The sequence below is a fragment of the Streptomyces sp. NPDC002926 genome (genome assembly GCF_053591755.1).
Genome location: NZ_JBSFUK010000005.1, coordinates 339,536 through 394,973, shown reverse-complemented (window position 1 = coordinate 394,973; position 55,438 = coordinate 339,536). Strand labels below are relative to the sequence as shown.

Sequence of the window (55,438 nt, the reverse complement as noted above, 5' to 3'; positions counted from 1 at the left end):
GCAGGCGCTGCTGCCCGCCGTCTCCGCCGGCTTCGGCGTGAGCGCGAGCGCCGCCAGCTGGACGGTTTCCGCCGCGACCGGCGCGCTGGCGCTGTGCGTCCTGCCGCTGAGCGCTCTCTCCGAGCGCTACGGGCGGCGCACCGTGATGACCGCCTCGCTCGCGGTGGCCGTCGCGGTCGGGCTGCTCGTGCCGTTCGCGCCGAGCCTGGAGTGGCTGGTGGCGCTGCGCGCCGTGCAGGGTGCGGCGCTCGCCGGTCTGCCGGCGTCGGCGATGGCGTATCTCGCCGAGGAGGTACGGCCCAAGGCGCTGGTCGCCGCGATCGGCCTGTTCGTGGCGGGCAACAGCATCGGCGGCATGAGCGGCCGGATCGTCACCGGCTGGGTGGCACAGCTGTGGGGCTGGCGCGCGGCGCTCGGCGCGGTGGGCCTGATGGCGCTGGCATGCGCGCTGGTCTTCCGCGCGATGCTCCCCAAGGCCCGTCATTTCACGTCGGGTTCGCTCAACCCGAAGGCGCTGGCCGAGACCGTACGGGGCCACCTCGCCGACCCGCTGCTGCGACGGCTGTACGCGATCGGCGCGCTGTTCATGACCGTCTTCGGCGCGGTCTACACGGTGATCGGCTACCGCCTGGTCGAGGCGCCCTTCAACCTCCCCCAGGGCATCATCGGCTCGATCTTCCTGGTCTATCTGGTCGGTACGGTCTCCTCCGCCGCGGCCGGCCGGCTGGTCGCCCGCCTCGGCCGCCGCGGCGCGCTCTACCTGGCGGTCACCACGACCACCGCGGGTCTGCTGCTGTCGCTGGCCGATTCGCTGCCCGCCGTGCTGCTCGGCCTCGTCCTGATCACCGCGGGATTCTTCGCGGGCCACGCGGTCGCCTCGTCCTCGGTGAGCCGTACGGCCAGGACGGGCCGCGCTCAGGCATCGGCGCTCTACCAGTCCGCGTACTACCTCGGCAGCAGCGCGGGCGGCACGCTCGGCGCGGTCGCCTTCCACTCCGGCGGCTGGGCGGGCACGGTGCTGCTGGGTCTGCTCGCTGTCCTCGGCGTCGTATCGATCACGCTGTACGGGACCCGGGTGGCACGTGCCGAGCACCGGCTGGTGCTCGCTGCGGCCCGGCGCTGAAATAAACACCGAAATCCGTACAACTCCAACTCCCCGGCGTGCGTCCAACCGGCAGGCATATCGCAACTGCGCGGTGCACGGAGGGGAGTTGGTGGCTGTGAGGGGCATCACGAGGGGCACACACCACAGACGAGCGGGCGTCGTGCTCGGTCTGACCGGACTGGTGGTTCCGCTGACCATGGCACTGGGCAGCGCGCCCGCGCAGGCGGCGTCGTGCACAACGTCAACGGGCCCGTACCAGAAGCAGGTGGAGAAGTTCCTGGGCCGCCCGGTGGACGGCAAGCAGTCGGCGGCCGACTGCCGGGCGATCCGGACCTTCCAGGGCTGGCACGGCATCAAGCCGACCATCGGGTACGCGGGTGAGATCACCTGGCGCACCATGAACACGATCCTCCAGCAGAGGGCGGCGGGAAAGACGCCGAACAAGGCGGGCAAGTGCCCGACCGACAAGGGCCGTATCGCGTGCGTGGACCTCACGCGCCAGCTGACCTGGATCCAGGACGGCGCGAAGCTGAAGTACGGCCCAGTCCCGGTGCGCACGGGCAAGAACGGCACCGAGACCCGTACCGGCTCGAAGAAGATCTATCAGCGGAGCGTCAACCACTGGTCGACCCTCTACCGCGTATGGATGCCGTACTCGCAGTTCTTCGACGGCGGCCAGGCCTTCCACTCCACGACGAAGTCGATGTACAACCCGCCCGGCTCCGGTGGCTGCGTCAACATGCGGCCCGCGGACGCGAAGGCATACTGGAATCTTCTGAAGAAGGGCGACGACGTGTACGTCTACGGGCGCAAGCCCGGGACCTGACCCCCATTGTCAGTGCCCTCCTGTAGGTTCCGAAGGGCTGGGGCCGATGGGCGACAGGGGTGGACCCTATGAGTGATCTGGCAGCGACACAGGACCTGGATTCCAGGCTGGAGCAGCACCGCAGGGAGCTGACCGGCTACTGCTACCGCATGCTCGGCTCCGCCTTCGAGGCGGAGGACGCGGTCCAGGACACGATGGTCCGGGCCTGGCGGAACTTCGAGAAGTTCGAGGGGCGCTCCTCGCTGCGCTCGTGGCTCTACCGCATCGCGACGAACGTCTGTCTCGACATGCTGAGCGCAGGCAACCGCCGGGCCCGCCCGATGGACCTCACATCCGCCACGCCGGTGGCTCATGCACAGCTCAACGCCCGTCCGGAGATCACCTGGCTGGAGCCGGTGCCGGACGGGCGGGTGCTGCCGTCCGTCGCCGACCCGGCCGAGACCGCGGTGGAGCGGGAGAGCATCCGGCTCGCGTTCGTCGCCGCGCTGCAGCATCTGCCGCCCAAGCAGCGGGCGGTGCTGATCCTGCGCGAAGTCCTGGCGTGGAAGGCCGCCGAGGTGGCCGAGCTGTTGGGTACGACGGTGGCTTCGGTCAACAGCGCGCTGCAGCGGGCGCGGGCGACACTGGCGGAGTCGCAGCCCGCGTCGACCGACGCGGACGACCCGCTCGACGAGGAGCAGAAGAAGCTCCTCGACCGCTATGTCGCGGCCTTCGAGGGTTACGACATGAAGGCGCTCACGGCCCTGCTGCACGAAGACGCGACCATGTCCATGCCGCCCTACGACCTCTGGCTGCGCGGCCACGACGACATCGTGGGCTGGATGCTCGGCGTCGGCGAGGTCTGCCGGGGCTCGAAGCTGGTCCCGACCGTGGCCAACGGCTCGCCGGCGTTCGCGCAGTACCACCCGAGCGGGACCGGCGAGGGGTACGAGCCGTGGGCGCTCATCGTCCTGGAGATCAGAAACGGCATGATCGGCGGGATGGACTTCTTCCTGGACACCAAGCGCTGGTTCCCGCTGTTCGAGTTGCCGACGTGGCTGGACTCGGAGGACGCCGCCGCGGGCTGACACCCCCTGGTCCACCGCCTCTAAGCGACAACCTCGCCGAACCCCACCAGATCCAGCAGCGCCAGCAGTTCCGGCCCGGCATTGCGCAGCCGGATCCGACACCCCAGCCGCCGGGCGGTGAGCTGCAGGCGGGCGAGAGCGTTCACAGCGGCCAGATCGGTGTGAGTGAGTCCACCGACCTCACAGATCGCCTCCCTGGCATCGCTGCCGATGAGCTGAGCGTCCAACTCCTCGCACAGACGCGGCACATCGGCCGCGGCCACTCTCCCGGCGATGCGCACGACGATCGGCTGTGTGGCGTCCACAACCAACAGACCCCCCGGGCGGCCATAACTCATCGCCATGGCCGTCCCGGGGGCAATAACGTCAGGCGATGCGGTCCAGCACGATCGGGTTCGCGGTGAACTCCGTGCCCGCCGGGGCGATGTCGTACGCCGAGGTCAGCGAGTCCAGCGCGTAGGCGAACTTCTCCGGAGTCTCCGTGTGCAGGGTGAGCAGAGGCTGGCCGGCCGTCACCGTCTCGCCCGGCTTGGCGTGCAGCTCGATGCCCGCGCCCTCCTGGACCGGGTCCTCCTTGCGGGCGCGGCCCGCGCCGAGGCGCCAGGCCGCGACGCCGATGTCGTACGCGTCCAGGCGGGTGAGGACGCCGGAGGAGGGCGCCGTCACCACGTGCTGCTCACGGGCGACGGGCAGTGTGGCGTCGGGGTCGCCGCCCTGGGCCGCGATCATGCGGCGCCAGTGGTCCATCGCAGAACCGTCGGCCAGTGCCTTCTCCGGGTCGGCGTCCTTGATGCCGGCCGCCTTGAGCATCTCGTGGGCGAGCGCGAGGGTCAGCTCGACGACATCGGCGGGGCCGCCGCCCGCCAGCACCTCGACGGACTCGCGGACCTCGAGGGCGTTGCCGGCGGTGAGGCCGAGCGGGGTGGACATGTCGGTGAGCAGCGCGACGGTCTTCACACCGTGGTCGGTGCCGAGTCCCACCATGGTGGAGGCGAGTTCGCGGGCGTCCTCGATGTTCTTCATGAAGGCGCCGGAGCCGACCTTCACATCCAGGACCAGCGAGCCCGTGCCTTCGGCGATCTTCTTCGACATGATCGACGAGGCGATGAGCGGGATGGCCTCGACGGTGCCGGTGACATCGCGGAGCGCGTACAGCTTCTTGTCCGCCGGGGCGAGTCCGTCGCCCGCGGCACAGATCACGGCGCCGGTGGAGTCCAGGACGTCCAGCATCTCGGCGTTGGAGAGCAGGGCCCGCCAGCCGGGGATGGACTCGAGCTTGTCGAGCGTGCCGCCGGTGTGGCCGAGGCCGCGGCCGCTCAGCTGCGGTACGGCCGCGCCGCACGCGGCGACCAGAGGCGCCAACGGCAACGTGATCTTGTCGCCGACGCCGCCCGTGGAGTGCTTGTCGGCGGTCGGGCGGGAGAGCGCGTCGAAGTTCATGCGCTCACCGGACGCGATCATCGCGGCCGTCCAGCGGGCGATCTCCGCACGGTTCATGCCGTTCAGCAGGATGGCCATCGCCAGCGCCGACATCTGCTCGTCGGCGACCTCACCGCGTGTGTAGGCGTCGATGACCCAGTCGATCTGCTCCGGGCTCAGCTCGCCCCGGTCCCGCTTGGTGCGGATGACGGAGATGGCGTCCATGGGATTCCTTCCGGCAAATGAAGTGCGTACACGCGACTCTACGCGCATAGAGAAGTCGAGAAAATATGAGTGAGGAGCGGCCCTCCCGCTACGGGCGGGAGGGCCGCGGTGTCAGCGCAGGTGCCCGGGCCCGAAGGCCTGCGGCAGCATCTCGGACAGCGGGAGAACCCCTTCCGGGGTCTCCAGAAGCAGCTCGGGACCGCCGAATTCGTACAGCAGCTGACGGCATCTGCCGCACGGCACCAGCAACTCGCCCCGGCCGTCCACGCAGCTGAAGTGGGTCAGCCGGCCGCCGCCCGTCGCCTGCAGCTGGGAGACCAGACCGCACTCGGCGCACAGGCTGAGCCCGTACGAGGCGTTCTCGACGTTGCAGCCGACGACCGTGCGGCCGTCGTCGACGAGCGCGGCCACACCGACCCGGTAACCCGAGTACGGGGCGTACGCGTGCGACATGGCCTCACGCGCCCGCTCGCGCAGAGCGTCCCAGTCGACGGCCGCCGTCACGTGCCTTCGCCCTTCCGGTACGGCATGCCATCGGCCTTCGGCATCCGGAGCCGCTGTGCGGAGAGTGCCAGGACCAGCAGTGTGGTGATGTACGGAGCGGCGTCCACGAACTGGCTCGGCACCTCGTTGGTCAGCGCGTACCAGGCGAACAGCAGCGCCGAGGCGGCCGCCGAGATCACCGCGGGCACGTACTTCTTCTTGTACAGCTGCCAGATGACGACCAGCACCAGCAGGATCGCCAGCAGTAGCAGCATCGCGTGGACGTTCTCGGCACCGCCGCGCAGCTTGAGGCTGTCGGTGAAGCCGAAGAGGCCGGCGCCCAGCGCCATACCGCCCGGCATCCAGTTGCCGAAGATCATCGCGGCGAGACCGATATAGCCACGGCCGCCGGTCTGGCCCTCCTGGTAGATGCCGGTGGACACGATGGCCAGGAAGGCGCCGGCGAGGCCCGCCAGACCGCCGGAGACGGCGACGGCGATGTACTTGTACTTGTAGACGTTGACGCCGAGCGACTCGGCGGCGACCGGGTTCTCACCGCAGGAGCGCAGCCGCAGACCGAAGGACGTGTGCCACAGGATCCAGGTGGTGGCCGGGATCAGCAGCAGCGCGACGACGGTCAGCAGGGACAGGTTGGTCACCAGCCCGCCGAGCACACCGGCGATGTCCGAGATGAAGAACCAGTGTCTGCCCTGCAGATCCTTCAGCCAGTCCGACAGCCCTGGAATCGTGATCGAGGTGATCGGTTCGATCCTCGGGGACTGCTTGGAGGAACCGCCCGGGGCCTTGTCGAAGGTGAAGTTGGACAGATAGCGGGTGACGCCGACGGCCAGGATGTTGATGGCCACACCGGAGACGATGTGGTTCACACCGAAGGTGACGGTGATGATCGCGTGCAGCAGACCGCCGAGCGCACCGCCGAGGATGCCGACGGCCACGCCTGTCCACGGGCCCCACTGGTAACCGGCCCAGGCGCCGAACCAGGTGCCGAGGATCATCATGCCCTCGAGACCGATGTTGACCACGCCCGAGCGCTCGGCCCACAGACCGCCGAGGCCGGCGAGACCGATCGGGATGGCGAGCTGAAGCGCGCCGGAGACCTGGCCGACGGAGGTGAGGTCCTCGGCACCGCTGATGATGCGTACCAGCGAGACCAGGGCGAGCGCACCCGCGATGATCAGCAGGACGACGGGGGTGGAAAGTTTGCGTCGGGAGCTCTTCTTGGGTGCCGCGCTCACTGCGGAGACCGTGCTGGTGCTCATTACGCCGCCACCTCCTCACGGTTCTTGCGGGCTGCCGCGGCGAGCTCGTCGCCCACCTTCTGCTGCTGGCGGCGGAGCCCGTAGCGGCGGACGAGTTCGTAGCTGACGACGACCGCGATCACGATCAGGCCCTGCATGATCGTGGCGATCTCACTCTCATAGCCGTGCTGGTCGAGCGTCGCGGACGCCTTGTCCAGGAAGGCGATGAGCAGCGCGCTGAAGAAGATGCCGATCGGGTTGTTGCGGCCGAGCAGGGCGATGGTGATGCCCGTGAAGCCGATCCCGGTCGGGAAGCTGAGGCTGTACGTGTGGGTGTCGCCCAGCAGCGTCGACATACCGGCCAGACCCGCGACGGCACCCGAGATCAGCATCGCGGTGAGGATCATCTTCTTGGCGTCGACACCGGAGGCCGCGGCGGCGCTCTCACTGGCGCCGGTGGCACGCAGATCGAAGCCGAAGCGGGTGCGGTTGAGGACGAACCAGTAGACGATGCCGAGCGCGAAGGCGACGAACGTGAAGCCGTAGATCTCGCCGCCGTCACCCATGGTCAGGCCCGGGAACCAGCCGGACTCCGGGATGTCACCGGTGGTCAGGTCGTTGGAGCCGGGCGGCTGGACACCGAGGTTGTCCGGCAGGATCAGCCAGGCGATCAGGCTGGTGGCAATGGCGTTGAGCATGATCGTGGAGACGACCTCGCTCACTCCGCGGGTGGTCTTGAGGATGCCCGCGATACCGGCCCAGAAGGCGCCGGTCAGCATCGCGACGAGCAGGATCAGCGCGATCTGCAGCGGGCCCACCAGGTCGATGCGCGCGCCGACCAGCGCGGCCACCATCGCGGCGAGCCGGTACTGGCCGTCGACACCGATGTTGAAGAGGTTCATCCGGAAGCCGACGGCGACGGCGAGGGCCGCCAGGTAGTACGTACCGGCCTGGTTGATGATCAGGACCTGTACGTCGACGTACCCGGCGTTCTCGATCATCAGGCTGTACGGCTCGAACGGGTTGCGGCCCGAGGCGAGCAGCACCACGGAGGTGAGTGCGATGGCGACGGCCAGCGCGAGCACCGGGCCGGCGAGGGCCAGGATCACCCGGTCCTTGTCGAATTTCTTCATCGGGCCTCGTCCTCTTCGCCCGCGGCGGAGCCGCTGTCATGTGCTTCGAGATGGCCGGTGGCCGCGCCGGTCATGGCGGAACCCAGCTCCTCCGGAGTGATGGTGGCGGGGTCCGCGTCGGCGACCAGCCGGCCGCGGTACATGACCCGCAGGGTGTCGGAGAGCCCGATCAGCTCGTCCAGGTCCGCGGAGATCAGCAGCACCGCCAGGCCCTCATGACGGGCCTCCCGGATCTGGTCCCAGATCTGCGCCTGCGCGCCGACGTCCACACCGCGGGTGGGGTGGGCGGCGATGAGCAGCTTGGGCTTGTGGCTCATCTCGCGGCCGACGATCAGCTTCTGCTGGTTGCCGCCGGAGAGCGAGGCCGCGGTGACCTCGATGCCGGGGGTGCGGACGTCGTACTCGCGCACGATCCGCTCGGTGTCGCGGCGGGCGGCCTTGAGGTCGAGGAGGCCCCTCTTGCTGTTGGGGCTCTCGGTGACATGGCCGAGGATGCGGTTCTCCCAGAGGGACGACTCCAGCAGCAGGCCGTGGCGGTGCCGGTCCTCGGGGATGTAGCCGATGCCGTCCTCGCGGCGCTTGCGCGTCGGGGCGTGCGAGATGTCCACGGTGTCGAGCGTGATCACGCCGCCGTCGGGGTCGCGCATGCCGATCAGCGCCTCGATCAGCTCGGTCTGGCCGTTGCCCTCGACACCGGCGACACCCAGAACCTCACCCTTGTGAATGGTGAAGTTGATACCGGCGAGGACCTCGCGGACCACGCCGTCGGGGTCGGTGGCGGTCAGCTGCAGGTCCGAGACCTGCAGCATCGGCACATCGGTGACCGTCGACTCACGGGTCTCGGGCGAGGGCAGTTCGCTGCCGACCATCAGCTCGGCGAGCTGCTTGGTGGTGGTGTTCGCCGGGTCGGCGGTGCCCACGGTCGTACCGCGGCGGATGACGGTGATGTCGTCGGCGACCGACAGCACCTCGCCCAGCTTGTGCGAGATGAAGATGACGGTCAGGCCCTCGGCCTTGAGCTCGCGCAGGTTGTCGAAGAGCGCGTCGACCTCCTGCGGGACGAGCACGGCGGTCGGCTCGTCGAGGATCAGGATGCGGGCCCCCCGGTAGAGGACCTTGAGGATCTCCACGCGCTGGCGGTCGGCGACACCGAGGTTCTCGACCAGGGCGTCGGGGCGCACATTCAGTCCGTACGCGTCCGAGATCTCCCGGATCTTGTCACGGGCCTTGTTGCCGATGCCGTACAGACTCTCGCCGCCGAGAACGACGTTCTCCAGGACGGTGAAGTTGTCGGCGAGCATGAAGTGCTGGTGCACCATGCCGATGCCGCGGGCGATGGCGTCGGCCGGGGTGCTGAAGCTGACCTGGTCGCCGTCGACGGTGATGGTGCCCTCGTCCGGCTTCTGCATGCCGTAGAGGATCTTCATCAAGGTCGACTTACCGGCACCGTTCTCGCCGACGAGGGCATGCACGGTGCCCTTGCGGATGGTGATGTCGATGTCGTGGTTGGCGACGACGCCGGGAAAGCGCTTGGTGATGCCGTGCAGTTCTACAGCGGCGGGCGGGCTGGACGCGTTGATGACGCACTCTCCTTGGCGGAAAGGAGCGGGAAGCAGACGGGCGGGAGCGGGAGGCAGGGCGGGGGCGAAGCTATCGCGCCGATGAGGCGTCTACGCGCGTAGCGCTGCCGAATCGTGAAGTTGTGGTGCCAAATACGGCCCGAGGGCCAGGAAAGGCGGCAGCGCCTGCCTTCCCGGGCCCCGGGACTCACGCCGGCCAATGGCCTTACGGCGTGGTCTTGACCGTGATCGTGCCGTCGATGATGCCCTTCTTCGCCTTCTCCACAGCGGCGGTGAGGTCAGTCATCTTCTTGTACTCGGGGTTGGAGTCGGCCAGGCCGACACCGTCCTTGTCGAGCCCGTAGCGGACCTCGCCGCTCTGCGGCTTGCCGTCCTTCACGGACTTGATCAGGTTGAAGACCGCGTCGGCGACGTCCTTGGTCACCGAGGTGAGGATCTTCGCCTTGTACTTGGCCAGACCGGCCTGGCTGTACTGGTCCGAGTCCACGCCGATGGCCCACTTGCCGGCCGTGGCGGCAGCCTCGATCGAGCCGGAGCCCGCGAGACCGGCGGCGTGGTAGATCACGTCGGCGCCCTTGTCGAGCTGGCCCTGCGCGGCGGCCTTGCCGAGGTCAGGCTTGGAGAAGCCGTCGAAGTTCGGCGGCTGCGTCAGGTACTGCTTGAGCACCGTGACCTTGGGGTTGGTGTCCTTGACGCCCTGCACGAAGCCCGCCTCGAACTTCTTGATCAGCGGGACCTCGACGCCACCGATGAAGCCGACCTTGTTGGTCTTGGTGGCCTTGGCGGCGGCGACGCCGGCGAGGTAGGAACCCTGCTCCTCGTTGAAGACGAGGTTGGCGATGTTCTTACCGGTGACCGAGGTGTCGTCGATGATGCCGAAGGTGGTCTTCGGGAACTTCGGCGCGACCTTCTTGATGGCCGGGGCGTAGGAGAAGCCGACACCGATCACCGGGTTGTTGCCGGCGCGGGCGAGCTCGGTGAGCCGCTGAACCTTGTCGGCGTCCGACTCACCCTCGGAGGGCTCGTCTTCGCTGCCCTTGACCTTGAGGTCCTTCTCCGCCTTCGCCAGACCGGCGTAGGCGGCGTCGTTGAAGGACTGGTCGCCGCGACCACCGATGTCGTACGCGATGGCGGCGCTGTCCTTGTCGGAGGCGGCGTCCGAAGACGTCTTTCCGCCACACGCGGTGGCGCTGAGTGCGAGAGCCGCGGACGCGATGCCCACGGTGGCGATTCTGGTGATCCGGCGCAAGAGGAGGGTCCCTTCAAGACTGACCGAGAGCGCCTCTTCCGGCGCTGGTTTTGCGGCGATCGTAACGCGCGTAGATGTCAGTTAAAGACCTGTTCATCAGTCGTTATCGGATCGTCGCGAACCAGCCACGAGCCACGCTCGCCCCAGCGACCCCGGCTTTTCGACGTACTCCCACGTCGGTGCGCCGCCCGGCCCCGATACAGGGCCGGGCGATGCCTCCTCAGCTGCGCCGGCCGTCCAGCAGCACGGCCGCCGTGAACAGCTCCACGCCGACCTCGATGGCACGCTCGTCGACGTCGAAGTCGCCGCGGTGCAGATCGTGCCGGGCGGTGTCACCGGGCGTCCGGACGCCCAGCCGCGCCATCGCGCCCGGGACGTGCTCCAGATACCAGGAGAAGTCCTCGCCGCCCAGGCTCTGTTCGGTGTCCTCCACGGCGTACGGTCCCCTGCGCGCGGTCTGCGCGTCCCGCAGCAGCTCCGTCACGACCGGGTCGTTGACCACCGGCGGGACTCCGCGGATGTAGTTGATCTGCGACTTGGCCCGGTGCAGCGTGGCGATCTCGTCGATCGCGGCATGCACCAGGTCGGGGGCGGCGCGCCAGCCGGGCAGATCGAGGCAGCGCACGGTGCCGGACAGTTCGGCGTGCTGCGGGATGACGTTGCAGGCGTGACCGGCCTCGATACGGCCCCAGGTAACGGCGAGCCCGGAGCGGGCGTCGACCCGGCGGGCGAGCAGGGCCGGAACCTCGGTGGCCACCTTCGCGACGGCGGTGACCAGATCGGTGGTCAGATGCGGGCGGGCGGTGTGGCCGCCGGGGCCGTCGAGGGTGATCTCGAGCCGGTCGCAGGCGGAGGTGATGGGGCCCTGCCGCAGACCGATGACTCCGGCGTCGACCTTGGGATCGCAGTGCACGGCGATGATCTTGCCGACGCCGTCCAGTACGCCGGACTCGATGGCGTCGGACGCGCCGCCGGGCAGCACCTCCTCGGCGGGCTGGAAGATCAGCCGGACCGGCTGCGGAAGCAGCCCCTGCCGGTCGAGCTCGGCGAGGACGAGGCCCGCACCCAGGACGGTGGTCGTGTGGACATCGTGCCCGCAGGCGTGCGCCCGGTCCGGGACGGTGGAGCGGTAGGGCACGCCGGCCTTGGTGTCCGGGATGGGCAGCGCGTCGATGTCGGCGCGGATCGCGAACAGGGGACGTACGCCGTCCCAGGAACCGATGTCACACATGAGTCCGGTACCCGTGGCGAGCACCCGGGGTTCGAGGCCGGCCTGCTCGAGGCGGGCCTTGAGCACGGCGGTGGTACGGAACTCCTGGTTGCCGAGCTCCGGGTGCATATGCAAGTCGCGGCGGAACTCGACCAGTTCGGCGCGCAAGGACTCGGACAGCGTGCCGGCCGGTACGGCCCCGCCGGGCTGTTCGGCTTCGGACTCGCGGGACATCAGTTGGTTCACCTGTTGAAGAGTAGGCCCAGGCATGCCCCGACCGACCACCGATCAACGAAAGATCAGCCCGATAGGGTAAGGAAAGATGGCCGCGAGGTGCATGGTTGTCCACTCATGTGGGTAAGCTCACTTCTCTTCTCGACCGGAAGTCGACCGGCGATCCCCGAAGAGCCAAGGATTTTCCGCGATCCGAGGCTCACTCCGTGACGAACCAGTTGCAGCCAATTGTCCTCTACTTGGAGGCATCCAGGACATGCAACCGCTCTCCGCCAAGGGAGTCACGGCGCCAGGTACGGAGTCACAGGGCCGACCGAGTCACAGTGCCGACCGAGTCACGGCGCCGGCCGAGTCAGTGCCGGCCCGCTCACGCCGGAGCGGGCAGCCGCTGCACATCCCGTGCCGTCCCCGTCACCCCCGCCAGGAATCCCTGGGCCCGCGGGGACGCGCCGTCCCTGAGCCACCCCGGGGCGATGTCGCAGACCGCGACCTTGACCCCCGTGCCCGCGAGGGCGAGCGGGAGCGTGTGGACCACGGTGGACGGGAAGCTGAGGACCGTGCCGCCGATGGGGCCCCGGCGGGCGATCAGTTCCAGCGGCAGGTCCGGGCGGACGATCTCCAGGCCGGTCTCGACGGCGAGGCGGTGGAGTTTCTCCGAGCTCTCGCGGCGGTGCGCGAAGTAGCGGGTGGCGCCGTGGGTACGGGCCAGGGCGCGGACGGCCTCCACATACTGGTCCGGGTCGACGACGCCCGTCTCCACGAGTGACGTGCCGACGAGGTCGGCGCCCCGGGTGATCCTGGGCGGGCCGAAGCGGGAGCGGGTCCAGGCGAACCGGTTGGCCGTGACCGTGACGCCGGGCGGCGGCTCGACCGGCATCGAGGTGAACACCTCGACGTTGCGGGTCCTGGACGGGGTGAGCCGGCGCCGCGCCAGGAAGGTGACCGGCGCGAGGACCAGTTCGCGGGGGCCCCTCCTGCCGCGCCGGTGCCAGCGCACCAGCTTCTCGCCGTGTGCCAGCTGCGCGACGAACTCCATGGTGGCCGTGCCGTCGTCGACCACGGTCAGATCCTTGCTGCGGACGAGGGTCAGCAGCAGCTGTACATACCGGGAGAACGGGTCCCCGATGACGATGCGCTCGGCGCGGTGCAGCATCGGGCCCAGCTCGCGCAACGTCTTCAGCGGCGCACCCGCCCTGCCGCGCGCCTCCTGCCAGCGCACCGCGTACCCCTCGTCGCGGGCCAGCTCCGCCATCCGGCGCAGCTGGCCCCGCGACATGGGATCGGTCGGCGACAGAACGACGACGGTGAGGTCGGTGGCCGCTCTGTGCGGCCCTGCCCCCGGCGACCCGGCCCGGCCCGTCCTCGCACGGCCGCACGGCTGTGCCGGGACACCACTCAGTGTCTGCGGCGCACCCGGCCGTGCGTGGGCCCACTCCAGGACGTTCAGGAGCTGTACCGGACTCTCGACGAAGGCGAGATTCACTGAAGTTCACCTCGTGATGCCGGGCCGGCCTGACGGCCGGCCTGCTTGTGCGACCCGAAGTCCCGGAGCCCGCCATGGAGCGGATTTCGGGAGCCTCGGCCCCTGGGAAGGCAGAGCACGGCGGCAGGCATGTCAGACCGCGGCCGGCTCACGGTCGCCGGCCTCGGCGACGACGCCCGCGACCCGGCGCAGCTTCTTCATCGGGGCGAGCTCCGACTCGTAGACCTTCTTGACGCCGTCGCCGAGCGCGGTCTCGATGGTGCGGATGTCGCGGACCAGGCGCTGCAGACCGCCCGGCTCGACGGAGGCCGCCTGGTCGGAGCCCCACATGGCGCGGTCGAGAGTGATGTGGCGCTCGACGAAGGCGGCGCCGAGCGCGACAGCGGCGAGGGTGGTCTGCAGGCCGGTCTCGTGGCCGCTGTAGCCGATCGGGACGTTCGGGAACTCGGCCTGGAGGGTGTTGATGACGGTGAGGTTGAGCTCCTCGGCCTTCGCCGGGTATGTCGAGGTGGCGTGGCAGAGCAGGATGTTGTCGCTGCCGAGCACCTCCACCGCGTGCCGGATCTGCTTCGGCGTGGACATGCCGGTGGAGAGGATGACCGTCTTGCCGGTGGCGCGCAGGGAGCGCAGCAGCTCGTCGTCGGTCAGCGAAGCGGAGGCCACCTTGTGGGCGGGGACGTCGAACTTCTCCAGGAAGGCGACGGCCTCGGTGTCCCACGGCGATGCGAACCAGTCGATACCGCGCTTCTTGCAGTGCTCGTCGATCTTGCGGTACTCGTCCTCGCCGAACTCCACGCGGTGGCGGTAGTCGATGTACGTCATCCGGCCCCAGGGGGTGTCGCGCTCGATGTCCCACTGGTCGCGCGGGGTGCAGATCTCAGGGGTGCGCTTCTGGAACTTGACGGCGTCACAGCCGGCGTCGGCGGCGGCGTCGATGAGCGCGAAGGCGTTGTGCAGGTCGCCGTTGTGGTTGATGCCGATCTCACCCGTGACGTAGACGGGGTGACCGGGGCCCGCGGTCTTGGTGCCGAGGGTGCGCAGACGGGACGTGCTCATGAGGGGTGGTTCCTTACTTCTCGGGGGAGTTGTGGGGGGTGGCAGGGGTGTCGGTGGTGTCTTGAGGGGTGTTTTCGGGGGTGATTTCAGGGGTGTTGAGCGTCGGGCCGAGGAGCCAGGCGGCGATCTCGCGGATCGCCCCCTCACCGCCGGGCCTGGTGGTGACGGCACGCGCTGCCGCGCGTACGGAACCGTGTGCACTCGCGACGGCCACGGGCCAGCCGACGAGGTGGAAGCACGGAAGATCGTTGACGTCGTTGCCGACGTAGAGCACCCGCTCCGGCGCGATCCCGCGCTCCTCGCACCACTGCTTCAGTGCGAGGTCCTTGCGGTCGATGCCGTGCAGGACGGGGACCTGCAGTTTGTGGGCGCGGGCGGCGACGACCGGGTTCCGCTCGGTGGACAGGATCAGCAGTTCCAGGCCCGACCTGCGCAGGTGGGCGATGCCCAGGCCGTCACCGCGGTGCACGGCGACGATCTCGCGCCCGTCGGAGTCGATGAGCACCCGGTCGTCGGTCTGGGTGCCGTCGAAGTCGAGCACGACGGCGTCGATGTCCTCGCGGGTGGGCAGCGCGGGGGTGTCGAGGAGGGGCGCCAGCGCCCGGGCCCTGGCCAGGTCGTGCGGGTCGTCGACCTCCAGGACGCGCGCGGGGTCGGTCCTCACGAGCGCGGTACGGCCGAAGAACCGGTGGCCGGCCTCGCGGAATCCGGTGGCGGACATGGCGTACGCGGCCCCGGTCTCCAGGAAGTCCTGCGGCCGGTCCTGGCGGCGCGGCCGGAAGGACGCGTCGTGGTTGACGCCGTAGCCGGAGGTCCGGCCGGTGTCGACGAGCAGCGCGGTGGAGCCGCCGACGCGCTGGGCGCCGATGGCCGCGGCAGTGCTCTGCTCGGCCTCGCCGTCCTGCTCGCGCCAGACGAAGCCGTGGAAGGGGGCGACGGTCACCGCGCTGTCCGCGCCGCCTTCGAGGACCGCCGCCGCCACACCCTCGACGTCTTCGCGCGCCAGGAACGGGCTGGTGCACTGGATGAGCAGGACCACGTCCACCTGCGTGCCGTGCATCGCCTCGTACGCGTCCATCGCGTGCAGCACCGCCGCCTCGCTGGTCGCGGTGTCCCCCGCGATCGCGGCCGGCCTCAGCACCACCTGGGCGCCCGCGTGCCGGGCCGCCTCCGCGATGTCCGCGTCGTCCGTGGAGACCACGACATCGGTGACGTGCGGTGCGGCGAGGCTCTCGCGCACGGCGCGCGCGACGAGCGGCACTCCGCCCACGGGGGCCAGGTTCTTGGCCGGGACGCCCTTGGAGCCGCCACGGGCGGGGATCACGGCGAGTACGGTCATCTGAGCTCCTGAGTACGGGAGTTGAGGTGAGGCGCAGGGGCGCCCGCGGGTCACAGCTCGCCCATCCGGCGGATGATCGGGGCGACGCGCTGCACGCCGTGGCGGTACGCGCCGCGCGCCGCGTTCCGTACCGCCTCACGCACCACACGCCGTACGCCGGTGATCTCGGTGGCCGGGGCCGCGCCCGGCAGCGGAGTGCCGTCGGGGCCGAGGTGGTGGCGGGCGAGGATGCCGGGCAGATAGCCCGGCGCGGTGGCGGACGTGTAGTACGGAGCGAGCGGCGGGAGTCCGGAGCTCTGCAGCAGCTCGGCGACGCGCTTGCGGGCCGCGTCGAAGGCGGTGTCGTACGCGCCGTCCGCGGCCACGCCCTGCCGGGCGAGCCAGTCGGCGTCGGGCGCGGGGCGGTGTCCGCCGTCGAGCCGGTCCCAGGAGGTCAGCAGCCCGGATCCGAGGAAGTGGTGGTTGCCGAGTGCCTCGCGCACACCGAGGTCGGTGAGGACCGCGGTGGGGATGCTCCGGTGCAGCGATTCGAGGGCGGCGGTGGAGGAGACGGTGACCAGCAGGTCGGTGCGGTCGAGGACGTCGCCCATGTGCCCGTAGACCAGCTTGAAGTTGGGCGGCAGTCCGCCCGGCAGCTTGTCGGCGAGCTTCTGGTACGGGAGTTCCTCGAGGTGCGTGGTGTGCTCGCCCGGCCTGGAGCGCAGCTTCAGCAGCACCTCGCGGCTCGGGTGGAGACGGGCGTGCTCGACCAGGCGGCGCAGCAGATAGGTGCGGTCGGCGCGGGATTCGGGCACCGAGGGCTGGGCGGCGAAGACGACGGTGTCGCGCCCGTTCCGTGCCTCGTAGGGCGCGCCGCCGAGGAAGGGCAGCGCGGCCTCGGTGACGGACGAGGGGTCGCCGCCCACTCCCTCGTACACCGCGCGGAATCGGTCCGCGTCGTGGCGGGAGTTGGCGAGGACGACGTCCGCGCCGTGCCGCAGCAGCAGTCCGTCGGCGAGCTTCTCGTAGACGACGCCGACATAGCCGGTGACGACGACGGGCCGGCGGGGCAGCCGGAGCGCGGCCAGTCCGTGCAGCATGGCCTGGACCGCGCCACCGACGAGGGCGAGTACGACCACGTCGTACTGCTCGTCGTTCATCGCCCGCAGGAACTCGTGCCCGCTCACCTCGCGCAGCTCGTCGGCGCGCACACCGACCTCGGCGAGCTGGCGGGCAGTCGGGGTGGCCCGGCCGCGCAGCAGAAAGCCGCTCAGCTCGACGGAGTCGGCACAATCGACGGCGCCGCGCGAATTCCGTGGGCCGGCGGAACCCGATGAGTCGCGCGGGACGTACTGCGGGACGTACTGCGCGGCGATACGGCGCGCGGTGAGGGCGCCCCATTTCCACCGGGTGTCGGAGTCGGCGAGTACGGCGACCCGTACGGCCTCGCTGGTACTTGATGGCACGCCGAGGACGTTAGAAAGGCATTCCGTTTGACGGCCCAACTGGACCGCAACAGCTGGTTAACAGCGCGTCTACGGTTGGCGATAGGGCCCCTGAATCAACCTGGTTAACAAAGTCGCCGCTCTGCGTTCACCTGCCATCTCTCCCGGCGTCGGTACGAATGCCGGGTGTCGGCCCTAGCGTCACGCGGGTGGTTAAGCTCTCCGTCATCGTGCCGTTCTACAACGTGCAGACATACGCGCCCGACACCCTCAGAAGCCTCCAGGCGAACGCCCGTGAGGACTTCGAGTTCCTGCTTGTCGACGACTGTTCGACGGACGGGACACCGGAGATCCTCGAGCGCGCGGAGCGCGAGGTTCCGGGTGCTCGCCTGATCAGACATGAACAGAACGGCGGACTCGCCACCGCACGCAACACCGGCCTCGACGCCGCGACCGGGGAGTACCTCGCCTTCCTCGACGGCGACGACTGGCTCGCCCCCGGCCACTTCGAGCAGCTGCTCGCCGCCATCGAGGACCTGGGCTGCGACTTCGTCCGTACGGACCATGTGCAGTGCACGGCCAGGGCCCGCACGGTCCATCGCGTCCCGGTCGGCCGGCGCGGCGAGGTGCTGCGGCCCCGCGACGCGATCCTGCCGGCCGACCGCTCCACCGGCGTCGACTACCCCTTCGCCTGGGCCGGGATGTACCACCGGCGGCTCGCGGAGCGCGGGCTGCTGCACTTCACGCACGGGCTGCGCACCGCCGAGGACCGGCCGTGGATCTGGCGGCTGCACCGCGAGGCGGAATCCTTCGCGGCGGTCAGCCGGCTCGGAATCTTCTACCGGCGCGGAGTGGCTTCATCACTCACTCAGATCGGCGACATCCGGCAGCTCGATTTCATTCGCGCATTCGACCAGGTGCTCGAAGAAACGGCGAAGGATCCGGATTCCGAACGACTGCTGCCAAAAGCCGTACGCACGTACTGCGCGGTTATTTCCCACCACTTGGGATCAGTAGAGAGGTTCGAACCACCTGTGGCGCGGAAATTGCGTGCGATGAGTGCGGCGGCGCTGAAGCGGATGCCGCAGGAAATTCTGAAGGACGCGCTCGACTCGATGGACACCGAGCGTGCGTCACGTCTGCGCAGGCTGCGCCGCCGCCTCGCCCCGGTTTCCGCGGAGGCCGCGGCCTGATGCGTACGACCCAGATCTTCCTCGCGTCCTCGCTGTACGGGGCCGCCACACTGGCCGCCGCGCTGGACAGCGGCTGCTTCGCGCCCGCGGACCGGCGGCTGCTGCTGGTCGCCAACAACGCCACGACGCCGGAGACCTCGCCGGCGCTGGACGAGATGCCCGGCTTCGAGCGGCTGCGCGGGCGCTTCGACGGCGTGCTCTCCTGGAACGAGGCCATCTCCCCCTTCCACCCGGGCGGCTGGGCCCCGCGGCCGGACGACGCGCCGCTGTGGGAGCGCCATCTGCGGCTGCTGTGGGACCTCGGCGACGACCGGATCGAGCTGGCCGTCGAGTCCATCCAGGTCAACCCGGCGCTCGCGGTCGCGCAGCTCTTCCCGGACGCGGCGCTCGATGTCTACGCCGACGGGCTGATGAGCTACGGCCCCACCCGCAGCAAGATCGACCCGCTGGTGGGCGAGCGCGTACGCAGGCTGTTCCACCTGGATCTGGTACCGGGCCTGAAGCCGCTGCTGCTGGTGGAGTTCGGGGCCGAGCCGCGGATCGTTCCGACGGAGGCCTTCGTCAAGGTGGTCGCCGAGCTCTCCGACGGCGTGACGGACCCCGCGTCCGACGCGGTGTCCGCCGAGGGCGAGGGCCCGGCGCTGCTGCTGGGCCAGTATCTGGCGGCGCTGGGCATCATCACGCCCGCGGAGGAGGAAGATCTCCACGTCCGGATGGTGCGGGGCGCCGTCGCGCTGGGCCACCGCCGGATCGTCTTCAAGCCGCACCCCACCGCGCCGGCCTCCTGGACACGCACGCTGGAGCGCGAGGCGGCGGCTCTGGACGCCGAACTGACCGTCCTGGACCGGCCGTTGATCGCCGAAGTGCTCTACCGCCGGCTGCGACCCGCGCTGGTCGCCGGCTGCTTCTCGACCGCGCTCCTCACGGCGAGCACGTTCTACGGCATTCCCGTGGCCCGGATCGGCACTCAGTCGCTCCTCGACCGGCTCACGCCGTACCAGAACAGCAACCGGGTGCCGGTGACGATCGTCGACGCGCTGCTGCCTGATCTCGCCGACGGCGCGGCCGGTGCGCCCAAGGAGGCGGACGAGACACTGACCGGTCTGGTCAGCGCGGTCGGCTTCGCGATGCAGCCGCAGCTGCGGCCGGATCTGCGGGCGGCGGCAGAGAGCTATCTCGGCCGCAACCTCAACAACCGCACCTGGCGCTACTTCAAGCGCCGCAGACTCACGGTGCTCGGGCTGCCGGGCGGCATTCCGGTGCCGCGCAACGCGACGGTACGCCGGATGGTGCGGAGGGCGCGCCGCCTGAAGCGGGTGGCGCTCGGGTGACCCCTGGGGCTCCGCGCCGCTGACCCCGCGCGCGGACCCCGCGCCTCAAAGGCCGGCGAGGCTCCTCTTGGGGCTCCGCCCCGAGCCCCGCTCCTCAATCGCCGGAGAGGCTGCATTGCAGCCCGTCCGGCGATTGAGGACACGGCTTACGGGAAGGGGCGGGCAGGGGGAAAAGACCCCCGGTCAGGACGGGTGCTCCGAAGGGGCCAGCACCTGCTCGATCCCCGCCACCACCGCCGCGAGCCCCGCCTCGAACCCCGCGGCGTAACCGCGGAAGATCTCCTCCCCAGCGGCCACCGCGAGGGGGTACTCCGCCAGCCGCTCGGCCCGGGCCACCAGGTCGTACCCCTCCGCCCCGTTCGCCGTGTCGGGCCGGATCGACTGTTCCTCGATCACATAGCCGATCGTGTAGCTGTACGCGGTGAACCAGGCGCGGGCCGCCGCGCCCGGCGTGAAGCCCGCACCGGTGAGGATGCGCAGATGCGCCTCCATCGGAGCGGCGTAGCTGATGTCGGTGAAGTGGGTGCCGCTGTAGACCTTGGCGCCGTCGCGGTAGCGCAGCAGATGCTCGCGCAGTCCGCGCATGGCCGCGGCGAGGCTCTCGCGCCAGTCGGCGGCCGGTTCCGCCGCCAGCAGATCGGCCGCCATCCGCCGGAGCATCTCGGTCGCCATCTCGTCGAGCAGCGCCTGCTTGTCCTTGAAGTGCCAGTACAGGGCCGGGGCCTTGACGTCGAGCTCCTTGGCGATGGCGCGCAGCGTCAGCCCTTCGAGTCCCACTTCGTTGAGCAGGCGCAGGGCGGCGCGCGCCACCCGGATCCGGTCGAGTCGTTCCGTAGCCACGGTGCCAACCTACCCGCCGCCCTTGACAACTTAACAACGTTAAGCGCATCCTCCCTGGCATGGCACTTAACAACGTTAAGGAAACTCCCGACGCGGAGACCGACGTCCTGATCGTCGGGGCCGGGCCCACCGGGCTCACCCTCGCCTGCGATCTGGCCCGCCGAGGCGTCCGCGCCCTCGTCGTCGAGCAGTCGGACACTCTCTTCCCCGGCTCGCGCGGCAAGGGCATCCAGCCCCGCACGATGGAGGTCTTCGACGACCTCGGCGTCGTGGACGCGGTCCTCGCCTCGGGCGGCAGGGCTCCGGTCGGCATGGTCTGGCAGGACGGCAGCCGCCAGGGGGAGCACGACATGTTCGAGCGCCCCGGGCCCACGGACTCCGCGCCGTACGGCGAGCCGTGGCTGATCCCGCAGTGGCGCACCCAGCAGATCCTGCACGCGCGCCTGACCGAGCTCTCGGGCCGAGTCGCTTTCGGTACGGCCCTGACGGGGCTCAGCCAGGACACGTACGGAGTGACGGCCCAGCTCTCCAGAGGGACGGCGGCGACAGGAACATCGACGATCCGCGCGGCCTACATGGTCGCGGCGGACGGCGGACGCAGCACGGTCCGCGCCATCCTCTCCATAGCGATGACCGGCGAGAGCGTCGACCCGGCCCCGATGCTGGTCGCCGATGTCCGCATCCCCGCGCTCGACCGCCTCAACTGGCATGTCTTCCCGGGCGGCAGCGCCGGCTACCTCGCCATCTGTCCGCTGCCGGGGACCGACCACTTCCAGGTCGTGGGTCAGTTCGCGCAGGGCGAGCCCGACACCTCGCCCTCGGGCGTACGGGAGCTGATCGGCGTCCGCACCCATCTGGCCGCGGACGAGGTCACCGAGGTGCTGTGGGCCTCGGACTTCCGGCCGCGCGCCGCCATGGCGGACCGGTTCCGCGAAGGGCGCGTGTTCCTCGCGGGCGACGCCGCGCATGTCCACTCCCCCGCCGGCGGGCAGGGTCTCAACACCAGCGTCCAGGACGTCTACAACCTCGGCTGGAAGTTCGGCCAGGTACTTCGCCACGGCGCACCCGAGTCGCTCCTGGACACCTACGAGCGGGAGCGGCTGCCCGTCGCGGCACAGATGCTGGGCCTCTCCACCCGTATCCACCGCGGCGAGGAGCGGCGCGGCGCGGCCACCATGCAGCTGGGGCTCGGCTACCGCGGCGGCCCGCTCGCCTCCGGCGGCGCGGGCGCGCTGGAGGCGGGCGACCGCGCCCCGGACGGTCCGCTGCCCGGCGGACGACGGATCTTCGACCTCTTCCGCGGCCCGCACTTCACGCTGCTCGCGGTCGGCACGGACTCCGAACTGCCCGTACTCGACGGTGCACCGGTGCACATACACCGGATCGAGGCGTACGAGCCGTACGGGAAGGGCCTTTTCCTTGTCCGGCCCGACGGCTACATCGGCTGGGCGGGCGAGGACACGTCCGGCCTCGCCGAGTACCTGGTCAGGTGCTGCTGAGAGAGAGCTTCACCGCGAAGCCCAGGAACAGCACACCGGCCGCCGACGTCGCACCCGCGGACAGCCGCTTGCGACGGCGGAAGGCGGCCGCCAGATGCGTCCCGGTGAAGATCAGCAGAGTGAGATAGAGGAAGCTCGCCAGCTGGGCGAGCACGCCGAGCACCACGAAGGAGAGCGCCGGATAGGCGTACTCGGGGTCGACGAACTGCACGAAGAAGGCGATGAAGAAGAGGATCGCCTTCGGGTTGAACAGGCTGATCACAAGAGCCTTGCGGAACGGCCGTTCGGCGGCGGACCCCTCGGCCGGGGCTGCCTGCTCCGCAGTCAGCTCACGGCGGCTGCGCCACAGCGACCAGGCCGCACGCAGCATCCCGATCGCCAGCCAGGTCAGATAGCCGGCGCCGGCGAACTTCACGATCCCGAAGAGCAGCGCGTTGGCCTGGAGCAGCGAGGCGACGCCCGCAGCGGAGAGCACCATCAGCACGGTATCGCCGCACCACACCCCCGCGGCCGCCGTATAGCCCGTACGCACACCGCGGCGCGCGGCGACCGAGAGCACGTACAGCGAGTTCGGCCCCGGCAGCAGGACGATCAGCACAAGGCCCGCGAGATAGGTCGGGAGATCGGTAACACCCAGCATGAGGCGGAGTGTCGCACATCGGTACGGCACTCCGCCTTTGGGTTCCGCATCGCGGAACCGGTCGGAACGAGCAGCTCAGAACACGTCGGCCGGAACGTATGTGCCCCACACCCGGCGCAGCGCGTCGCAGACCTCGCCGACCGTCGCCCTGGCCTTCAACGCGTCCTTCATCGGGTACAGCACATTGTCCGTGCCCTCCGCGGCCTTCCTCAGCGCGGCGAGCGCCGTGTCCACGGCCGCCCGGTCACGCTCGGCCCGCAGTTTCGTCAGCCGGTCCGCCTGCTGCGCCTCGATGGCGGGGTCGACCCGCAGCGGCTCGTACGGCTCCTCCGCGTCCAGCGTGTAGCGGTTGACGCCGACGACAACCCGCTCGCCGCTGTCGGTCTCCTGCGCGATGCGGTACGCGCTGCGCTCGATCTCGTTCTTCTGGAAGCCGTGCTCGATGGCGTTGACCGCGCCGCCCAGGTCCTCGACCCGTTCCATCAGCGCCAGCGCCGCCGCCTCCACATCGTCCGTCATCCTCTCGACGACATAACTGCCCGCGAACGGGTCCACGGTGGCGGTGACATCGGTCTCGTACGCCAGGACCTGCTGAGTACGCAGGGCGAGCCGCGCCGACTTGTCCGTCGGGAGCGCGATCGCCTCGTCGAAGGAGTTGGTGTGCAGCGACTGCGTACCGCCGAGGACCGCCGCGAGCCCCTGGACGGCTACCCGCACCAGGTTCACCTCGGGCTGCTGGGCCGTCAACTGCACACCGGCCGTCTGGGTGTGGAACCGCAGCATCAGCGACTTGGGGTTCTTCGCGCCGAACTCGTCCCGCATGATCCGGGCCCAGATACGGCGCGCGGCACGGAACTTGGCGACCTCTTCCAGGATCGTCGTACGCGAGACGAAGAAGAAGGACAGCCGGGGCGCGAAGTCGTCGACGTCCATGCCGGCGGCGACGGCCGTACGGACGTACTCGATGCCGTCCGCGAGCGTGAAGGCGATCTCCTGCGCGGGCGAGGCACCGGCTTCCGCCATGTGGTAGCCGGAGATCGAGATGGTGTTCCACTTCGGGATCTCGGCCTTGCAGTACTTGAAGATGTCGGCGATCAGCCGCAGCGAGGGCTTGGGCGGGAAGATGTAGGTGCCGCGGGCGATGTACTCCTTGAGCACGTCGTTCTGGATGGTGCCGGTGAGCTTGTCCGCGGGGACGCCCTGCTCCTCGCCGACGAGCTGGTAGAGCAGCAGAAGCAGCGCGGCGGGGGCGTTGATCGTCATCGACGTGGAGACCTTGTCCAGCGGGATACCGCCGAAGAGCACCCGCATGTCGTCGAGCGAATCGATGGCGACGCCGACCTTGCCGACCTCCCCGCTCGCGATCGCCGCGTCCGAATCGTGGCCCATCTGGGTCGGCAGGTCGAAGGCGACGGACAGGCCCGTCGTGCCGTTGGCGATGAGCTGCTTGTAGCGGGCGTTGGACTCGACCGCGGTGCCGAAGCCCGCGTACTGGCGCATCGTCCAGGGGCGGCCGGTGTACATCGTCGGGTAGACGCCGCGGGTGAAGGGGTACGCGCCGGGCTCGCCCAGCTTCTCGGCCGGATCCCAGCCGTCCAGTGCACCCGGTCCGTAGACCGGCTCGATGGGCAGTCCCGACTCGGACTCGCGCGCCATGGTTGTGTGCCTCCCACTAGAGCTACTCACTGGTAACTGAGTTCGGGTCGGACTGTAGCGGCGGGCCCGCGACCGGTGGAGAGCCGCACGCCGGGACCTTGCTCACAGCCTCTTCCACAGCTTGTTCCCCATAGTGCGCGGGATTGCGCAACCGAGCAGGGCGGGAATCTGTCTCAGGGGACACAGGAAATACAGGGGGGCGAACATGCTTCGGAATTCCGTCATATGCAGATCACTGGCCGCGGCCGCGGTGCTGGCCGTGACCGCGGGCTGCACGGCGCAGGCCGCCGTCGGCCGGCCGGCCGGGGCCGACGCCAAGCCGGGCGGCTCGGCGCCCGCGCAGACCGGCACGGCGACGCCGTCCGCGTCGGACCCGGCCACGCCTAAGCCGAAGGGGACGACCGGCAAGCCCAGCGAACCCGCGGGGACCGCGCGGGCCGAGGTTCTGATGGCGAACGGCTCGAAGGGCGAGCGGGTGCGCGAGCTGCAGGCCAGGCTCGCGCAGATCGGCTGGTTCGACGACAGGCCGACCGGCACCTACGGTTCCGTGACGGTCGCCTCGGTCAGGGGCTTCCAGGGCAAACGCGGTCTGCCGACGACCGGCGACACGGACACCGTGACCTGGCAGAAGCTGATCGGTATGACGACGAAGCCGACGCGCGACGAGCTGAACGGCGCCACCGTCAACAAGCCGGCGGCGAAGCTCGACCCGCGCTGCATGACCGGCCGGGTGATGTGCATCAGCAAGACCACCCGCACGCTGTCCTGGGTGATCGACGGCAAGGTTCGGTCGACGATGGATGTGCGTTTCGGCTCGCAGTACACGCCGACACGTGAGGGCACCTTCAGCGTGTTCCAGAAGTCCAGGGACCACGTCTCGACGATCTACCACACGTCCATGCCGTACGCGATGTTCTTCAGCGGCGGCCAGGCGGTGCACTATTCCTCGGACTTCGCGGCCCGCGGCTACAACGGCGCTTCGCACGGCTGCGTCAATGTCCGGAACAAGGGGAAGATCGCCTCGCTCTTCGCGCAGGCCCACAGCGGCGACAAGGTCGTCATCTACTGGTGAGAGCCGGAGAAGAGTGGCGCGGGCGGGACCGGGGGAACGTGTCCCGCCCGCGCCATGTGCGCCAAGCCGTAGGTACGGGGGGAACCCCGGCTCGGGCGCGGCCGATGACCAGTCGGCTCACTATCTACTGCGCCAGTGGCTCAAAAAACGTCACACCTGGGTGATCGGATACCGGCGGCGGCAGAGAAACCGCGGGCCGGACAGGATGCGACAAGGCGCCGGGCGAGGCCTGGCGAGGCTCACGGAACCTAGCGGGTACTCACGGAGGGGACGGTGGAGGACACGGCGGGCAGCGGTGACCAGGACACGGGCGGCAGCGATCCGCCGCCCGGCCGGCCGTCGTCCGAGTCGGAGCCGCCGTTGCTCTTTCCGTCGTCGCCGTCGTCGCCGCCGTCGCCACCGCCGCTGTCCGGTGCGGCTGTGATGTCGCCGCTGAGCACCCGGTCGCAGAACCGCTGCACCCGCTCGGGCCCCTTGGCCGTCGCCTCCAGTCGCCGCTTGCGCTCCGAGGCGATACGGCCGCTGCGATAGTCGCGGCAGGCATCGACCGTCTTGCGGTACCACTCGGCGTTCCGGTCGCCCGACTTCTCGCCCGCGTCGCCCTGCTGCTTGCCGTCGCCGTCCGGCTTCCCGCCGTTCGCCTCGTCCTGATGCTGACCGGTTCCGCCGCTCGGCGAGGGCGACACCGGTGGCGTACTGATCCCGCCCGGCGTCTGCGGCGGGGAGTACGGTCGGCCGCCGGTCGGCGAATCCGAGACCAGCGGTCCGGGAGTCGCGGCGGCCGAGATCGAGGACGCGGGCAACGGCTCGTCGTTGCTGAAGGGCGTGGGCAGCATGCCGGTGCCGGCCGCGACCGCCACTCCGCCGAGCGCGCAGCCGGCCACGGCGGCGGCGATCCCGAAGCGCACCGGACGGCCGAAGCGCAGTCCGGGGGCCGACCGTGCGGAGCGAGCGAGTCGTACGGTGCCGATGGTGTCGCCCACGGGCGACACGGCGTCGGCCCTGGCCTTGCGGAAGGCGGCCAGCGCGGCGGCCTCACCCGGCATTTCGCCGTCGCCGCCGTAGTCGGTCCGGCCCGCGCGGTACAGCGCACCGGAAAGTCGCGCGGCCTGGGTACGGGCGTGTTCGTCGGCGGCCTCGACCGGTTCGCCGCGGAGCAGTCGCTCCGCAGCATCCTTGTCAAGCCACTCGTACCGCTCGTCGGCCATCACATGTCCTTCTGCGTCCCCAGGCGTGAATGCGTCACACCGGCGGGTGCCGTCGAACCGGGTCGGGGGCCTCGCTGCGGCGGTACGCCACCGAGATCCGCCGCGCCTGCCCGGACGTTGTCCGGGTCCGCGCCGTCCGCGAAGCCCGCACCCTCGGCGCCGTCCGCGCAGTCTACGAACCCAGCACCATCCGCACCATCCGCACCGTCCACGCCGTCCGCGCCCACCAGCTCGGCCAGCCGCTTCAGGCCGCGGTGCGCCGCGGTCCGTACGGCACCGGGCCGCTTGCCGAGCGTCTTGGCCGCGCTCTTCGCGTCGAGGCCGACCACGACGCGCAGGACGACGGCCTCGGCCTGGTCCTGCGGCAGTTGGGCGATGAGCGCCATGGTGTGGCCGGTGGCGAGGGCTTCCATGGCCTCGTCCGCGGTGTCCGACCCGGCCGGCATCCCGGTGAGTTCACTCTCGTCGCCGCCGACGGCGGGGCGCCGGCCCCGCATGCGTATGTGATCGAGCGCCCGATTGCGGGCTATTCGTGCGGCCCAGCCCCGGAATCGGTCCGCGTCCCCGCTGAACCGGTCGAGGTCGCGGGCGATCTGCAGCCAGGCCTCCGAGGTGACGTCCTCGGCCTCCGGCTCGCCGACCAGAGTCCGGACATAGCCGTGCAGTCGCGGGTGCACAGTGCGGTACACAGCACGGAAGGCGTCCTCGTCCCCGTCCTGAGCCGCGAGCACCGCGGCGGTCAACTCCGCGTCGTCCCCCAGCACTCCCTCAACCCGTCCCGAATCGCAGCTGGTCACCACTGCCGCGCCACCCTGTGCGCGAATCAGCACGCTACGTCCTCCTACCGAGCCACGTCCACATTTTGTACAACCCGCAACAACATGCTGACACAGCGGGGTGTGACAGAAAACGCACGCTCGGCGCTGAGAGAAGTACGGGGCCGCTCTGCGGCCCCGGCGAACGACGACCGGGGCCTCTCCTGTGGGGGGTGGCGGCCCCGGTCGTCCTTCCACGTCCGCGAGCGACTGTCAGGCGGCGCCGGGCTACCGGGAACGCCGCCCCGGTGTCCTACTGCCCCGTTTTCTCCGCGGGCTTCCCCGGTTTCTTTACGGGCTTCCCCGACTTCACCGGTTTATCCGATTTATCCGCGGGCTTCCCATCCGCAGGCTTCGGCGAGGTGTGCGTCTCGCCCGCCAACAGCCGCTCGCAGTAGACCCGTACGGCTTCCGGGCCGCCGGCGGCCGCCTCCAGTTCGGCCATGGGCCTGCCCCTGGGTGCCGCACCACGTCGCGAAACAGCCGCCAGATACTTGCGGCAGTGCGCGGCTGTGTCCCGCGCGGTGCCCGGACGCCCGGTGGGAGCGTCGTCCGCGGACGACCGAGTGGGCCGGACCGGGCTCAGCGGGGCCTCTTCCCCGCGCCCGTCACCAGCCCCGCCCTCCTCGACGCCAGGTTCCGTGGGCGCGCTCCGTACCGGCTTCGGCTGCGCGCCGCCCCCGAACAGCGACGGGATCGCCCCCTCCCCGGCCGCGACCGCCACCCCGCCCAGCGCCGCCGCCGCGACAACACCCGCCACCAGCGCCCTGAGCGCCCGCGCCCAATGCCGCTCACCTCCCGGCCGCCAGTCGTCCCGGCTGCGCCGCCACCGCGCCGGTGCCGCGCGCACGCCGCCCTCGTCACGCGCCAGGCGGAACGCCCGCAGCGCCCGCTCCTCGTCACCCGGATCGAGCACGCCGGGGCGGCGCGCCGCCCCGAGCAACGCATCGAGTTCGGGTGTGCGGGGGTCATCCCGTTCGGGTTTCATCTCTCATCCTTCGGCGTACGCCCTGGCCAGTCGCTCCGCCAGCCCTCTCAATCCCCGGTACGCCGCGGTGCGTACGGCGCCGGGGCGCTTGCCCAGCACCCGCGCGGCCGCGGGCCCGTCGAGCCCGACGACCACCCGCAGCAGTACCGCTTCCGCCTGCTCTCGCGGCAGGCTGCCGATCAACTCGAGAGCGCGCTCGGTGGAGAGCGCTTCGAGCGCCGCGGCGGCCGTGTCCTGCCTGTCCGGAAGTTCCAGCACATCCTGCTCCGGTAAGGAGATGCGCGGACGCCGCTTCTGCCTGCGCAGATGATCCAGCGCGCGGTGCCGGGCGATCGTCGCCGTCCAGCCCCGGAACCCCGCCCCGTCGCCACGGAAACGGCTCAGGTCACGGGCGATCTCCAGCCACGCGTCGGCGGCCACGTCCTCGGCTTCGTCGCCAACGAGCCCTCGGACGTAGCCGATCAGCCCCGGCTGCACCAGCCGGTACGCGGCCGCGAAGGCGTCCTCGTCACCCTGCTGCGCCCGCTCGACGGCAGCCCCGAGTTCCGCGTCGTACGCCCCCACAGTTCCCTCTCCGTACCGGCGCCCTTCGGCACATGCCCCTTCACTCTGCGTACGGAGACGGAGAAACGTCACCGTCCACAGGCGGCTCTTGGGTCGGCGGGTCTGCGCGCCCGCCCGTGCAGCATGAGGTAGAGGCGCTGCACCGACTCTTCCGGGCCGCCCAGCTCGAAGCGGTTGACGACCTTGCCGAGCGGATTCCACACGCGCCCATCGGGCATCCGGACACCCACCGGCTGCCCGAACAGCTCCCGCTGCTCCGGCTCGAAGTCCGCCCAATGCGCCCCGGCCCGCCGGACGATCACCTCTCCCGTGTACGCCCCGAGGCCCTGAAGCAGCCCGGCGACCTGCCCGATCTCCGGACGGCCGCGCCGTACCCCGTCCACCGTGAAGTCGACGAGGCGCAGGCTCGCGACGGAGTAGTCGAACGGCAGCCGGTTGCGCTCCGTCAGCCGGTCGACGACCCCGGCGACGTACGCGCGCATGTCGGCCGCACTGGGCAGAACTCCAAAGTCCGTATCCATGTATGCCCAAGCGACAGATGCGCGGAGATCATCACGGCGTGCGGAAGTGTCCGTTCTCACGGACGAGTTCGACCCAGACGTACAACCATCGGCACGGCTCAGGCGTCGTCGGCCATCACGCCCTTCAGGCGACGGGCTCCTTCGGCCGACGGATCAGCCAATGGCGATGCGCGGATGCGCGCCGGGCCGGAGCCAGCCCATGATCCGGTCCATCGTGGAGTCACCCGTACGCCGCGGAGAAGGGATGCCTCAGTACCAGAATGCTTTGATGACGGCATGACCGGTTGAAGCAGCGCGTCCGTAGAAGGCGCCCAGGCCCGCGTGGTAGCCGAGGTAGATGTCTTTGACCTCGGCTTCGTCCCAGCCGCGGTACGGCGCCGCGATCTCGGCGCCCGCGGCCGCCCACAGCGCGTCGAACGATGCGGTTGCCAGGAAGTCCGCGGCCTCCCGGACCTCCGCCGCAGTCAGTAGGACGAAGGGTGGTTGACCGTGGGAGGGGTGATAGACGGGGCGGCCCCCGTAGACCGGCAATTCGCACTTCCACGATCCGGAGCCGTCGTCCACGAGTGCCGTGGCTGCGCTGTGAAGCTCGGAGACAAGACCGAAGTCCTTTTCGATGGCGTGGGCGATGCCCGCGTCCCGCTCGGCCTCCCACCGGTCCGACCAAGCGGTCTCCATGAACTCCTCCAGCCAGGAGTAATCGTCCTGAATTTCGGATTCCCGAGTGGCACGTAGGTGCATGTGAAAGCTCACGGTCGCCGTACCTCCTGCGCGGCGAAGTTCGCCGGCATGCCCGGGATGCCGATGGTCCGCCGGTAGGTGGCGGACAAGAACTCCACCACCCCCACAGTGGCCGCGGGGGTCACCGCACGCCCGCGGGGAGCTCGATCTTCCCGTCGAAGATGCCCTGGTTCTCCTGCCGTACGTCCTGCTCGTACCTGATGTCCTGGCCACCGGCATACGGGACGAGGAAGCCGAACTCGAACCGGTGGCTCTTGATCCGGTACGTCCTGGCGTCCAGGACCAGCACCTCCTCCAGTCCGGAGAGCGTCAACTGAGCGTCGGTCACCGGGATTCCGGCGTCCCGGAGCTGCTCGGCGGTGGGGTCGAACTCCCGCCGCGCCTTCTTCACCCAGGCCCGGCCCGGTAGGGCGCTCAGCTTCTGCTTGCCGCTGCCGACACGCAGCTGGATCGTGCCGTCCGTCCTGGTCAGCGTCATGTCGTCACCGGCGGCCTGCGCGTACTCCCGGAACTCCTGGATGGCCGCGACGGGGTCCTCCACCTTGTTCTGCATCTCGGGGTCGGAGGTGGGCGCGTTCTTCCACGGCGCACTGCCCTCCTTGAGGTACGCAGTGCCGTCGACGACGTAGATCTCCTCGTTCTTCCTGGTTCCCTTGCTGCTGGTACTGACGCCCTGCGAGTGCAGCGCCTCCGGCTCCATGCCGCGCCGGACCGTGGCCCGGTAGGTCGCGGCGCTCTTCCGGCCCTGGAGCGTCAGCCCTTCCTGTCCCTTCACGGAAAACGTCCAGGCACCTTCCTCCGCCATCGCCTTGTCGGCGAGGTCGAGGAAGTCCTCCGGGGCTTCGGGTGCCGCTGGTGCCTCGGAGGACTGCGTCGCCGCAGGGCTCTCGGCCCCGGCCGGCTCCACGGGCCCGTCCTCCTCCGCCGCACCGCACGCGGCCGGCGAGAGTGCGAGCGGGAGAACCAGTGCAGCGCACCTGAAACGACTTCGCATGGAGCTCTTCCTCACGTCACGGCGGGGGGCGCGCGGACTGTACAGCAGCGATCAGCCTCCGATCACGCCGACGACCATTCCTCGCGAACCGTCATGAATGCCCTGCATCTCGCACCACACTGTCTTGCTGCCGGGGCCCTGTTCCACGCCCCACCGCAGGGTCAGGGCGTCGAGCAGGGCGAGGCCGCGGCCGGTCTCGTCCTCGTCGGCGGCCTTGCACGGAACGGGCAGCACCCGGGGGTCGGGGTCGGTGACCTCCAGTCGCGTACGGCCCTCCCCACAGAGCACACGGACGGTCACGGGAACGCCCTCCCCGAGATGGCGGACGACATTCGTGATCAGTTCGCTGGCGCACAGCTGGAGGTCGGCGCAGGGCCCGCCCATGTACGCACGCAGGGCCCGGCGGACCTCGGGCACGTCCTTCGGGGTGGCGAGCAGCTCCAGGCTGAGGGGTGGACGCATCACGCAACCCCCTTGCGCAGGGCTGCGACCAGGGCTCGTGCGGTGGGCAGGTTGCAGTTGCCCAGCGCGATGAGGGGCGGGGTGCCGTAGCGGGCGGCGAAGGTCGGCAGATCGATGCCGAGGGACGGCAGCGTGATGCCGTGGGCGGCGAGGGCGGCCCGCAGCTCCTCGGCGCAGTCCTGTACGTCAGGGTGGTCGTGCATGGGGGTCACACCTTCCAGTGCGCTCTGTGACGAACTCCTCACACTCTGACGCCGGTCCGCGTACCGTGAAAGAGGTTCGGTCTCCCGGCGCTGAACTGCACATATGCGATGTGGAGTTGGTACGGACGCGGGAATCGCCGGAACGCGAGCGGACACGCCGGGAAACGGGCGGTAACGGCACCAAGGACGGTGAACGATGGGGCAGCGCAAGGACATCGACGGGTCGGCAAGCGTCCCCACCTTCTACGGCAAGGAGTTGCGCTGGAAACGGGAGGAGGCCGGGCTCACCCTCCAGCAGCTGGTCGAGGGCAGCTTCTACGGCCCCAGCCACCTCAGCGAGATCGAACGCGGCGCACGCCGCATGCCGGCGGAACTGGCCGAGCACGTGGACAAGGCGCTGGGGACGGACGGCTTCTTCAAGCGCCGCTGCGAGGACGTGCGGAAGGCGAAGAGGCGAGGCCACGCCAGCTACTTCGAGCGCGTACTGGAGGCGGAGAAGCACGCGGAGACCATCGAGGAGTGGTGTCCGACGCTGATTCCGGGCCTGTTACAGACGGATACGTACGCGCGGGCGGTCGTGCGGTCGGCGCACCCGCTGGCGCCCGACGACGAGGTGGAGGAGAAGGTCAGCGCGCGGATGACCCGCGCCCGGCTCTTCGAGGACGACCACAAGACCCCGGAGTATTGGGCGATCCTTCCCGAGTCGCTGCTGCGCCAGCCGATCCTTCCGCCGGAGCAGACGGCCGAACAGTTGGAGCGGATCGCCGCCCTGGCGAGGCGCCGCCGGATCGTTCCACAGATCCTTCCGTGGAACCGCGGACCGCATCCCCTCATGCTCGGCACGGCCATGATCATGACCTTCCCGGATGCCCCTCCCCTGGTCTACACGGAGGCGCAGTACAGCGGTGACACCATCGACGATCCGGCCCTCGTGAAGCAGTACCGCAAGGCATACGATCGGCTCAGGGCCGCCGCATTGCCGCCGGAGGCGTCCCTCGCCCTGATCGAGCAAGCGGCTGAGGATGACCGAAATGGCAAGCAACGGGATTGACTTGAGCACCGCTGTCTGGCGCAAGAGCAGCCACAGCAACGGCGACGGCGGGAACTGTGTCGAGGTCGCCGAGGCGTTCCCCGGGGCCGCACACTGGCGCAAGAGCAGCTACAGCAACGGCAGCGGCGGAGACTGCGTCGAGGTCTGCGACGCCCACACCGGCATCGTCCCCGTCCGCGACTCCAAGCTCCCCCACAGCGCGGTCCTCACGGTCACGGCCCCCGCCTGGACCTCCTTCGTCACGTCCCTCAAGGTCGGCCCGACCCCTCAGGCTTCGTAGCCTTCTCCGAACCTCGATACCCGGCGGTTCAGAACGTCCGGTAATAGGGCGTCTCGATCGTCGCCGCGACACTGAATGCGGAGAACTCGGCTTCCGTGAGGACACGGTAGACAAACTCCGAGGCGGTCATGTCGAAACACTGGAAAGGCTCCAGCGGATCCACTCGCGCCACCACGGGCCATATAGCCGGCTCCTGTGAGGTGTCGGCCAGCCAGTAGTACTCCTCCTCGATGAAGGAGTATCCCCACTGCACAAGGCCTTTGCCCTTGCTCTCGTCATTCGCCCCGAGGATCCCGAACGGTTCGAAGATCCGCCGGTTGTCGGGGTTGCCTCGCACGGATCTGAGCAAGGTTTCGTAATGGGCGAGCACCGACTCCGTGTCCCCTTGTGCTTCCAGCACCAGAACATGGTCACTGAAGGCGCCCCACTCCGCGAAGCGCCGGCGCAGTTCCTTGAAATCAGCCGGCAGAGGGGTGCCCAGGACCCTTTCGGTTTCGGACCAGCCGAATTCGCCGGGGTCGGCGCTCCAACCAGTCACCGTCACCAGGCGATCAACCCACTCCATGTGCACCCGTCCACACTCACGCCACTCAATCCATCGGGTAGAAATCCGGCTCCGGGAACAGCCTTGCGATCGAGAACGGCTCGAACTCCGGATCTGTCAATACGCGACAGATGAACTCGGAAGTGGACATGCGCACCTCTTGCAAGGGATAGGGGTTGCCCCGCGTGACGATGGGCCAACTCGCCGGATCTTCCCCTGAGGACGCCAGCCAGAAGTAGCTGCACTCCATCTCACCAGGGGGCGCGCCGGGCACGGGTCGGCTCCCGCGGCCGCAGCCGTCCGCGGCGGCCTCGCGCCGCGCGCGTCAGCGCTTGACACGTGCTCGGCGCGAGACGACCGCGCGCAGCACCCGCTGCCCCTCGGTCGACACATCCAGCGCCTGGCGCAGCCCGACGCCGCCCTCCGCGTCCGCCAGGATCTCCAGGATCTGGACCTGACGGCGCAGTTCACCGGCGACCAGCGGACCCGCGCCGTCGGGCTCGCCCTCACGGCAGCGCTTCAGCACGTCGACCACATCGGCCGCCTCCGGTACCTCGCTGCCGGGACCCGCGTCGAAGCGGTGGTGGAGTTCGAGGGCCGCGACGGAGCAGTCGTCCGCCCACTCCCGCAGTGGATCCACCTCCCACTCGGAGGGCGCGGCGCCGAGCATCTGCCGTACGAGAGCGGCGGCTTCGTCGTCGACGGCCGCACCCTCCATGGTCTCCCTGGCCTCCGCGAGGCGTTCGGACCAGTCCTCCTCGCCTTCCACCAGCCCGGCCCAGAGCGGACGCAGCGCGTCGGCCTCGGACGCGAGCAGCGGCAGACAGCGGTCCAGGCAGGCGAGCCCGCTCGCGGCCAGGCCTCGCTCATCGGCCTGTGCCATCAGTTCCCTCAGGCTCTTGGACGCCATGGACGCCTCCCGTCGCGGACGCAGTACTTCCTCTTACTGCGCCCCGTGGCTCAAATGCGTCACTCCGACAGACCGGGAATTCCCAGTCCATCGAGGAATCGGAAGAAGAGTTCCTCGGCGAAAGGCTCGGGCCGCTTGGCGCAAAGTACCCCCTTGAGCGGTCCCGCCGCCATGGTCGTGCCGGCTTCCGCCGACCACTCCGCCGCCCGCCGCACCGCGTCGTCGGCGGTCAGGAAGAGATCGTCGAGCACCATCCCGCTCGCTTCGAGATACCCGGCCATCGCCTCCCGGGCCAGGCACGCGTACCAGGATCCGCTGTCCGGCGCCGCCGCCTCCACGACCACGCAGTCGCTGTCCATGACGAAGCCGAAGAGCACCGGTGAGCCCATCGACCGGGCGAGCGCGCCCATATCGCCGATATCGGGCTCCTTCGGGTGCTGCCAGATCTGCCAGCCGTCCGCCCGGCGCTGATACAGCGCCAGATTTGCCCGTACCCCGGCCAGCGCACCCTGCTCCGCGAGTGGCCGCCCGCTCCTGCCCACGACGTAGTAACCCGAGAATCCCATGCCCCGCTCCCCCCATGCCTGAGACACCAGCCTGACCCGGAGGATCAGTCACACGTCCCTCGCACACATATACGCCACAACTCTGTTACATTCTGCCCACCTGGAACTCGGCCTGCACGGCGCCCAGTTGGGACCGCCGCGGCCGTGAAGTCGGGTGTGAGCCCGCGCGCCCCCGGGCGGGCTCACACCGCGACCTCCCGAGGGCCCCGCACGGCCTTGACGCTCTGCATGCGCGTCAGCCTGCGGACGACGAGGATCGCCAGCAGCGCGGCCACGATGTCGACGAGGTCGGTGCCGATGAACGCGTTCGCGGCCGTCCTGAGCGCCTCCGCCGTCTTGGCACCGTCGTACTGCCTGTCCGCGACACGGTCGATCAGCATCGAGATGATCCACGCCGTCCACCAGGCGTTGAGGACGGCCTGCGACTCCCCTTTCGACCTTCCGTACGGGTCCTGGCGGCTCGCCCTCCAGATGTCACCGGCGACCCCGCGCGGGATCCACAGATTGCCGATCGGGATGAACCAGCCGCCGATCGCCCAGCCGGGGCCACGGCTCTGCAGATCCGGCGCGAACACGCCGGCGTTGATCCGTACCCGGTGGAACCAGATGACGAAGACCACGGCCGCCGCCAGGAGTCCGACGGCCTGAAGCACGCCCGCCGCAGCGATCAGCGCGTCCGCCCGCTCCAGGTCCTCGTCCGCGAAGACCGCGAACCTGTCTCCCGGCAGCGGACCCACCACTCCGCGGAGATTGACCGATGCGAAGACGGAGAAGAGGTCGGCCACGATGACGCACGAGAGCAGCGCCACAACGGCGTACGAGAGTCCGACCGGCGAGCGCAGTGCGGATGTGGGCCCGGAGTAGCCCATCGAGGAGCGAGCGGGCGGCGGAGTGCTGTTGGCCGCGGCTACCGAGCAGCCGTCGCAGAGGCCCTCCCCCGTCGTGGCCGCATTCGTTCGGCAGTTCGAGCAGAGCATGGCTGGGCGGACCCCCACGGGTGAGATGACGCCCCTCCCCAGAGGCGTCACAGAATCGCGGCCGCACAACGTGCGGCCGCCAGCGGAAGATATGTCTCCCCGGCGGCCGCCGTCCAGCATGAATCAGTTCAGCCCAGCTTTCCGGCCAACTGCTCAAAGGCTTGCCAGCTGCGCACCGGCGTGCGCGGGTCCCACAGCTTCTGGGACGTCGCCCGCAGCGGCATGGCGATGCCGCGTGCGACCTGGTCCTGGGTCTGCGCATTGGAGAGGTCGCACCAGATGGCGAAGCGGCCGCCCAGGATCTGGTCCGAGTACCTCCGGGGCACCGGCTGGGTGCCCCGGATCACGAACGGGGTCCACTCCTCGTAGATCCGACGGCCTGTGGGGTAGCGGAACTCGTTCGGCTCGCCCAGCACGTAGTACATGTACTCGTCGTTGAGATTGATCAGCCGACGCCCCTCGCGGAGATACTCCTCCGGCGGCCTCGCCCCGATCTCCTTGCCCGTCCAGTACTCGACCTCGAGGTCCTTGTCCGCGGCGACCACACCGCCCCGGAAGAAACCGTCGTTCCAGGCCTTGAGCTTGCGGCCCAGCGGGCGCAGCACCGCCGCCCGGTCGTTCACCCACGCGGTCGCGAGGTCCTGGACCCGCGCGTTCGGCCCGTACTTCTGGCGGGCGAGGGCCGCGAGCTGCGGGAAGGACGCTTCCGGGTTCTTCCTGACCAGCGCCTGGTACTCGTCCCCGCCGAGGTGCCAGTACGCGCCGGGGAACAGATCCGCGTACTCCTTGAGCAGCTCGTCCACCAGCTTCGCCGACGCGGGCTGCCCGACGTCGATCGCCCCGGGCACGGTCCGGCCGGCCGCGTCCCGCAACTGGAGCTGGGGATGCGCGGCCAGCACCGCACCGAGGTGGCCCGGGGAGTCGATCTCCGGGATGACCGTGATGTGCAGCCGCGCGGCCAGGTCCACGATCCGCCGGACCTCGTCCTTGGTCAGGTGCTCGCGCGAGACGATCTCGGGATGCGTGTCGGAGGCGATACGGAAGCCCTGGTCGTCCGAGAAGTGCAGGCCCAGCTGGTTCATCTTGAGGTCGGCCATCTCGCGCAGCCGGTCCTCGATCCAGCCCGCCGTGAAGTGCTTGCGCGCGATGTCGACCATCAGCCCGCGCTGCGGCCGGTCCGGCTGGTCCCGTACGACGCCTTCCGGCATCGCGCCCCCGGACCGCACCGCCTGCTTCAGCGTCCGGGTCCCGTAGAAGACCCCGGCCTGATCAGGACCGGAGATCCTGACCCGGCCGCCGCGGGTGAGGACGGTGTACGACTCGGGCTTGCCCTTCGCCGCCGTCGCGAGCGCCAGCTCGACGTCGCCGGCCCGGGCGGGGACCGCGCCCCGGTAGCCGAGCTTCAGCTCCTTCGCGATCAGCTGCCCCTCGTCGGCGAGGGCCTCGCTGCCCTTGGCGATGACGACCCCGCCGGTCCCGGGCCGCCAGCCGGGACCGCGGGCCGGCACGTGGGTGCGTACGGAGGGAATGGTGTCGGGAGCCTTGGAAAGGGGGTAGGTCCTGGAGGGCGAGGGCGCCGCGGCCACGGGTGTCTTCCCTGCGCCGCGCACACCGCCACCCGTCCCGCCGGGTTCACCGCTGGAGCAGCCGGTCAGCGTCATCGAGAAGGCCGCGGCTGCGGCAACGATCGCGCCGGTGACCCGCGCGCGCTCAGAGTGCCGTGTCACTCGGATACCTCCCATTTATGGCGAAACTACGGCGAAGCACCCCCCTTCCAGGTCTATCACGCGACGCGGAACTCTCCCGTCCGGGTGAAAATCACGTATCCGTAGGACAGCTCCCGCGCGGCGTGGATAGCGTTATGAACCATCCATCACTTGTCTCCCAGCCGTCCCGCTGTCCCGTTCGAGGAGCCCACGCTGTCCAGCGAATCCCACGCCGGCCTCCCGAAGCGACCGCCGACACTCCACCACACCCAGCGGGCCCTCACCCCTTCGGCCATACCCTCCCCGCGGCACGGCGCGCCCGGCCTCGCGCATTTCAACGCCGCCCCCGCCGACCTGGCCGAAGCCGTACTGCTCGGCTGCTGCAGCAGCCGCCGCTGGGCCCAGCGGCTGGTCGCCCACCGCCCCTATCCCGACCTCGACGCGCTGCTCGCCGCCTCCGACGAGGCCGGCTACGACCTCTCCCCCGCCGACCTCTCCGAGGCACTCGCCGACGAGTCATCCGCGGGTCTGCACCCCGGTGCGCCGCAGGCCGCGCAGACCGCGCTCTCCGCCGCCCACGCCGCGTACGAGAGCCGCTTCGGCCACGCCTTCGTGATCAGCCTGCACGGCTATCGCCCCGAGGAATACCTCGACCAGGTACTCGCGGGTATCCGCACCCGCCTCGCGCACGAGCCGGACGAGGAGCGGGCCGTTTCCGCCGAGGAACTGCGCGGCCTCACCCGCTCCCGACTGGCGCATGTAGTGGCCAACCATCCGGAATCAGACGTCGCGGGGGCTTCCCGATAGCCCGTCCGAGGCTGTTTGATTGCCTGTTTGATCACACCTGAGGACCCCGGGCGAACGAACCGACAACTCGTCGCTACGATGGCCAGGGCCGGTGGACCGTACCCGGCCGGGCCAGACCGACCCCCCAAGCCGGCAGGCCCCAATCCCCGCTCCCGGAGGGTTCTGCCGTGCCGGCTGGAACGCTGTACCGCGGCCGGGAAGGAATGTGGTCCTGGGTGGCTCATCGAGTCACCGGCGTCCTCATCTTCTTCTTCCTGTTCGTACACGTGCTGGACACCGCTCTCGTCCGCGTCTCTCCTGAGGCGTATGACAGTGTCGTTGCCACGTACAAGACGCCGATCGTCGCGCTGCTCGAATACGGCCTGGTGGCCGCCATTCTCTTCCATGCGCTCAACGGCCTGCGTGTCATCGCTGTGGACTTCTGGTCCAAGGGCCCGCGCTACCAGAAGCAGATGTTCTGGACCGTCATGGCCATCTGGTTCGTGCTGATGGTGGGCGCCCTTTACCCGGTGCTCGCCCACGCCGTACGTGAACTGTTCGGGAGCTGACGCCAGATATGTCTGCTGACACTTCTTCCGTGATCGGTCCCGTCGAGGGCGTGGAGCCTGCGCGCCGATTCGATGCCGACAATCCGGCCCCGTACATCGAGGCGCCTCGCCGGCGTACCGAGAAGACCCCGAAGTCGACCCGCGGCAACTTCGAGATGGCCGCATGGCTCTTCATGCGCCTGTCCGGTGTCGTCCTCGTCGTCCTGGTCATCGGCCACCTGCTGATCCAGCTCGTGCTCGACGGCGGCGTCTCCAAGATCGGCTTCGCCTTCGTGGCCGGCCGCTGGGCGTCCCCGTTCTGGCAGACCTGGGACCTGCTGATGCTGTGGCTCGCCATGCTGCACGGCGCCAATGGCCTCCGTACCGTCATCAACGACTACGCGGAGCGCGCCAACACGCGCCTGTGGCTCAAGGGCCTGCTGTACACCGCCACGGTGTTCACCATCCTTCTGGGCACGCTGGTGATCTTCACCTTCGACCCGAACATCCGCTAAAGCCGGGGCTGACGAGACCAATGAAGATCCATAAGTACGACACCGTCATCGTCGGCGCGGGCGGCGCCGGCATGCGCGCGGCCATCGAGTCGACCAAGCGCAGCCGTACCGCCGTACTGACGAAGCTGTACCCGACCCGCTCCCACACGGGCGCCGCGCAGGGTGGCATGGCCGCCGCGCTCGCCAACGTGGAGGAGGACAACTGGGAGTGGCACACCTTCGACACGGTCAAGGGCGGTGACTACCTGGTCGACCAGGACGCCGCCGAGATCCTGGCGAAGGAGGCCATCGACGCCGTCCTCGACCTGGAGAAGATGGGCCTGCCGTTCAACCGGACGCCGGACGGCACCATCGACCAGCGCCGCTTCGGCGGGCACTCGCGCAACCACGGCGAGGCGCCGGTCCGCCGGTCCTGCTACGCCGCGGACCGCACCGGCCACATGATCCTCCAGACGCTGTACCAGAACTGCGTCAAGGAGGGCGTGGAGTTCTTCAACGAGTTCTACGTCCTGGACCAGCTGATCACCGAGGTCGACGGCGTCAAGAGGTCGGCGGGTGTGGTCGCGTACGAGCTGGCCACCGGCGAGATCCACATCTTCCAGGCGAAGGCCGTCATCTACGCCTCGGGCGGCACCGGCAAGTTCTTCAAGGTGACCTCCAACGCGCACACCCTGACCGGTGACGGGCAGGCGGCCTGCTACCGGCGCGGACTGCCGCTGGAGGACATGGAGTTCTTCCAGTTCCACCCGACGGGCATCTGGCGCATGGGCATCCTGCTGACGGAGGGCGCCCGTGGTGAGGGCGGCATCCTCCGCAACAAGGACGGCGAGCGCTTCATGGAGAAGTACGCGCCCGTCATGAAGGACCTCGCCTCGCGTGACGTCGTCTCGCGCTCCATCTACACGGAGATCCGCGAGGGCCGCGGCTGCGGCCCCGAGGGTGACCACGTCTTCCTGGACCTGACTCACCTGCCGCCGGAGCAGCTGGACGCCAAGCTCCCGGACATCACCGAGTTCGCGCGTACGTACCTCGGCATCGAGCCCTACACGGACCCGATCCCGATCCAGCCGACCGCGCACTACGCCATGGGCGGCATCCCGACGAACGTCCAGGGTGAGGTCCTGCGGGACAACACCACCGTCGTTCCGGGTCTGTACGCCGCCGGTGAGGTCGCCTGCGTCTCGGTGCACGGGGCCAACCGCCTGGGCACCAACTCGCTGCTGGACATCAACGTCTTCGGCAAGCGGGCCGGCATCGCCGCGGCCGAGTACTCGGCGAAGGCCGACTACGTCGACCTGCCCGAGGACCCGGCGTCGTTGGTCGTGGCCCAGGTCGAGCGGCTGCGCTCCTCCACCGGCACCGAGCGGGTCGCCGAGATCCGCAAGGAGCTGCAGGAGACCATGGACGCGAACGTCATGGTCTTCCGTACCGAGCAGACGATCAAGACCGCGGTCGAGAAGATCGGCGAGCTTCGCGAGCGCTACCTGAACGTCTCCGTCCAGGACAAGGGCAAGCGGTTCAACACCGACCTGCTGGAGGCCATCGAGCTGGGGAATCTGCTCGACCTGGCCGAGGTCATGGCCGTCTCCGCACTCGCCCGCAAGGAGTCCCGCGGCGGTCACTACCGCGAGGACTACCCCAACCGCGACGACGTCAACTTCATGCGCCACACCATGGCGTACCGCGAGGTGGGCGACGACGGCACCGAGTCGATCCGGCTCGACTACAAGCCGGTCGTCCAGACCCGCTACCAGCCGATGGAGCGTAAGTACTGATGGCTACTCCCGTCATGGACAAGGTGGAGGCGGAGAGCGCCGCCTCGCCCTACATCACGGTCACCTTCCGGATCCGCCGCTTCAACCCCGAGGTCTCCGACGAGGCCCAGTGGCAGGATTTCCAGATCGAGATCGACCCCAAGGAGCGTGTACTCGACGCCCTCCACAAGATCAAGTGGGACGTCGACGGCACACTCACCTTCCGGCGCTCCTGCGCGCACGGCATCTGCGGCTCCGACGCGATGCGGATCAACGGCAAGAACAGGCTCGCCTGCAAGACGCTGATCAAGGACATCAACCCGGAGAAGCCGATCACGGTCGAGGCCATAAAGGGCCTGACGGTCCTCAAGGACCTGGTCGTGGACATGGAGCCGTTCTTCCAGGCATTCCGCGATGTGATGCCGTTCCTCATCACCAAGGGCAACGAGCCGACGCGTGAGCGTCTGCAGAGCCCCGAGGACCGCGAGCGCTTCGACGACACCACCAAGTGCATCCTGTGCGCCGCGTGCACGTCCTCGTGCCCGGTGTTCTGGAACGACGGCCAGTACTTCGGGCCGGCGGCGATCGTGAACGCGCACCGCTTCATCTTCGACTCGCGTGACGAGGCCGGCGAGCAGCGGCTGGAGATCCTCAACGACAAGGACGGTGTGTGGCGTTGCCGCACGACGTTCAACTGCACGGACGCCTGCCCGCGCGGTATCGAGGTCACCAAGGCGATCCAGGAAGTGAAGCGCGCGCTGATCACGCGTCGTTTCTGAGCGTCTGAACCTCCCGGCAGCGGTAGTTGCCGAAGCGGTACCAAGGGTCCCGCCTCCCGGTCCTGGGCGGCGGGACCCTTCGCCGTACGGCTTCGCTTCACCAACGCGCGCGATACCTGGCAGGATCGTGCTGTCTGACATGTGCAGCAGGAAGCGGGGACGAGATCATGAGCGAGCCGAATCCGTACGCGGACGGGGAGCCCGAGTACAAGTGGGGACCGACACAGCCTCCGGGGACGCCGGCGTACGGCTACCCGAACCAGGCGCCGGGGTACGGATATCCCGGCGCGACCACCCCCGACTACAGCCAGACGCAGCCGGCTCTCCCCATCCCCGCTGCCGGGCCGCCCGCTCCCATGGGCGGCGCCCCGCTGGTGTCGATCGGCGACATCACTGTCATGGGCGACTCGATAGTGACGCCCGCCGGCACCCTCCCGCTGAGGGGCGCGGTCTGGAACGCGACGGACATGTCGCGTACCGAGGAGAAGATCCCGGCGCACGCCATCGTGCTGGCGGTCGTGTTCTTCATCTTCTGTCTGCTGGGTCTGCTCTTCCTGTTGATGAAGGAGAAGACGACCACGGGCTTCATCCAGGTCACGGTGACGAGCGGCGGCAGGCACCACTCGACGATGATCCCGGCCCGCGGGCCCGAGTCCTTCCAGATGGTCATGGGCCAGATCAACTACGCGCGCTCGCTGAGCAGTATGTGACGGCGCCCTCTAGAGCTGGCTGTTGATCGTCGCGTCGGTGATCTCCGTGTCCCTGGCGAGCATCATCGCCTTGCTGAGGATCACGGCGAGCATCCGGTCACCCTCGAAGGGCAGGTATCCGGCGTTCACCGCGCCGCTGCCCGCCGACGGGACGATGCACAGATAGCGCTCGTGCGGATCGATCAGGACGTTGCCCGAGCCGAGATGGATCCGGTAGGCGTGCCGATCGCCGCGGACCCGCAGGAAGCGGCCGTCGACCGTGCAGCGGTCGGCGATCGCAAGCCGTGGGACGAGCCGGGTGAGCAACTCGCGGCGGGTCGCGGCTGTTTGGGACAGCTCGCCGAAGCCGTACGAGGTCCAGTAATCCCGGAAGCGGCCGCCGGGTCCGCCGTCCCGCCAGGTGGGATCGTTGCCGACGGAGGCCACGCCCACGAACAGGTCGACGTCGCGCAGGACTTCGGAGAGCACCGGCTCGGGTATGCCGGTCAACGGCAGCGGGTCGACGGGTGTCGCGTCCTGCCATCGGCCGGCCTGTCGGTAGGCGCCGCCGCCCGCGTGTGCCCGGTTGGCGGGGGCGTCGATCGGGTAGAAACGGACCTGGTCGGTGACGATGCGGGTGTAGGCGCCGGAGTCGGTGAGGTCGTCGTCGTCCCCGCCGCCGGCGCCCTCCACCCAGTACTCGGCACGCAGCCCCCACTGCGGCAACTCCCTTACCGCGGGCGGGTAGGAGTCATCGACGCTGAGCCGGAGCCGGGCGGTCCAGCCACGGACCGCGGCCAGGGAGTTGAACTGGTGCTGGCGCAGGATGTGCCCGGCGAAACGGTTGGAGTAGGTCCCGGTGGTCCGCTCCGCGTCGGTGAGCGGATACACCTCGCGGTGGGCCTGTCTGAACGGCTGGGTGACGCGCTCGGCCTCCAGCCGCTCCCGCCAGGCGGTGACTTCGTCCGCCGGGCGGGAGACCGGATGCCAGAGCTCGACGACGGCGGTGCCGGTGGCGCGCACAGGGGCGCCGTCCAGCGTGTGCAGTTCAGTGCCGTGGAAGTACGCGGGAGTGCCGCCGATCATCCAGATCAGCCGGCGGGCGAGCGTGCCGACCAGCGGGTGGTCGAGGCAGCGCCGGCGCCAGTCCTGGTACGCCCAGGTGCGACGGGCCAGGAACTGCCGGTCCAGCCGCTCGGCCTGCGCGGTGAGCATCTTGTCGATGTCCTTCACAGCGGCCTTGAGCTCCTTGAGCTCGTCCGGGAAGCCGCGCTTCACGGCCGCCGGCACGCTCTTGACGGCTTTGTCGGCCGCATTGCGCCAGGACAGCACGGCCCTGCTGCCGTGCACTTCCAACAGGGCGGTGTATTCGCCCAGTTCGTACTCGCCGTGGCCGACGCCGGTCAGCCCGTACGCCGGTACGGCGAGCTCCTCGATCTCCTCCCGGCCCAGCCCGAGCGCCTGTGCCCGGGCGTCGAGAGCGGCGCTCAGCTGATTGAGGGTGCCCTTGTAGGTGACCCGGGTGGACAGTCGCGCGAGTTCGGCGAGGGCCGCGTCGCCGTCCGTACGGGAGAGCCCGGTCACGCCCGCGTTGGCGACCTTCGGGTTGCGGGGACCGACGTGAGGGACCTTGCGCAGAGACGTCTCGACGAGGGCTCCGAGAACGCGTGCGGTGTCCTGCCCGGCCGGCAGCAGGGCGGTCAGCCAGGCGACTCCGCGCAGGGCATCGGCGTTGAACGGGTCGTACAGGCTGTTGTGATCGGCCCGGCGCCCGTTCGCGTACAGCTGGATCGTCCGTGGCCGGCCCACGAGCCGGAGCCAGTTCAGCACCGCCACCCGCACGGCCCCGGTGCCGATCTCTTCGATCAGCGCGCGGCCGGCCTGCTCCCATTTGCCGGTGGGCTTGGCGGAGGTGGCGGTCCGCAGATGCGCCAGCAGCCGTCGCCCCGCGTCGCCGAACCGGGCCGCGTCCGCCAGGGCCCGGTCCGCCCACGCCTCGCCAGGGTTGAGGACGGGGTCCTCGACCCGGTCCAGTGCGAGGGAGAGTCCGGGAGCGACGCCGTAACTGTCCAGCAGGGAACGGCGCAGCAGGGCGACGAACGCGCCGGGCAGCTCACGTCCCGCGTCCAGTTCGCCCTCCGCCAGCGTGATCAGTTCGTGGTAGGCGTGGAAGGTGTGGGCGGTGCTCAGCTCTTCCATGCGCGTAAGCCGATCGGCGCGGACGAAGTCCTGCGGGAGCCCGCGCCCGACGATCCCGACAAGGGTCAGTGCGTGCGTACGGAGGGGGTCTCCCCAGGGGTAGGCCCGGGAGCGCTTCACCAGCCCGTCGGCGAGCCGCATCCGCTCGTCCTCGGGCAGCTTGCGGACAGCGTCGAGCACCGGCACCCCGTCGCCGTCCCAGTGGTTGTCGTTGCCGGTCTCGATATGCAGCAACTCATCGGCGAGGAGGCCCATATTGCCTTCGGCGGCCAGCTGCCGGACCGTCTCGACCCGCTCCGGGTGGCGCGTCCCCATCAGCCACCCACCAGCGGAACGAGCTTCAGGAAGGTGACCTCCGTGGCGCTGCCGATCTCGAGCTGCTGGTCCAGCTCCTCGATCTGCCGGTCCCCGACCAGCACCAGGAAGCCGTTGCGCCCGAACGCCTCGACGGCACGCTCGTACGCAGGCCCGGCGTCCTGGCCGTCCACGACCTCTTCAAGCACCCTGCGCCGTATCAACTCGCGCAGCGCGAGGCGTTCCTCCGCGACTTCCAGTCCCAGAGCGTCGCGGCGTTCCCCCGATGTCGTCTCGTCGACGAAGGTCACCATTCCCATGCCGAGAACAGTAGAAGCCGCCACTGACAATCAGTCCTGACCGGGGGAGACCGGCCGCTCGAAGAAGGTCTCCAGCGAGACGGTGGCCTGCGTACCGCTGACGCCCTCGATGGCGTACAACCGCCGCAGCACGTCCTGGAGCTGCTCGGTGGTGGCGGTGCGCACCTTCACCAGTACGGACGCGCTGCCCGCGATGATGTGCGCCTCCTGGATCTCGGAGATCGCCGCGAACGCGGCGCCCGACTCCCCCATCCAGGCGGACGATTCGACCATCACGAAGGCGAGTACGCCCCGCCCCAGCGCCGCCGGGTCCACCTCCACCGTCGTACGGCGGATGACACCGCGCTCGCGCAGTTTCCGCACCCGCTCGTGCGCGGCGCCGGCCGAGAGACCCACGGCCTTGCCCAGCGCGGAGTAGGCCTGGGTGGCGTCCTGCTGAAGCAGAGCCACGAGCTCACGATCGATGTCATCCACGCTTGCGACCATACCTCATACTGCGATACGGATACTCCACAGTATATTGTTCAGTGATAGACCTGGAGGGCCAGATCATGTCCAGCAGTACCAGCGCCTCGATATACGAGATCCTGGACGATCGCTTCCGTACCGGACGGTGCGCCAACGGCGACGAGCGGCTGGAGACGCTCCACGACGACTGCCGCTGGGCCGAGGGCCCGCTCTATCTGCCCGCCTGGCGGCAGCTGATCTGGAGCGACATCCCCAACGACCGCATGCTGCGCTGGGACGAGGCGACGGGCGCGATCAGCCTCTTCCGCTCTCCGGCCGGCCACAGCAATGGCAACACGCTCGACCGCGAGGGCCGGTTGATCAGCTGCGAGCAGGGCAACCGGCGCGTGACCCGCACCGAACCGGACGGCACGCTCACCGTCCTCGCCGACCGCTTCGAGGGCAAGCGCCTCAACAGCCCCAACGACGCGGCCGTACGGTCCGACGGCTCGGTCTGGTTCTCCGACCCGGACTTCGGCATCACCAGCGACTACGAGGGCTTCCGCGCCGAGAGCGAGATCGGCGCCTGCAACGTCTATCGCGTCGATCCGGCGATGGGCGAGGTCCGCCTGGTCGCCGACGGCTTCGGCGGCCCCAACGGCCTGGTCTTCTCGCTCGACGAGCGGCAGTTGTACGTCTCCGACACGCGCGCCGGCCAGATCCGCGTCTTCGACGTGCGCGAGAACGGCACCCTCTCGGACGGCAAGGTCTTCGCCGAAGCGGCGGACGGCATCAGCCGTTTCGACAACATCCGCTTCGACGACGAAGGCCGGCTGTGGGCGGCCGCCATGGCCGGCGGAGTGCACTGCTACGACCCGGACGGCACCCTGATCGGCCGGATCGTCGTCCCCGAGGCGGTCTCCAACATCACCTTCGGCGGTCCCAAGAACAACCGGCTGTTCATCACGGCGACGACGAGTCTGTACTCGCTGGTGATGTCGGTGACGGGTGCTCGGCGATACCAGCATGAAGCGGCGCAGCACGTCGCACGGTGAGCCTCTTCATCCGGACGACCGCGCCCTCGACGCCGGGATCGAGGTCGGGATCTACGCGGGATCGAGGCCGGGATCGAGGCCGGGCAGGACGGGCTTCCATCGCTCCACATGCCCGTCGGTCCGCTCGTGATGCTCCATACGGTCGTGGTGGGCGCGGCGTGCCTAGGCCCAGCGGTGGTTCCGGGAGTGCGCCGGTTGGGGGCCGCCGGGGCCGTTGTCAGTGGTGCGCCGTACCGTCGACAGGAGTTGAGCTCGGGGAGGGGACCCGCACGATGACGGCGATGGCGGACGGCCTGGAGACCCGGCTGTACGAGGCGGGGTGGCAGGAGCGCACGGGCGAGGGGCGGCCGGTGCGGGAGCTCCTGGAGTCGCTGGACGAGCCCGAGCAGCGGCAGGCCGCGCTCTGGTTCCACCAGAACGTCATCGACGGCGGTGCGGACGAGGTCAATCGGGATGCGCTGGGCTGGATGGCGTCGCGGCAGCTCGACTGGACCGCACAGCAGGCCGACGAGCTGCTCGGGCGGCTGGCCGGCAAGGACGCCCAGGTCGATCTGCCCACCCTGTTGGGGGAGTTCGTGCCGCTGGTGGGGCCCGCGCTGGCGGCGGCCCGCGCGGCGGGGGCGTACGACCGGGGGCTGGTGCGGTCGCTGCGCCGATGGATGCCGCTCGCGGGGGTCCGGTCCGAGACGATGCGGGAGCAGCTCGACGAGCTGGCTGGGACGGAGCCCGACGCCACCGGGCTGTCGGACGAGCTGCTCGACGCCTTCGACGATTACGGACCTGCGATGCGGGCGGCCCACGGCGCGCTGCTCGCCGCTCCCGGCGTCAACGAACTCCTGTGGCACTGCATGGGCCAGGACAAGCTGCGCGCCACCAAGCGGTGGCGCAAGGAGGCGGCGGTGCTGCTGGACCGCGCGGAGGGCGGTCCCGGCGTGGCGCGGGCGCTGCTGGAGGGGATGGCGGGGCAGCGGGAGCATTCGGTGGCGGCGCCCGCCTGGGTCGGCCCGTACACCGTGCGGGGGATAGCGGCGGAGGGCAACACCCGACTGGTGCGCGGGCTGTTGTGGGCGGCCGCGGACGTCGAGGCGGACTGGGTGGTGCCGGCCGTCGGCGCGGTCGCGCTCAACGCAGGCACGGGGACGGGCGGTTCCGGCGGCGACTGCCGCAGCGGCAGGATGGCCACGACCGCGGTCGCAGTACTCTCGGCCCTCGGCGGCACACAGGGCGAGCAGGCCGTCGACTGGCTCGGCCGGCTCCAGCGCAAGATCCGCAACCGCACGGTGCTCAAAGGCATCACCGCCGCCCTGCAGGCTGTCGCCGAGCGCGGCGGGATCACGCCTTCGATGCTCAGGGAGCGGGCCGTGCCGTCCGTCGGCCTCGACGCCCGCGGCATCCGCGAGGAGCCTCTCGGCGACTACACCGCGGTGCTGTCGATCACCGCTTTCGCGACGGCCACGCTCTCCTTCCGGGGGCCGCAGGGCCGGGTGCTCAAGTCCGCGCCGAAGGCGGTCCGGGAGGAATTCGGCGAACAACTGACGCACGTCCGCGCCGCGCTGAAGCAGCTGCGCACCCTCCTGCCGGTCGAGCGCGCGCGGCTCGAGGAGCATCTGATGGCGGGCACCCAGTGGGCGTCCGGCGACTGGAAGCGGTACTACACCGACCATCCGGTGACCGGCGCGATGGCCCGCGGCCTGCTCTGGGAGACGAGCGCGGACGGCGGCGAGCCGTGGATCGCCGGACTGCCGGAGCGTACGGCGGACGGCTGGGCGCTGGTCGGGGCGGACGGCACGGCGGCCCCGGTGACGGACGGCGCTGTGCTGCGGCTCTGGCATCCCGTGCGCGCCGACGCCGGCGAGGTACGCATCTGGCGCGAGGAGCTCGCCGAGCGCGAGCTCCGTCAGCCGTTCAAGCAGGCCTTCCGGGAGGTCTATCCGCTCACCCCCGCCGAGGAGGAGACGCTCGTCTACTCCAACCGCTTCGCCGGCCACATCCTGCGCTACAACCAGGCGAAGGCGCTGATGGTGGAGCGCGGCTGGCTGGGCAACCACCTGGGGTATTTCAGCGACGGATACGCGGCGGAGATGGTGCGGGAGCTGCCGCGCGCCGGTCAGCTGAACGCGTCCGACGGCGTGTTCTGGCGCGCCCGGTTCCATGTCGAGCTGGCCGAGCAGCGGTCGGACGGCGGAACGGCGTCCCTGTGCTCCACGGACCAGCTGCGCTTCGAGCGGCGGCACGGGGCGCGTGGACCATGGGAGCGGGCCGACCTCACTGCCGTACCGCCGCTGGTGCTGACGGAGGCGATGCGGGACGCGGACCTGTTCGTCGGAGTCGCGTCGATCGGGGCGGACCCGCAGTGGCGGGACCGTGGTGAAGAGCGCGCGTACGACGGGTACTGGGAGGGCTGGGCGTTCGGCGAGCTCAGCGAATCGGCGCGGATACGGCGGGAGTCGCTGGCCAGGTTGCTGCCGCGGACCCGGATCGCGGACCGCGTGGAGCTCACGGACCGCTTCCTGCGAGTGCGCGGCGAGCTCCGCACCTACAAGATCCATCTCGGCTCGGGCAACATCCTGATGGAGCCGAACGACGCCTATCTCTGCATCGTGGTGGACCGTTCGGCGGTCGGCGGGAGCGGGGAGCGGCTCTTCCTTCCCTTCGAGGAGGACGGCGGGCAGCTGTCGGTGATCATGTCGAAGGCGTTCCTGCTTGCCGACGACGAGCGGATCACCGACCGCACGATCACGGCTCAGCTGAGGCGCGACAGGTAGGCGACCCGGTCGGGCCGGAGCGACCGTTCGGGACCTGGGGGTTCACGAGCGGTCGCTCCGGCCCGGGGAGATGACGGGCCCGGTACAACTCCGGCCCGGGAAACACGCGCGGCCGCTCCGGCCCGGTGAGCGCACGAGCCGCGCCGGCCCCGGGGGTTCACGAGCGGCGGCTTCGGCCCGAGGAGATGACGGGCCCGGTACAACTCCGGCCCGAGGAGTGACCGGCCCGGCACAACTCCGGCTGCGGGCGGGCGGCCCGGAGAGCCGGAACGCGATGCGTTCCCCCGCCCCGCCCGCGGCCGGGCCCAGCGGGGTGCCCACGGGCAGTTCCACCGCGCCCGACCGACCGACCGTCCGCCGGACCGCCGCCTCGATCAGCGCGTCCTCGCGATCGACGCAGGCCGACAGCCCGGCGCCCGCTTCATGTGACCTGCCGCTTCGCAAGGGAGCGTCACCCGGCCGGGGTTGGAGCCCTTATGCCACCGCGCCTTCGGGCGGCATCCGGCTTGAACATGTTCAAAAGGAGGTCTACAGTCCATGACAACAGCTTTTGAACGCGTTCAAGGGAGGGTGGGGCATGGACCTCACTGTTATCGCGTACGTCATCTACCTGCTGATCAGCATCGGACTCACCATCTGGGTGGCCCGCACGCTCAGCCGGAACGGCCGGATCTTCCTCGCCGACGTACTCCAGGGGAACGAGAAGCTCGCCGATGCCGTGAACCACCTTCTGGTGGTCGGCTTCTACCTGGTCAATCTGGGCTTCGTCGCCCTGTACCTCAAGGCCGCCGACGCCGTCTCCGACGCGCGCGGACTCTTCGAGGCGCTCTCGGTGAAGGTCGGCGTCGTGCTCCTCGTCCTCGGCGTGATGCACCTCGGCAACGTCTACGTCCTCAACAAGATCCGCCGGCGCGGAGTGATGGAGCGCGAGCAGACGCCGCCGGTGCCGCCACAGGGCTGGACGGGTCAGGCAGGCCAGGGCCCGTGGGCCGCACCCGCCACCGGTCCCGCCGGGGCGTGAGCCCGATGGGTACCCCGGCCGGCACCCCGGTCCGCCCCCAGGCCCGCATCCCGGTCCGTAGACTGACCGTCCTGTACGACGCCCAGTGCTCGCTCTGTGTGCACCTGCGGAGCTGGCTGCTGCGGCAGCGCAAACTCCTGCCACTGGACCTGGTGCCCGCCGCGTCGGACGAGGCGCGGCGCAGATACCCCCGTCTCGACCACGCCGGAACCCTCAAAGAGATCACCGTCATCGGGGACAGGGGCCAGATCTATACCGGGCCCGCCGCCTGGATCGTCTGCCTCTGGGCCCTGGCCGAGCACCGGCCCAAGGCCCACTGGCTCGCCACTCCGGCCGGCGCCCCCTTCGTACGCGTCACGATGCTCGCGGCGGCCAAATACCGCGAGGCGACCGGGGCGGGCGGGGCCGTCGGTACGCCCTGCGACGACCGGTGCTCCGTCCCCGGTTAGGCTCGGACACCGTGACAGAAGTAAAGGCCCCCAAGAGCGAGCAGACCCGCACGCTCATCCTCGAGACCGCGCTCCGTCTCTTCCAGGAGCGCGGTTACGACAAGACGACGATGCGGGCCATCGCACGGGAGGCCGGTGTCTCCGTGGGGAACGCGTACTACTACTTCTCCTCCAAGGAACACCTCGTCCAGGGTTTCTACGACCGGATCGCCGCCGAACACCAGGCGGCGGTCCGGCCCGTGCTCGACCGGGAGACGGATCTGGAGGCCCGGCTCGCCGGGGTACTGAAGGCGTGGCTGGACATCGCCGCGCCGTACCACGAGTTCGCGGCCCAGTTCTTCAAGAACGCGGCCGACCCGGAGAGCCCGCTCAGCCCCTTCTCCCCCGAGTCGGAACACGCGCGCGAGGCGGCCATCGCCGTACACCGGGAGGTCCTCGCCGGTTCGAAGGCCAAGGTCGCGGAAGAACTCGCCGACGTTCTCCCCGAGTTGATGTGGCTCTCCCAGATGGGACTCGTCCTGTACTGGGTCTTCGACCGCTCGGAGGGCCGTGAACGCAGCAGACGCCTCGCCGAACGCGGCGCGAGGCTCACCGCGCGCGGTGTCGCGCTCTCCCGATTCCGGGTGCTGCGGCCGCTCGTACGCGAGGTGCACGAGCTGTTCACGGACTTCCTTCCCGGGATGGCGGAGACCGTCGCCGCCCGCAAGAAGTAGCGCGGAATGACGTACGCCCCGGCCGCCGCCCACGTGTTCGTCCCACAGGGGGGCGGCGCCGTCAGCGGCTCGCTCCGCCCGAAGACCCGGCCGCCCCTGGGCTCCGCCCCTGAACTCACCGGCAAGCTCACCCTCGGCCGAACCCGGGCTATGCCTGCCGGGACGCGAGCTGTACGACGGTGATGTCTGAGGCGGCTCCGACCCGCACGGGCGGTCCCCAGGCACCCGCGCCGCGGGTCACGTACAGCTGGGTGTCGCCGTAGCGTTCGAGCCCGGCGACCGTTGGATTGGCCAGGGCCGCAAGATAGTTTCCCGGCCAGAGCTGACCACCGTGCGTGTGCCCGGACAGTTGCAGGTCCACGCCGTGTTCGACAGCGTCATGGATGACGACGGGCTGATGCGCGAGCAGTACGGAGGCGCGCGCCGGGTCCCGGTCGCCGAGGGCCTTGGCGAAGTCGGGCCCGTCGCCCTCGCTCTCGCCGGCGAGGTCGTTGACCCCGGCGAGGTCGAAGCCGGCGATCTCGACGCGCTCGTTGCGCAGCGGCCTGAGCCCGAGCTCACGGACATGGTCGACCCACTCCTCGGCGCCCGAGAAGTACTCGTGGTTGCCGGTGACGAAGAAGGACCCGTGCCGCGCCCGCAACTGCGCGAGCGGCTCGGCGGCCGGCCCGAGGTCGGCGACGGTGCCGTCGACGAGGTCGCCGACGACGGCGACGAGGTCGGGCGAGGTGGAGTTGATGGTGTCGACGATCCGCCGGGTGTGGGCGCGGCCGAGGATCGGGCCGAGGTGGATGTCGCTGACGACGGCGATCCGGAACCCATGGGCGGCGCGCGGAAGTCTGGCGAGCGGCACGGTGACCCGCTTCACCCGGGGCCCGCGCAGCACGCCGTAGGTGCCGTATCCAACTGTCCCCAGAGCGACGGCCGCGGCGCCCGTGCCGACAACCCGCGAGACGAACATCCGCCGCGAGAGGGCGCCATGCGCGGTGGGCGGGTCAGCGGCGACCGCCTCGGGCGCCGGGTACGCCAGGGTGCGATTGGCGCTCGCGTCCGCCATCGGCGTCGTCACGACGGCAGCATGCCCGGGCTCTCCCCGCGCGGGCGCTGCCGGAGTCGGCCCGGTGGCCCGGTGGCTCTGCCCCACAGTTTCGGGAAGGGGGCGGGCGGGGGACTCCGCCCCGGTCACCGCCGTCGTCGAAGGCCGCTCCCGTGCCCGCCACAGCAGCAGAACCCGTACGCCCTCCCCCACCACCAGAGCCAGCGTCAGATACAGCAGCACCGCCAGCCACATATACCCCGGCCACGCCAGCACCCGCTGCAGCCAGAACGGCGCCCCCGCCCGCCCCGACACCAGCGCTCCCACGGAAAGCAACGGCAGTACCCACGCGGCCACCGTGCCCGCCCGGCGTGCCGCCCCGCCCCGCGCCGTCGTGTCGCGTACCAGGCGCCGCCATACGTACCAGTGCACTCCGGCGAGCACGGCGACTACCACGACCACCACAAGCAGGACGACGACCACCACGGGTAGCTCCCCTAGTCCTTTTTCTTCTGCGCGTCTTCACGACGCAATGCGCGTACGCCACGCAACCCGATCACGCCGACGGCCGTCCCCAGGAGAAAGGACGTAATGGCGAGCAGCAGATGCACCCAGAAGTAGGCGGTCGGGTGACCCGCGTCGTCGAAGGCGAGCCCGCTACCGTCCTTCCACAGGTTCTTGACGAAAGTGATCCAGATGAACCAGCTCCACACCCCGAACGCGAGCAGGAACCAGGAGACGGGGCGGCTGAGCTTCATGGACTCAGTATCGCCGCCGTCCTCCGACCCGGTTCCTCGGGGTGGGCTGTCCCGGCGTCACTCCCGGCGGGTCATTAAGATGATGAGCGCATTTTTCTCAACGCCATGTACGTTTTCGACCGTGTCTGCTCTGAAAAAGACCGCGCTGACGGTCACTGCCGCCGCGTTGCTCCCCGTTCTCACTGTCGCGCCCGCTTCCGCGGACACCGAACACCGCCCGGCAGAGAAGAAACAGCCGATCCCCCCGGCCGCCATGTCCTCCGTCGGAGGCGCCCAACTCGGTAAGCCCGGCACCCAGGTCAGCCTCGGCCCCGGCGCGCCCGTCCTGCCCAAGGATGTGAGCGGCAGGTCCTGGATCGTCGCGGACGCGGAGAGCGGCGACGTGCTGGCCTCGCACAACGCCCACTGGCGGCTGCCACCGGCGTCCACTCTGAAGATGCTGTTCGCGGACACCGTGTTGCCCCGGCTGCCGCAGGACGAGATCCACGAGGTGACCAACGCCGAGCTCGCGGACGTCGGCGAGGGCAGCAGTCTGGTCGGCGTCAAGGAGAAGCAGACGTACTCCGTCCACGATCTGTGGCTCGGTGTCTTCCTCCGCTCCGGCAACGACGCCGTGCATGTGCTCGCCTCGATGAACGGCGGCGTAGCCAAGACGGTCATGGACATGCAGCAGCACGCCGACGAGTTGCAGGCACTCGACACCCATGTCGTATCGCCGGACGGCTACGACGCCAACGGCCAGGTCTCCTCCGCGTACGACCTCACGCTCATCGCTCGCAGCGGCATGCAGAAGAAGGACTTCCGCGAGTACTGCTCCACCGCACGCGCCAAATTCCCCGGCGTGGAGGCCGCGGGCAAGGAGCGCGAGACATTCGAGATCCAGAACACCAACCGCCTGCTCACCGGCGACTCCGGCATCTCTCCGTACAAGGGCATCGCGGGCGTCAAGAACGGCAACACCACGCACGCGGGCGCGACCTTCACCGGTGTCGCCGAGCGCGACGGCAAGGTGCTGCTCGTCACCGTCATGAACCCGGGCTCCGGGGAGAGCCATGCCGTGTACAAGGAGGCGGGCCGACTGCTCGACTGGGGCTTCGCCGCGGCCGGGAAGGTCAAGCCGGTCGGCGAACTGGTCCCGCCGAAGTCCGCGACCCCGTCCTCCGACGGCGGGAAGCCGGCCGGCAACGGCGCTCCGGCGAAGACGCATGCCGGGGCGAGCGGCGCCGGCGGGGTCGGCACCGCGATCGCCGTCACGGGCGGAGTGCTGCTGGCGCTGGCGGCCGGTGTGTTCCTGGTCAACCGCCGCTGGCCGCTGCGCCGCCGTTAGCCCCGCCGACGGTCTCCGTCCTACCACCGTGCTCATCCGGCCCGCTCCGCTCGCTCGGCGTCGCCGTCCAGGCGGCGCAGAACAGCATCAGCTTCGCGGTGAAGTTGATCCACAGCAGCAGGGCGACCGG

57 protein-coding genes (2 of these 57 cut by a window edge) are annotated in these 55,438 nt (G+C 69.8%); 21 read left to right on the top strand and 36 right to left on the bottom strand.

Annotated elements, in window-relative coordinates:
• From ACWDZ6_RS13380 to ACWDZ6_RS13370, 3 genes are all read left to right on the top strand, one after another.
• Positions 1-1,123 carry the 3' portion of an MFS transporter gene (locus ACWDZ6_RS13380; protein WP_451502926.1) on the top strand. Its footprint begins 161 nt before the window's first position, so only the last 1,123 of its 1,284 coding nucleotides appear in the window; the start codon falls outside the window, past its left edge; its stop codon occupies positions 1,121-1,123.
• Positions 1,124-1,301: 178 nt separating this feature from the next.
• On the top strand, positions 1,302-1,931 hold the full coding sequence (locus tag ACWDZ6_RS13375) for a L,D-transpeptidase family protein (protein ID WP_451502972.1): 630 nt from the start codon (positions 1,302-1,304) through the stop codon (positions 1,929-1,931).
• Positions 1,932-1,999: 68 nt separating this feature from the next.
• On the top strand, positions 2,000-2,998 hold the full coding sequence (locus ACWDZ6_RS13370) for a sigma-70 family RNA polymerase sigma factor (RefSeq protein ID WP_451502925.1): 999 nt from the start codon (positions 2,000-2,002) through the stop codon (positions 2,996-2,998).
• Between the two features lie 20 nt (positions 2,999-3,018).
• On the opposite strand, the gene ACWDZ6_RS13365 is transcribed toward ACWDZ6_RS13370, so the two are convergent.
• From ACWDZ6_RS13365 to ACWDZ6_RS13310, 12 genes are all read right to left on the bottom strand, one after another.
• Entirely contained in the window at positions 3,019-3,303 is a 285-nt protein-coding gene (locus ACWDZ6_RS13365; protein ID WP_451502924.1) for an STAS domain-containing protein, read from the bottom strand.
• A 61-nt stretch (positions 3,304-3,364) separates the two neighbouring features.
• A complete protein-coding gene (locus tag ACWDZ6_RS13360) occupies positions 3,365-4,642 on the bottom strand; it encodes a thymidine phosphorylase (protein WP_389174523.1) in 1,278 nt (425 codons plus the stop codon).
• A gap of 111 nt (positions 4,643-4,753) precedes the next feature.
• Positions 4,754-5,146 (bottom strand): cytidine deaminase, encoded by a 393-nt coding sequence (locus tag ACWDZ6_RS13355; protein WP_451502923.1) that lies wholly within the window; start codon positions 5,144-5,146, stop codon positions 4,754-4,756.
• Complete coding sequence (locus ACWDZ6_RS13350; RefSeq protein ID WP_451502922.1) at positions 5,143-6,405, bottom strand: ABC transporter permease; 1,263 nt, start codon at positions 6,403-6,405, stop codon at positions 5,143-5,145. The genes ACWDZ6_RS13355 and ACWDZ6_RS13350 overlap by 4 nt, the downstream gene beginning before the upstream one ends.
• The gene (locus ACWDZ6_RS13345) at positions 6,405-7,517 is read right to left on the bottom strand and encodes an ABC transporter permease (protein ID WP_451502921.1); all 1,113 of its coding nucleotides are present in this window, start codon (positions 7,515-7,517) and stop codon (positions 6,405-6,407) included. Before ACWDZ6_RS13345 ends, ACWDZ6_RS13350 begins: the two co-directional genes overlap by 1 nt.
• A complete protein-coding gene (locus tag ACWDZ6_RS13340) occupies positions 7,514-9,064 on the bottom strand; it encodes an ABC transporter ATP-binding protein (protein WP_451502971.1) in 1,551 nt (516 codons plus the stop codon). Before ACWDZ6_RS13340 ends, ACWDZ6_RS13345 begins: the two co-directional genes overlap by 4 nt.
• A 238-nt stretch (positions 9,065-9,302) precedes the next feature.
• Positions 9,303-10,346, bottom strand: coding sequence for a BMP family lipoprotein (locus tag ACWDZ6_RS13335; protein WP_389174511.1), 1,044 nt, complete (start codon positions 10,344-10,346; stop codon positions 9,303-9,305).
• Between the two features lie 220 nt (positions 10,347-10,566).
• Positions 10,567-11,790 (bottom strand): amidohydrolase, encoded by a 1,224-nt coding sequence (locus tag ACWDZ6_RS13330; protein WP_451502970.1) that lies wholly within the window; start codon positions 11,788-11,790, stop codon positions 10,567-10,569.
• Between the two features lie 367 nt (positions 11,791-12,157).
• On the bottom strand, positions 12,158-13,273 hold the full coding sequence (locus tag ACWDZ6_RS13325) for a hypothetical protein (RefSeq protein WP_451502920.1): 1,116 nt from the start codon (positions 13,271-13,273) through the stop codon (positions 12,158-12,160).
• Between the two features lie 132 nt (positions 13,274-13,405).
• Positions 13,406-14,329: an N-acetylneuraminate synthase family protein gene (locus tag ACWDZ6_RS13320; RefSeq protein ID WP_326652131.1), complete on the bottom strand. Its 924-nt coding sequence runs from the start codon at positions 14,327-14,329 to the stop codon at positions 13,406-13,408.
• 13 nt (positions 14,330-14,342) lie between these two features.
• Positions 14,343-15,668: a cytidylyltransferase domain-containing protein gene (locus tag ACWDZ6_RS13315; RefSeq protein WP_451502919.1), complete on the bottom strand. Its 1,326-nt coding sequence runs from the start codon at positions 15,666-15,668 to the stop codon at positions 14,343-14,345.
• Between the two features lie 50 nt (positions 15,669-15,718).
• The gene (locus ACWDZ6_RS13310) at positions 15,719-17,113 is read right to left on the bottom strand and encodes a DUF6716 putative glycosyltransferase (RefSeq protein WP_451502918.1); all 1,395 of its coding nucleotides are present in this window, start codon (positions 17,111-17,113) and stop codon (positions 15,719-15,721) included.
• A 188-nt stretch (positions 17,114-17,301) separates the two neighbouring features.
• Here ACWDZ6_RS13310 and ACWDZ6_RS13305 point away from each other — a divergent pair, with 188 nt between their 5' ends.
• Positions 17,302-18,285: a glycosyltransferase family 2 protein gene (locus ACWDZ6_RS13305; RefSeq protein WP_366730115.1), complete on the top strand. Its 984-nt coding sequence runs from the start codon at positions 17,302-17,304 to the stop codon at positions 18,283-18,285.
• The gene (locus ACWDZ6_RS13300) at positions 18,285-19,616 is read left to right on the top strand and encodes an alpha-2,8-polysialyltransferase family protein (RefSeq protein ID WP_451502917.1); all 1,332 of its coding nucleotides are present in this window, start codon (positions 18,285-18,287) and stop codon (positions 19,614-19,616) included. Before ACWDZ6_RS13305 ends, ACWDZ6_RS13300 begins: the two co-directional genes overlap by 1 nt.
• A gap of 183 nt (positions 19,617-19,799) precedes the next feature.
• Here the strand turns inward: ACWDZ6_RS13300 and ACWDZ6_RS13295 are convergent, their stop codons facing one another.
• A complete protein-coding gene (locus ACWDZ6_RS13295) occupies positions 19,800-20,456 on the bottom strand; it encodes a TetR/AcrR family transcriptional regulator C-terminal domain-containing protein (RefSeq protein ID WP_451502916.1) in 657 nt (218 codons plus the stop codon).
• A gap of 59 nt (positions 20,457-20,515) precedes the next feature.
• Between ACWDZ6_RS13295 and ACWDZ6_RS13290 the strand changes: the two genes are divergently transcribed.
• Positions 20,516-21,955, top strand: coding sequence for an FAD-dependent monooxygenase (locus tag ACWDZ6_RS13290; RefSeq protein ID WP_451502915.1), 1,440 nt, complete (start codon positions 20,516-20,518; stop codon positions 21,953-21,955).
• Here the strand turns inward: ACWDZ6_RS13290 and leuE are convergent.
• Both leuE and ACWDZ6_RS13280 read right to left on the bottom strand, forming a co-directional pair.
• Positions 21,942-22,595: a leucine efflux protein LeuE gene (leuE, locus tag ACWDZ6_RS13285; protein ID WP_389174488.1), complete on the bottom strand. Its 654-nt coding sequence runs from the start codon at positions 22,593-22,595 to the stop codon at positions 21,942-21,944. The two genes, ACWDZ6_RS13290 and leuE, sit on opposite strands and share 14 nt — an antisense overlap.
• 75 nt (positions 22,596-22,670) lie before the next feature.
• Positions 22,671-24,251: an acyl-CoA mutase large subunit family protein gene (locus tag ACWDZ6_RS13280; RefSeq protein ID WP_451502914.1), complete on the bottom strand. Its 1,581-nt coding sequence runs from the start codon at positions 24,249-24,251 to the stop codon at positions 22,671-22,673.
• 205 nt (positions 24,252-24,456) lie between these two features.
• Between ACWDZ6_RS13280 and ACWDZ6_RS13275 the strand changes: the two genes are divergently transcribed.
• Positions 24,457-25,323, top strand: a complete 867-nt coding sequence (locus tag ACWDZ6_RS13275) for a L,D-transpeptidase family protein (protein ID WP_451502913.1) — start codon at positions 24,457-24,459, stop codon at positions 25,321-25,323.
• A 248-nt stretch (positions 25,324-25,571) separates the two neighbouring features.
• On the opposite strand, the gene ACWDZ6_RS13270 is transcribed toward ACWDZ6_RS13275, so the two are convergent.
• The 9 genes from ACWDZ6_RS13270 to ACWDZ6_RS13230 form a co-directional block, all read right to left on the bottom strand.
• Complete coding sequence (locus ACWDZ6_RS13270; protein WP_451502912.1) at positions 25,572-26,531, bottom strand: hypothetical protein; 960 nt, start codon at positions 26,529-26,531, stop codon at positions 25,572-25,574.
• The gene (locus tag ACWDZ6_RS13265) at positions 26,531-27,295 is read right to left on the bottom strand and encodes an RNA polymerase sigma factor (RefSeq protein WP_451502969.1); all 765 of its coding nucleotides are present in this window, start codon (positions 27,293-27,295) and stop codon (positions 26,531-26,533) included. The genes ACWDZ6_RS13270 and ACWDZ6_RS13265 overlap by 1 nt, the downstream gene beginning before the upstream one ends.
• A gap of 304 nt (positions 27,296-27,599) precedes the next feature.
• Positions 27,600-28,334 carry a hypothetical protein gene (locus tag ACWDZ6_RS13260; protein ID WP_451502911.1) on the bottom strand — a complete coding sequence of 245 codons (735 nt, stop codon included), beginning with the start codon at positions 28,332-28,334 and terminating at the stop codon, positions 27,600-27,602.
• A gap of 3 nt (positions 28,335-28,337) precedes the next feature.
• A complete protein-coding gene (locus ACWDZ6_RS13255; RefSeq protein ID WP_389174474.1) occupies positions 28,338-28,898 on the bottom strand; it encodes an RNA polymerase sigma factor in 561 nt (186 codons plus the stop codon).
• A 68-nt stretch (positions 28,899-28,966) separates the two neighbouring features.
• Entirely contained in the window at positions 28,967-29,419 is a 453-nt protein-coding gene (locus tag ACWDZ6_RS13250; RefSeq protein WP_451502910.1) for a hypothetical protein, read from the bottom strand.
• Between the two features lie 249 nt (positions 29,420-29,668).
• Positions 29,669-30,160, bottom strand: a complete 492-nt coding sequence (locus ACWDZ6_RS13245) for a DUF1877 family protein (protein WP_451502968.1) — start codon at positions 30,158-30,160, stop codon at positions 29,669-29,671.
• 121 nt (positions 30,161-30,281) lie between these two features.
• The gene (locus ACWDZ6_RS13240; protein WP_451502909.1) at positions 30,282-31,067 is read right to left on the bottom strand and encodes a hypothetical protein; all 786 of its coding nucleotides are present in this window, start codon (positions 31,065-31,067) and stop codon (positions 30,282-30,284) included.
• A gap of 138 nt (positions 31,068-31,205) precedes the next feature.
• Positions 31,206-31,616 carry an ATP-binding protein gene (locus tag ACWDZ6_RS13235; protein WP_451502908.1) on the bottom strand — a complete coding sequence of 137 codons (411 nt, stop codon included), beginning with the start codon at positions 31,614-31,616 and terminating at the stop codon, positions 31,206-31,208.
• Positions 31,616-31,819, bottom strand: a complete 204-nt coding sequence (locus ACWDZ6_RS13230) for a hypothetical protein (protein ID WP_389225079.1) — start codon at positions 31,817-31,819, stop codon at positions 31,616-31,618. Before ACWDZ6_RS13230 ends, ACWDZ6_RS13235 begins: the two co-directional genes overlap by 1 nt.
• Before the next feature lie 196 nt (positions 31,820-32,015).
• Here ACWDZ6_RS13230 and ACWDZ6_RS13225 point away from each other — a divergent pair, with 196 nt between their 5' ends.
• The gene (locus ACWDZ6_RS13225; protein WP_451502907.1) at positions 32,016-32,870 is read left to right on the top strand and encodes a helix-turn-helix domain-containing protein; all 855 of its coding nucleotides are present in this window, start codon (positions 32,016-32,018) and stop codon (positions 32,868-32,870) included.
• On the top strand, positions 32,851-33,150 hold the full coding sequence (locus tag ACWDZ6_RS13220; RefSeq protein WP_451502906.1) for a DUF397 domain-containing protein: 300 nt from the start codon (positions 32,851-32,853) through the stop codon (positions 33,148-33,150). The genes ACWDZ6_RS13225 and ACWDZ6_RS13220 overlap by 20 nt, the downstream gene beginning before the upstream one ends.
• A gap of 28 nt (positions 33,151-33,178) precedes the next feature.
• Here the strand turns inward: ACWDZ6_RS13220 and ACWDZ6_RS13215 are convergent, their stop codons facing one another.
• The 6 genes from ACWDZ6_RS13215 to ACWDZ6_RS13190 form a co-directional block, all read right to left on the bottom strand.
• Positions 33,179-33,715: a hypothetical protein gene (locus tag ACWDZ6_RS13215; protein ID WP_451502905.1), complete on the bottom strand. Its 537-nt coding sequence runs from the start codon at positions 33,713-33,715 to the stop codon at positions 33,179-33,181.
• A gap of 25 nt (positions 33,716-33,740) precedes the next feature.
• The gene (locus ACWDZ6_RS13210; RefSeq protein WP_451502904.1) at positions 33,741-33,968 is read right to left on the bottom strand and encodes a hypothetical protein; all 228 of its coding nucleotides are present in this window, start codon (positions 33,966-33,968) and stop codon (positions 33,741-33,743) included.
• A gap of 51 nt (positions 33,969-34,019) precedes the next feature.
• Positions 34,020-34,604 carry a hypothetical protein gene (locus ACWDZ6_RS13205; protein ID WP_389174450.1) on the bottom strand — a complete coding sequence of 195 codons (585 nt, stop codon included), beginning with the start codon at positions 34,602-34,604 and terminating at the stop codon, positions 34,020-34,022.
• A gap of 59 nt (positions 34,605-34,663) precedes the next feature.
• Positions 34,664-35,170 (bottom strand): hypothetical protein, encoded by a 507-nt coding sequence (locus ACWDZ6_RS13200; RefSeq protein ID WP_366730099.1) that lies wholly within the window; start codon positions 35,168-35,170, stop codon positions 34,664-34,666.
• A gap of 182 nt (positions 35,171-35,352) precedes the next feature.
• Positions 35,353-36,165: a DUF4328 domain-containing protein gene (locus ACWDZ6_RS13195; protein ID WP_451502903.1), complete on the bottom strand. Its 813-nt coding sequence runs from the start codon at positions 36,163-36,165 to the stop codon at positions 35,353-35,355.
• Positions 36,166-36,275: 110 nt separating this feature from the next.
• Positions 36,276-37,889, bottom strand: coding sequence for a beta-N-acetylhexosaminidase (locus tag ACWDZ6_RS13190; RefSeq protein WP_451502902.1), 1,614 nt, complete (start codon positions 37,887-37,889; stop codon positions 36,276-36,278).
• A gap of 135 nt (positions 37,890-38,024) precedes the next feature.
• Here ACWDZ6_RS13190 and ACWDZ6_RS13185 point away from each other — a divergent pair, with 135 nt between their 5' ends.
• The 6 genes from ACWDZ6_RS13185 (at position 38,025) to ACWDZ6_RS13160 (ending at position 42,945) form a co-directional block, all read left to right on the top strand.
• Positions 38,025-38,660, top strand: coding sequence for a 2-oxo-4-hydroxy-4-carboxy-5-ureidoimidazoline decarboxylase (locus tag ACWDZ6_RS13185; protein WP_451502901.1), 636 nt, complete (start codon positions 38,025-38,027; stop codon positions 38,658-38,660).
• Positions 38,661-38,827: 167 nt separating this feature from the next.
• Complete coding sequence (gene sdhC / locus ACWDZ6_RS13180; RefSeq protein WP_389174439.1) at positions 38,828-39,208, top strand: succinate dehydrogenase, cytochrome b556 subunit; 381 nt, start codon at positions 38,828-38,830, stop codon at positions 39,206-39,208.
• 8 nt (positions 39,209-39,216) lie between these two features.
• A complete protein-coding gene (locus ACWDZ6_RS13175; RefSeq protein WP_451502900.1) occupies positions 39,217-39,702 on the top strand; it encodes a succinate dehydrogenase hydrophobic membrane anchor subunit in 486 nt (161 codons plus the stop codon).
• A 20-nt stretch (positions 39,703-39,722) separates the two neighbouring features.
• Positions 39,723-41,477, top strand: a complete 1,755-nt coding sequence (gene sdhA, locus ACWDZ6_RS13170) for a succinate dehydrogenase flavoprotein subunit (RefSeq protein ID WP_451502899.1) — start codon at positions 39,723-39,725, stop codon at positions 41,475-41,477.
• Entirely contained in the window at positions 41,477-42,235 is a 759-nt protein-coding gene (locus ACWDZ6_RS13165; protein WP_366730096.1) for a succinate dehydrogenase iron-sulfur subunit, read from the top strand. The genes sdhA and ACWDZ6_RS13165 overlap by 1 nt, the downstream gene beginning before the upstream one ends.
• Before the next feature lie 167 nt (positions 42,236-42,402).
• Complete coding sequence (locus ACWDZ6_RS13160) at positions 42,403-42,945, top strand: hypothetical protein (RefSeq protein WP_451502898.1); 543 nt, start codon at positions 42,403-42,405, stop codon at positions 42,943-42,945.
• A 9-nt stretch (positions 42,946-42,954) separates the two neighbouring features.
• Here the strand turns inward: ACWDZ6_RS13160 and ACWDZ6_RS13155 are convergent, their stop codons facing one another.
• Genes ACWDZ6_RS13155 through ACWDZ6_RS13145 form a run of 3 tightly spaced genes read right to left on the bottom strand, consistent with a single transcriptional unit; the run spans position 42,955 to position 46,211 of the window.
• A complete protein-coding gene (locus ACWDZ6_RS13155; RefSeq protein WP_451502897.1) occupies positions 42,955-45,438 on the bottom strand; it encodes a DUF4132 domain-containing protein in 2,484 nt (827 codons plus the stop codon).
• The gene (locus ACWDZ6_RS13150) at positions 45,438-45,737 is read right to left on the bottom strand and encodes a hypothetical protein (protein ID WP_451502896.1); all 300 of its coding nucleotides are present in this window, start codon (positions 45,735-45,737) and stop codon (positions 45,438-45,440) included. Before ACWDZ6_RS13150 ends, ACWDZ6_RS13155 begins: the two co-directional genes overlap by 1 nt.
• Before the next feature lie 30 nt (positions 45,738-45,767).
• On the bottom strand, positions 45,768-46,211 hold the full coding sequence (locus ACWDZ6_RS13145) for an Lrp/AsnC family transcriptional regulator (RefSeq protein WP_326652101.1): 444 nt from the start codon (positions 46,209-46,211) through the stop codon (positions 45,768-45,770).
• A gap of 77 nt (positions 46,212-46,288) precedes the next feature.
• Here ACWDZ6_RS13145 and ACWDZ6_RS13140 point away from each other — a divergent pair, with 77 nt between their 5' ends.
• The 5 genes from ACWDZ6_RS13140 to ACWDZ6_RS13120 all read left to right on the top strand — a co-directional run bounded on the left by ACWDZ6_RS13140 (position 46,289) and on the right by ACWDZ6_RS13120 (position 52,187).
• Positions 46,289-47,239 (top strand): SMP-30/gluconolactonase/LRE family protein, encoded by a 951-nt coding sequence (locus ACWDZ6_RS13140; RefSeq protein ID WP_451502895.1) that lies wholly within the window; start codon positions 46,289-46,291, stop codon positions 47,237-47,239.
• 272 nt (positions 47,240-47,511) lie between these two features.
• On the top strand, positions 47,512-50,004 hold the full coding sequence (locus tag ACWDZ6_RS13135; protein ID WP_451502894.1) for a DUF4132 domain-containing protein: 2,493 nt from the start codon (positions 47,512-47,514) through the stop codon (positions 50,002-50,004).
• Positions 50,005-50,581: 577 nt separating this feature from the next.
• Complete coding sequence (locus ACWDZ6_RS13130; RefSeq protein ID WP_451502893.1) at positions 50,582-51,025, top strand: hypothetical protein; 444 nt, start codon at positions 50,582-50,584, stop codon at positions 51,023-51,025.
• Between the two features lie 5 nt (positions 51,026-51,030).
• The gene (locus ACWDZ6_RS13125) at positions 51,031-51,474 is read left to right on the top strand and encodes a thiol-disulfide oxidoreductase DCC family protein (RefSeq protein ID WP_451502892.1); all 444 of its coding nucleotides are present in this window, start codon (positions 51,031-51,033) and stop codon (positions 51,472-51,474) included.
• A gap of 11 nt (positions 51,475-51,485) precedes the next feature.
• On the top strand, positions 51,486-52,187 hold the full coding sequence (locus tag ACWDZ6_RS13120; protein WP_366730086.1) for a TetR/AcrR family transcriptional regulator: 702 nt from the start codon (positions 51,486-51,488) through the stop codon (positions 52,185-52,187).
• Positions 52,188-52,335: 148 nt separating this feature from the next.
• On the opposite strand, the gene ACWDZ6_RS13115 is transcribed toward ACWDZ6_RS13120, so the two are convergent.
• Both ACWDZ6_RS13115 and ACWDZ6_RS13110 read right to left on the bottom strand, forming a co-directional pair.
• A complete protein-coding gene (locus tag ACWDZ6_RS13115) occupies positions 52,336-53,709 on the bottom strand; it encodes a metallophosphoesterase (protein WP_451502891.1) in 1,374 nt (457 codons plus the stop codon).
• Positions 53,710-53,720: 11 nt separating this feature from the next.
• Complete coding sequence (locus tag ACWDZ6_RS13110; protein WP_366730084.1) at positions 53,721-53,981, bottom strand: SCO4848 family membrane protein; 261 nt, start codon at positions 53,979-53,981, stop codon at positions 53,721-53,723.
• Positions 53,982-54,102: 121 nt separating this feature from the next.
• On the opposite strand from ACWDZ6_RS13110, the gene ACWDZ6_RS13105 reads away from it, so the two are divergent.
• Positions 54,103-55,308, top strand: a complete 1,206-nt coding sequence (locus tag ACWDZ6_RS13105) for a D-alanyl-D-alanine carboxypeptidase family protein (protein WP_451502890.1) — start codon at positions 54,103-54,105, stop codon at positions 55,306-55,308.
• On the opposite strand, the gene ACWDZ6_RS13100 is transcribed toward ACWDZ6_RS13105, so the two are convergent.
• On the bottom strand, positions 55,277-55,438 hold the final stretch of the coding sequence (locus tag ACWDZ6_RS13100) for a YihY/virulence factor BrkB family protein (RefSeq protein ID WP_451502889.1). The gene runs 768 nt beyond the window's last position; 162 of the gene's 930 nt are visible here — the last part of the coding sequence; its start codon lies off the right edge, out of view; its stop codon occupies positions 55,277-55,279. The genes ACWDZ6_RS13105 and ACWDZ6_RS13100 overlap by 32 nt on opposite strands.

Coding starts and splice junctions, on each gene's coding strand:
- ACWDZ6_RS13175 (WP_451502900.1), top strand. CDS start 39,217: ATGTCTGCTGACACTTCTTCCGTGATCGGTCCCGTCGAGGGCGTGGAG.
- ACWDZ6_RS13135 (WP_451502894.1), top strand. CDS start 47,512: ATGACGGCGATGGCGGACGGCCTGGAGACCCGGCTGTACGAGGCGGGG.
- ACWDZ6_RS13215 (WP_451502905.1), bottom strand. CDS start 33,715: ATGGAGTGGGTTGATCGCCTGGTGACGGTGACTGGTTGGAGCGCCGAC.
- ACWDZ6_RS13165 (WP_366730096.1), top strand. CDS start 41,477: ATGGCTACTCCCGTCATGGACAAGGTGGAGGCGGAGAGCGCCGCCTCG.
- ACWDZ6_RS13245 (WP_451502968.1), bottom strand. CDS start 30,160: ATGCACCTACGTGCCACTCGGGAATCCGAAATTCAGGACGATTACTCC.
- leuE (WP_389174488.1), bottom strand. CDS start 22,595: ATGCTGGGTGTTACCGATCTCCCGACCTATCTCGCGGGCCTTGTGCTG.
- ACWDZ6_RS13350 (WP_451502922.1), bottom strand. CDS start 6,405: ATGAGCACCAGCACGGTCTCCGCAGTGAGCGCGGCACCCAAGAAGAGC.
- ACWDZ6_RS13200 (WP_366730099.1), bottom strand. CDS start 35,170: ATGGGATTCTCGGGTTACTACGTCGTGGGCAGGAGCGGGCGGCCACTC.
- ACWDZ6_RS13360 (WP_389174523.1), bottom strand. CDS start 4,642: ATGGACGCCATCTCCGTCATCCGCACCAAGCGGGACCGGGGCGAGCTG.
- ACWDZ6_RS13275 (WP_451502913.1), top strand. CDS start 24,457: ATGCTTCGGAATTCCGTCATATGCAGATCACTGGCCGCGGCCGCGGTG.
- ACWDZ6_RS13270 (WP_451502912.1), bottom strand. CDS start 26,531: ATGGCCGACGAGCGGTACGAGTGGCTTGACAAGGATGCTGCGGAGCGA.
- ACWDZ6_RS13330 (WP_451502970.1), bottom strand. CDS start 11,790: ATGTCCCGCGAGTCCGAAGCCGAACAGCCCGGCGGGGCCGTACCGGCC.
- ACWDZ6_RS13345 (WP_451502921.1), bottom strand. CDS start 7,517: ATGAAGAAATTCGACAAGGACCGGGTGATCCTGGCCCTCGCCGGCCCG.
- ACWDZ6_RS13190 (WP_451502902.1), bottom strand. CDS start 37,889: ATGGGAGGTATCCGAGTGACACGGCACTCTGAGCGCGCGCGGGTCACC.
- ACWDZ6_RS13155 (WP_451502897.1), bottom strand. CDS start 45,438: ATGGGGACGCGCCACCCGGAGCGGGTCGAGACGGTCCGGCAGCTGGCC.
- ACWDZ6_RS13160 (WP_451502898.1), top strand. CDS start 42,403: ATGAGCGAGCCGAATCCGTACGCGGACGGGGAGCCCGAGTACAAGTGG.
- ACWDZ6_RS13375 (WP_451502972.1), top strand. CDS start 1,302: ATGGCACTGGGCAGCGCGCCCGCGCAGGCGGCGTCGTGCACAACGTCA.
- ACWDZ6_RS13220 (WP_451502906.1), top strand. CDS start 32,851: ATGGCAAGCAACGGGATTGACTTGAGCACCGCTGTCTGGCGCAAGAGC.
- ACWDZ6_RS13110 (WP_366730084.1), bottom strand. CDS start 53,981: ATGAAGCTCAGCCGCCCCGTCTCCTGGTTCCTGCTCGCGTTCGGGGTG.
- ACWDZ6_RS13130 (WP_451502893.1), top strand. CDS start 50,582: ATGGACCTCACTGTTATCGCGTACGTCATCTACCTGCTGATCAGCATC.
- sdhA (WP_451502899.1), top strand. CDS start 39,723: ATGAAGATCCATAAGTACGACACCGTCATCGTCGGCGCGGGCGGCGCC.
- ACWDZ6_RS13225 (WP_451502907.1), top strand. CDS start 32,016: ATGGGGCAGCGCAAGGACATCGACGGGTCGGCAAGCGTCCCCACCTTC.
- ACWDZ6_RS13280 (WP_451502914.1), bottom strand. CDS start 24,251: ATGGCGCGCGAGTCCGAGTCGGGACTGCCCATCGAGCCGGTCTACGGA.
- ACWDZ6_RS13230 (WP_389225079.1), bottom strand. CDS start 31,819: ATGCACGACCACCCTGACGTACAGGACTGCGCCGAGGAGCTGCGGGCC.
- ACWDZ6_RS13370 (WP_451502925.1), top strand. CDS start 2,000: ATGAGTGATCTGGCAGCGACACAGGACCTGGATTCCAGGCTGGAGCAG.
- ACWDZ6_RS13300 (WP_451502917.1), top strand. CDS start 18,285: ATGCGTACGACCCAGATCTTCCTCGCGTCCTCGCTGTACGGGGCCGCC.
- ACWDZ6_RS13315 (WP_451502919.1), bottom strand. CDS start 15,668: ATGACCGTACTCGCCGTGATCCCCGCCCGTGGCGGCTCCAAGGGCGTC.
- ACWDZ6_RS13250 (WP_451502910.1), bottom strand. CDS start 29,419: ATGGATACGGACTTTGGAGTTCTGCCCAGTGCGGCCGACATGCGCGCG.
- ACWDZ6_RS13290 (WP_451502915.1), top strand. CDS start 20,516: ATGGCACTTAACAACGTTAAGGAAACTCCCGACGCGGAGACCGACGTC.
- ACWDZ6_RS13205 (WP_389174450.1), bottom strand. CDS start 34,604: ATGGCGTCCAAGAGCCTGAGGGAACTGATGGCACAGGCCGATGAGCGA.
- ACWDZ6_RS13150 (WP_451502896.1), bottom strand. CDS start 45,737: ATGGGAATGGTGACCTTCGTCGACGAGACGACATCGGGGGAACGCCGC.
- ACWDZ6_RS13140 (WP_451502895.1), top strand. CDS start 46,289: ATGTCCAGCAGTACCAGCGCCTCGATATACGAGATCCTGGACGATCGC.
- ACWDZ6_RS13235 (WP_451502908.1), bottom strand. CDS start 31,616: ATGCGTCCACCCCTCAGCCTGGAGCTGCTCGCCACCCCGAAGGACGTG.
- ACWDZ6_RS13125 (WP_451502892.1), top strand. CDS start 51,031: ATGGGTACCCCGGCCGGCACCCCGGTCCGCCCCCAGGCCCGCATCCCG.
- ACWDZ6_RS13260 (WP_451502911.1), bottom strand. CDS start 28,334: ATGAAACCCGAACGGGATGACCCCCGCACACCCGAACTCGATGCGTTG.
- ACWDZ6_RS13320 (WP_326652131.1), bottom strand. CDS start 14,329: ATGAGCACGTCCCGTCTGCGCACCCTCGGCACCAAGACCGCGGGCCCC.